The sequence below is a fragment of the Neisseria sp. HMSC067H09 genome, from assembly GCF_001814135.1.
Taxonomy (GTDB): Bacteria; Pseudomonadota; Gammaproteobacteria; order Burkholderiales; family Neisseriaceae; genus Neisseria.
Window position 1 is genome coordinate 1 of record NZ_KV814901.1, and the last position, 57671, is coordinate 57671.

48 protein-coding genes and 1 pseudogene (1 of these 49 running past the window's edge) are annotated in these 57671 nt (G+C 50.9%); 27 read left to right on the forward strand and 22 right to left on the reverse strand.

What is annotated here, in order from left to right; genetic code table 11:
• The 4 genes from HMPREF2954_RS04970 to HMPREF2954_RS04985 all read right to left on the reverse strand — a co-directional run.
• Window positions 1–187: helix-turn-helix domain-containing protein (locus HMPREF2954_RS04970; protein WP_070689032.1), on the reverse strand; the 187-nt coding region annotated here is incomplete at its 3' end.
• Between the two features lie 264 nt (window positions 188–451).
• Entirely contained in the window at window positions 452–2488 is a 2037-nt protein-coding gene (locus tag HMPREF2954_RS04975; RefSeq protein ID WP_045072331.1) for a M3 family metallopeptidase, read from the reverse strand.
• A gap of 244 nt (window positions 2489–2732) precedes the next feature.
• Window positions 2733–3599, reverse strand: a complete 867-nt coding sequence (locus tag HMPREF2954_RS04980) for a hypothetical protein (protein WP_045072332.1) — start codon at window positions 3597–3599, stop codon at window positions 2733–2735.
• Between the two features lie 32 nt (window positions 3600–3631).
• On the reverse strand, window positions 3632–4483 hold the full coding sequence (locus tag HMPREF2954_RS04985) for a mechanosensitive ion channel family protein (protein WP_003766621.1): 852 nt from the start codon (window positions 4481–4483) through the stop codon (window positions 3632–3634).
• 303 nt (window positions 4484–4786) lie between these two features.
• Between HMPREF2954_RS04985 and HMPREF2954_RS04990 the strand changes: the two genes are divergently transcribed.
• Window positions 4787–5122: a hypothetical protein gene (locus tag HMPREF2954_RS04990; RefSeq protein ID WP_039409615.1), complete on the forward strand. Its 336-nt coding sequence runs from the start codon at window positions 4787–4789 to the stop codon at window positions 5120–5122.
• A 135-nt stretch (window positions 5123–5257) separates the two neighbouring features.
• Here HMPREF2954_RS04990 and ilvC read toward each other — a convergent pair whose 3' ends face one another.
• The 5 genes from ilvC to HMPREF2954_RS05015 all read right to left on the reverse strand — a co-directional run bounded on the left by ilvC (window position 5258) and on the right by HMPREF2954_RS05015 (window position 10508).
• Window positions 5258–6271 (reverse strand): ketol-acid reductoisomerase, encoded by a 1014-nt coding sequence (gene ilvC / locus HMPREF2954_RS04995; RefSeq protein WP_045072334.1) that lies wholly within the window; start codon window positions 6269–6271, stop codon window positions 5258–5260.
• 73 nt (window positions 6272–6344) lie between these two features.
• Window positions 6345–6638, reverse strand: a complete 294-nt coding sequence (locus HMPREF2954_RS05000; RefSeq protein WP_045072335.1) for a putative quinol monooxygenase — start codon at window positions 6636–6638, stop codon at window positions 6345–6347.
• Window positions 6639–6700: 62 nt separating this feature from the next.
• Entirely contained in the window at window positions 6701–7192 is a 492-nt protein-coding gene (gene ilvN, locus HMPREF2954_RS05005) for an acetolactate synthase small subunit (RefSeq protein WP_003766119.1), read from the reverse strand.
• 11 nt (window positions 7193–7203) lie between these two features.
• Window positions 7204–8928, reverse strand: a complete 1725-nt coding sequence (gene ilvB, locus HMPREF2954_RS05010) for a biosynthetic-type acetolactate synthase large subunit (RefSeq protein WP_003779359.1) — start codon at window positions 8926–8928, stop codon at window positions 7204–7206.
• 437 nt (window positions 8929–9365) lie between these two features.
• Window positions 9366–10508 (reverse strand): extracellular solute-binding protein, encoded by a 1143-nt coding sequence (locus HMPREF2954_RS05015; protein WP_003769278.1) that lies wholly within the window; start codon window positions 10506–10508, stop codon window positions 9366–9368.
• Between the two features lie 303 nt (window positions 10509–10811).
• Between HMPREF2954_RS05015 and rpsT the strand changes: the two genes are divergently transcribed.
• From rpsT to HMPREF2954_RS05030, 3 genes are all read left to right on the forward strand, one after another.
• Entirely contained in the window at window positions 10812–11075 is a 264-nt protein-coding gene (rpsT, locus tag HMPREF2954_RS05020) for a 30S ribosomal protein S20 (RefSeq protein ID WP_002212556.1), read from the forward strand.
• A gap of 240 nt (window positions 11076–11315) precedes the next feature.
• Window positions 11316–12536: a phospholipase A gene (locus HMPREF2954_RS05025; protein WP_045072336.1), complete on the forward strand. Its 1221-nt coding sequence runs from the start codon at window positions 11316–11318 to the stop codon at window positions 12534–12536.
• 158 nt (window positions 12537–12694) lie between these two features.
• Window positions 12695–13375 carry a DUF502 domain-containing protein gene (locus tag HMPREF2954_RS05030; RefSeq protein ID WP_045072337.1) on the forward strand — a complete coding sequence of 227 codons (681 nt, stop codon included), beginning with the start codon at window positions 12695–12697 and terminating at the stop codon, window positions 13373–13375.
• A gap of 84 nt (window positions 13376–13459) precedes the next feature.
• Here the strand turns inward: HMPREF2954_RS05030 and HMPREF2954_RS12905 are convergent.
• Window positions 13460–13570: pseudogene (locus HMPREF2954_RS12905) on the reverse strand (IS5/IS1182 family transposase); the annotation flags it as partial.
• 93 nt (window positions 13571–13663) lie between these two features.
• Here HMPREF2954_RS12905 and HMPREF2954_RS05035 point away from each other — a divergent pair.
• From HMPREF2954_RS05035 to lpxH, 4 genes are all read left to right on the forward strand, one after another.
• A complete protein-coding gene (locus HMPREF2954_RS05035) occupies window positions 13664–14122 on the forward strand; it encodes an Ivy family c-type lysozyme inhibitor (protein WP_045074076.1) in 459 nt (152 codons plus the stop codon).
• Between the two features lie 63 nt (window positions 14123–14185).
• Window positions 14186–15994 carry an aspartate--tRNA ligase gene (aspS, locus tag HMPREF2954_RS05040; protein ID WP_045074079.1) on the forward strand — a complete coding sequence of 603 codons (1809 nt, stop codon included), beginning with the start codon at window positions 14186–14188 and terminating at the stop codon, window positions 15992–15994.
• A gap of 567 nt (window positions 15995–16561) precedes the next feature.
• On the forward strand, window positions 16562–17977 hold the full coding sequence (locus HMPREF2954_RS05045; RefSeq protein ID WP_045074081.1) for a PIG-L deacetylase family protein: 1416 nt from the start codon (window positions 16562–16564) through the stop codon (window positions 17975–17977).
• 91 nt (window positions 17978–18068) lie between these two features.
• Complete coding sequence (lpxH, locus tag HMPREF2954_RS05050) at window positions 18069–18776, forward strand: UDP-2,3-diacylglucosamine diphosphatase (protein WP_039409522.1); 708 nt, start codon at window positions 18069–18071, stop codon at window positions 18774–18776.
• Window positions 18777–18878: 102 nt separating this feature from the next.
• Here lpxH and dacB read toward each other — a convergent pair whose 3' ends face one another.
• A complete protein-coding gene (gene dacB / locus HMPREF2954_RS05055) occupies window positions 18879–20288 on the reverse strand; it encodes a D-alanyl-D-alanine carboxypeptidase/D-alanyl-D-alanine endopeptidase (protein ID WP_045074083.1) in 1410 nt (469 codons plus the stop codon).
• A gap of 512 nt (window positions 20289–20800) precedes the next feature.
• Between dacB and hisC the strand changes: the two genes are divergently transcribed.
• Together hisC and hisB are read left to right on the forward strand one after the other, a co-directional pair.
• On the forward strand, window positions 20801–21880 hold the full coding sequence (gene hisC / locus HMPREF2954_RS05060) for a histidinol-phosphate transaminase (protein WP_045074085.1): 1080 nt from the start codon (window positions 20801–20803) through the stop codon (window positions 21878–21880).
• Between the two features lie 29 nt (window positions 21881–21909).
• Window positions 21910–22890, forward strand: coding sequence for an imidazoleglycerol-phosphate dehydratase HisB (gene hisB / locus HMPREF2954_RS05065; protein ID WP_045074087.1), 981 nt, complete (start codon window positions 21910–21912; stop codon window positions 22888–22890).
• A 298-nt stretch (window positions 22891–23188) separates the two neighbouring features.
• Here the strand turns inward: hisB and HMPREF2954_RS05070 are convergent, their stop codons facing one another.
• From HMPREF2954_RS05070 to fetA, 4 genes are all read right to left on the reverse strand, one after another.
• The gene (locus tag HMPREF2954_RS05070) at window positions 23189–24646 is read right to left on the reverse strand and encodes a transferrin-binding protein-like solute binding protein (protein WP_045074089.1); all 1458 of its coding nucleotides are present in this window, start codon (window positions 24644–24646) and stop codon (window positions 23189–23191) included.
• A gap of 316 nt (window positions 24647–24962) precedes the next feature.
• Window positions 24963–27059 (reverse strand): TonB-dependent receptor plug domain-containing protein, encoded by a 2097-nt coding sequence (locus HMPREF2954_RS05075; RefSeq protein WP_045074090.1) that lies wholly within the window; start codon window positions 27057–27059, stop codon window positions 24963–24965.
• A 480-nt stretch (window positions 27060–27539) separates the two neighbouring features.
• A complete protein-coding gene (locus tag HMPREF2954_RS05080; RefSeq protein WP_045074092.1) occupies window positions 27540–28499 on the reverse strand; it encodes a siderophore ABC transporter substrate-binding protein in 960 nt (319 codons plus the stop codon).
• Between the two features lie 214 nt (window positions 28500–28713).
• Entirely contained in the window at window positions 28714–30882 is a 2169-nt protein-coding gene (gene fetA / locus HMPREF2954_RS05085) for a TonB-dependent siderophore receptor FetA/FrpB (protein ID WP_045074094.1), read from the reverse strand.
• 425 nt (window positions 30883–31307) lie between these two features.
• On the opposite strand from fetA, the gene groES reads away from it, so the two are divergent.
• Together groES and groL are read left to right on the forward strand one after the other, a co-directional pair.
• Complete coding sequence (gene groES / locus HMPREF2954_RS05090) at window positions 31308–31595, forward strand: co-chaperone GroES (RefSeq protein WP_003684150.1); 288 nt, start codon at window positions 31308–31310, stop codon at window positions 31593–31595.
• 105 nt (window positions 31596–31700) lie between these two features.
• Entirely contained in the window at window positions 31701–33335 is a 1635-nt protein-coding gene (groL, locus tag HMPREF2954_RS05095; RefSeq protein WP_045074096.1) for a chaperonin GroEL, read from the forward strand.
• A gap of 113 nt (window positions 33336–33448) precedes the next feature.
• On the opposite strand, the gene HMPREF2954_RS05100 is transcribed toward groL, so the two are convergent.
• Window positions 33449–34018 (reverse strand): hypothetical protein, encoded by a 570-nt coding sequence (locus HMPREF2954_RS05100; protein ID WP_045074098.1) that lies wholly within the window; start codon window positions 34016–34018, stop codon window positions 33449–33451.
• A gap of 154 nt (window positions 34019–34172) precedes the next feature.
• Here HMPREF2954_RS05100 and HMPREF2954_RS05105 point away from each other — a divergent pair, with 154 nt between their 5' ends.
• The 11 genes from HMPREF2954_RS05105 to HMPREF2954_RS05155 all read left to right on the forward strand — a co-directional run bounded on the left by HMPREF2954_RS05105 (window position 34173) and on the right by HMPREF2954_RS05155 (window position 43324).
• Complete coding sequence (locus HMPREF2954_RS05105) at window positions 34173–35030, forward strand: ParB/RepB/Spo0J family partition protein (protein ID WP_039409549.1); 858 nt, start codon at window positions 34173–34175, stop codon at window positions 35028–35030.
• Window positions 35031–35287: 257 nt separating this feature from the next.
• Window positions 35288–35641, forward strand: coding sequence for an ATP synthase subunit I (locus HMPREF2954_RS05110; RefSeq protein ID WP_045074100.1), 354 nt, complete (start codon window positions 35288–35290; stop codon window positions 35639–35641).
• Window positions 35631–36497: a F0F1 ATP synthase subunit A gene (gene atpB, locus HMPREF2954_RS05115; protein ID WP_045074102.1), complete on the forward strand. Its 867-nt coding sequence runs from the start codon at window positions 35631–35633 to the stop codon at window positions 36495–36497. The genes HMPREF2954_RS05110 and atpB overlap by 11 nt, the downstream gene beginning before the upstream one ends.
• Window positions 36498–36548: 51 nt before the next feature.
• Window positions 36549–36782: a F0F1 ATP synthase subunit C gene (gene atpE / locus HMPREF2954_RS05120; RefSeq protein WP_003760443.1), complete on the forward strand. Its 234-nt coding sequence runs from the start codon at window positions 36549–36551 to the stop codon at window positions 36780–36782.
• Between the two features lie 71 nt (window positions 36783–36853).
• Window positions 36854–37324 (forward strand): F0F1 ATP synthase subunit B, encoded by a 471-nt coding sequence (locus tag HMPREF2954_RS05125; RefSeq protein ID WP_003760441.1) that lies wholly within the window; start codon window positions 36854–36856, stop codon window positions 37322–37324.
• 4 nt (window positions 37325–37328) lie between these two features.
• A complete protein-coding gene (locus tag HMPREF2954_RS05130; protein WP_045074105.1) occupies window positions 37329–37862 on the forward strand; it encodes a F0F1 ATP synthase subunit delta in 534 nt (177 codons plus the stop codon).
• Between the two features lie 10 nt (window positions 37863–37872).
• Window positions 37873–39420, forward strand: coding sequence for a F0F1 ATP synthase subunit alpha (gene atpA / locus HMPREF2954_RS05135; RefSeq protein WP_003760437.1), 1548 nt, complete (start codon window positions 37873–37875; stop codon window positions 39418–39420).
• Window positions 39421–39444: 24 nt separating this feature from the next.
• Window positions 39445–40320: a F0F1 ATP synthase subunit gamma gene (gene atpG, locus HMPREF2954_RS05140; RefSeq protein WP_045074107.1), complete on the forward strand. Its 876-nt coding sequence runs from the start codon at window positions 39445–39447 to the stop codon at window positions 40318–40320.
• Between the two features lie 38 nt (window positions 40321–40358).
• Entirely contained in the window at window positions 40359–41756 is a 1398-nt protein-coding gene (gene atpD / locus HMPREF2954_RS05145; protein WP_003760432.1) for a F0F1 ATP synthase subunit beta, read from the forward strand.
• A 10-nt stretch (window positions 41757–41766) separates the two neighbouring features.
• Entirely contained in the window at window positions 41767–42192 is a 426-nt protein-coding gene (locus HMPREF2954_RS05150; RefSeq protein ID WP_003741652.1) for a F0F1 ATP synthase subunit epsilon, read from the forward strand.
• Between the two features lie 508 nt (window positions 42193–42700).
• Window positions 42701–43324 carry a nuclease-related domain-containing protein gene (locus tag HMPREF2954_RS05155; RefSeq protein WP_045074110.1) on the forward strand — a complete coding sequence of 208 codons (624 nt, stop codon included), beginning with the start codon at window positions 42701–42703 and terminating at the stop codon, window positions 43322–43324.
• A gap of 225 nt (window positions 43325–43549) precedes the next feature.
• On the opposite strand, the gene prmA is transcribed toward HMPREF2954_RS05155, so the two are convergent.
• The 5 genes from prmA to HMPREF2954_RS05180 all read right to left on the reverse strand — a co-directional run bounded on the left by prmA (window position 43550) and on the right by HMPREF2954_RS05180 (window position 48158).
• On the reverse strand, window positions 43550–44437 hold the full coding sequence (gene prmA, locus HMPREF2954_RS05160) for a 50S ribosomal protein L11 methyltransferase (RefSeq protein ID WP_009312777.1): 888 nt from the start codon (window positions 44435–44437) through the stop codon (window positions 43550–43552).
• A 297-nt stretch (window positions 44438–44734) separates the two neighbouring features.
• Window positions 44735–46096 carry an acetyl-CoA carboxylase biotin carboxylase subunit gene (gene accC / locus HMPREF2954_RS05165; protein ID WP_003757186.1) on the reverse strand — a complete coding sequence of 454 codons (1362 nt, stop codon included), beginning with the start codon at window positions 46094–46096 and terminating at the stop codon, window positions 44735–44737.
• A 35-nt stretch (window positions 46097–46131) separates the two neighbouring features.
• Complete coding sequence (locus tag HMPREF2954_RS05170) at window positions 46132–46323, reverse strand: YqaE/Pmp3 family membrane protein (RefSeq protein ID WP_003741645.1); 192 nt, start codon at window positions 46321–46323, stop codon at window positions 46132–46134.
• Between the two features lie 70 nt (window positions 46324–46393).
• A complete protein-coding gene (accB, locus tag HMPREF2954_RS05175; protein ID WP_045074114.1) occupies window positions 46394–46855 on the reverse strand; it encodes an acetyl-CoA carboxylase biotin carboxyl carrier protein in 462 nt (153 codons plus the stop codon).
• Window positions 46856–47402: 547 nt separating this feature from the next.
• The gene (locus tag HMPREF2954_RS05180; protein ID WP_141755638.1) at window positions 47403–48158 is read right to left on the reverse strand and encodes a class I SAM-dependent methyltransferase; all 756 of its coding nucleotides are present in this window, start codon (window positions 48156–48158) and stop codon (window positions 47403–47405) included.
• Window positions 48159–48386: 228 nt separating this feature from the next.
• Here HMPREF2954_RS05180 and HMPREF2954_RS05185 point away from each other — a divergent pair, with 228 nt between their 5' ends.
• Entirely contained in the window at window positions 48387–50063 is a 1677-nt protein-coding gene (locus HMPREF2954_RS05185; RefSeq protein ID WP_045074119.1) for a formate--tetrahydrofolate ligase, read from the forward strand.
• Window positions 50064–50438: 375 nt separating this feature from the next.
• Window positions 50439–52496, forward strand: coding sequence for a polyphosphate kinase 1 (ppk1, locus tag HMPREF2954_RS05190; protein WP_070689034.1), 2058 nt, complete (start codon window positions 50439–50441; stop codon window positions 52494–52496).
• A gap of 469 nt (window positions 52497–52965) precedes the next feature.
• On the opposite strand, the gene mgtE is transcribed toward ppk1, so the two are convergent.
• Window positions 52966–54420 carry a magnesium transporter gene (mgtE, locus tag HMPREF2954_RS05195; protein ID WP_045074126.1) on the reverse strand — a complete coding sequence of 485 codons (1455 nt, stop codon included), beginning with the start codon at window positions 54418–54420 and terminating at the stop codon, window positions 52966–52968.
• A gap of 548 nt (window positions 54421–54968) precedes the next feature.
• Here mgtE and HMPREF2954_RS05200 point away from each other — a divergent pair.
• A complete protein-coding gene (locus HMPREF2954_RS05200) occupies window positions 54969–56321 on the forward strand; it encodes an SLC45 family MFS transporter (protein WP_045074127.1) in 1353 nt (450 codons plus the stop codon).
• Between the two features lie 122 nt (window positions 56322–56443).
• Window positions 56444–57671: the 5' portion of a glycoside hydrolase family 65 protein gene (locus HMPREF2954_RS05205; protein WP_045074128.1), read on the forward strand. 1031 nt of this gene lie beyond the right edge of the window; 1228 of the gene's 2259 nt are visible here — the first part of the coding sequence; its start codon is at window positions 56444–56446; the stop codon falls past the right edge of the window.

Sequence of the window (57671 nt, forward strand, 5' to 3'; positions counted from 1 at the left end):
GGTGTTGGGGCATGGTTTTGGATTGGGGATGTTCAAGTGCGCCGATGCCGCCTTCTTGATAGGCGGTTATCCAACGTCTCAGGTGGGTTCGTGAGATGCCGTAGTGGTCTGCGGTACGCTGTTGGCTGCGTATATGCAGGTAGTGGAGTACGGCTTGGTATTTGAAGTGTAATGTATATTTGCTCATAAAAAAACTGCACCTTGTGAGTTGGAGGGGATGTCCAACTTTTGGGGTGCAGTTCAGTTTTCAGACGACCTTTTTTAGTAAATTTCCAATAAAAAACATCTTCGCCGTCATTCCCGCGCAGGCGGGAATCTAGACCTGTCCGCACAGGAACTTATCGGGTAAAACGGTTTCTTCAACTTTACGTTCTGGATTCCCGCCTGCGCGGGAATGACGGTTCAGGTATTTCTATATCGAATCCGCTATATTTTTACCTCAACCTTACTATCAAGCCGCGTTGTCGAAGCCGCTGTGGCGCAGCAGTGCGTCTATACTCGGTTCGCGTCCGCGGAAGGCTTTGAAGGATTCCGCCGCGCTGCGGGAGCCGCCGACGGCGAGGATTTCCTGCCAGAAGCGTTTGCCTGTGGCGGCGACGTCGTCGCTTTCTTCAAAGGCGGCGTAGGCGTCGGCGCTGAGGACTTCCGCCCATGCGTAGCTGTAATAGCCTGCGGAATAGCCGCCGGCGAAGATGTGGCCGAAGCTGTTGGCGAAGCGGTTGTATTCGGGCGGTTGGATGACGGCGACTTCTTTGCGCACGCTGTCTAAAACCTGCGGCCAGTTTTTCAGACGACCTTCGTCGTCTTCGCTGTAAATGGTCATGTCGAAGAGGGCGAACTCCATCTGGCGGACGAGGAACATGCCGCGTTGGAAGTTTTTGGCGGCAAGCATTTTGTCGAAGAGTTCTTTCGGCAGGGGCTCGCCGGTTTCTTCGTGGGCGGACATTTGTGCCAAGACGTCGTATTCCCAGACGAAGTTTTCCATAAACTGGCTGGGCAGCTCGACTGCGTCCCATTCGACGCCGTTGATGCCGGATACGCCCAGTTCGTCTACTTGGGTGAGCAGGTGGTGCAGGCCGTGGCCGGTTTCGTGGAAGAGGGTGAGGATTTCGTCATGGGAGAGGCGGGCTTCTTTGCCGCCTACGGGCGGGGTGAAGTTGCAGACGAGGTAGGCGGTGGGCAGTTGCAGCGTGCCGTCGGCGAAGCGGCGGCGGCCTTTGTAGTCGTTCATCCACGCGCCGCCGCGTTTGCCTTCGCGGGCGTAGAGGTCCATATAGACGCCGCCTATGGTTTTGCCGTTTTGCTCCAGCTCGAAGTAGCGCACGTCTTTGTGCCAGACGGGAACGGTTTTTTCGGCGAATCCGATGCCGTAGAGTTTTTTGATTTGGGCGAACAGGCCTGCCAGGACTTTGCTGACGGGGAAGTATTTTTTGACTTCGGTTTCGCTGAATGCGTATTTGGCTTCGCGCAGTTTTTCGCTGGCGTAGCTCAAGTCCCACGGCTGCGGGTCGGCGAGGTTCAGGCGATCGCGGGCGAAGGCTTTGACTTCGGCGAGGTCTTTTTCGGCATAGGGTTTGGCGCGGCGGGCGAGGTCGTGCAGGAAGGTGAGGACTTGTTCGGGTGTGTCCGCCATTTTGGTTGCCAGCGACAGCTCGGCGTAGTTTTTGAAGCCGAGCAGTTTGGCGGTTTGCAGGGCGTTTTCGAGCGTGCGGTCGATGTTGGCGGTGTTGTCGAATTTGCCGTCGTCTGAAAGTTCGCTGGCGCGGGTAACGTAGGCGCGGTAGATTTGTTCGCGCAGCTCACGGTTGTCGGCGTATTGGATGACGGCGAGGTAGTGCGGAATCTGCAAACCGATTTTGTAGCCTGTTTTGCCTTCGCTTTGCGCGGCGGCGGCAAACATGGCGAGCGAGTCTTCGGGAATGCCGGCAAGCGGTGCGGCGTCGTCAAAGTAGAGGGCGAAGGCGTCGGTCGCGTCTAGGACGTTTTGCGAGAATTTGGCGGAGAGTTGCGCGCCTTCGGTTTGCAGTTTCGCCAGTTCTGCCTGCTGTTCGGGCGGCAATTCCGCGCCGCTGAGGACGAAATCGCGCAGGTCGTGGTTGAGCTTGGTTTTTTGTGCAGGGGAGAGGGTGGCGAATTCGGGGGAATTTTTGATGGTTTTGAAGCGGTTGTACAGCTCGATGTCTTGTCCGATTTCGGTGAAGAAGATGGTGATTTCGGGCATCAGTTCGTTATAGACGGCACGCAGTTCGGGTGTGTCGACCACAGAGTTGAGGTGCGACACGACGCCCCAAATCCTGCCGACGCGTTCGGTAATGTCGGTCAGACGCTCGACGGTGTTTGCCCAGTCGGTGTGCGTTTGGGCTTTGACTTCGGCAATCTGCGCGCGCGCTTCGGCGATGGCGGTTTGCAGGGCAGGTTTGATGTCGGCGGTTTGGATGGCGTCGAAACGGGGTTCTTCGCCCAAATGGAGCAGTACGTTGTCGGTCATGGATGGGATTCCTTTGTGTGGGTGGCGGGTTCGGACGGAGGTCGTCTGAAAAATGGCTGCCGCCTGAGTCAATGGGAAAATGGGGATAATGTGTGTCTGGGTTTTAGGTTTGCCGTTCGGGCGAACCGATTGTGTTTTCAGACGACCTGTTTGGATTCGGGGTCGTCTGAAAACGATGGGGCAAACGATAGGGGAGATATAGTGCCATCGCGTCAGGCTTAAAGCGTCTTTCCCTGTTTTTACGCTATTCTGCGCCGCGCGGGTTGGATTTGAGCGGGGCGGCGAGGTCGAGGCTCATCGGTGTACCGGCGGGGGCGAACACGGCTTGTGCGATATTGGTTTGCAACGAATCGGCAAACGCGCCGCGGTAGATTTTCGCGCCTTGGTGGGTCAGGTTGGATTGTACGTCGACATAAACTTCGCCGCCGACTTGCTGCCACAGGCGGCAGAACGTGTAGTCTTCGGAAAGGTAGCGTTTGCTTTCGGGATCGACCATGCAGTCGAAGAAGCGGTAGTGCAGCCCTTTGTCTTCGCGTTTGTAGTCACTGTCAGAGATGTAGTTCAGCTCGGGGTAGGCTACCATCATTTTTTCGAACACGCTGCGTTTGATGACCATGAATCCGGTCGGCGCGTCATCGACTTTCATAAAGCCTTCTTCATCGACGCGCAGGACGATTTCGCCGTTTTCGTTTTTATCGCCTGTGTTGACGGTGTAGGCGGTGTACATCCGCTCGAAATCTGCTTGGGTCGTGCCGGCGGGAACGCCTTCGTCAGGCCAGTTTTCGCGTTTCAGCGGATAAATGCCGGCAACGACGTCTTTATCTGCCAAAAGCAGGCGGTAGAACGCTTCGGCGGAAAAACCGATGTCGGAGTCTATCCAGAAGAGGTGCGTCCATTCTTGGTTTTCCAAGAAGGTCGCCACGCAATTATTGCGCGCGCGGGTAATCAGGCTCTCGCCGCGCTGCATCATCACTTGCAGCGGCCAGCCGTTTTGCGCGCTGGTGTGGACGATGTTGAGCAGCGAAAGGACGTAATTGTGGAAATATTTCCCGTCGTGGCTAGGGGTCATGATGACGGGGTACATTTGCGTAAGGGCGGATTCGGGCAACATAGTATTTTCCTGATTATTAATAGATTATGGGGTTAAGCTTGAGGGTTTAGCAGGCGGTATTGTACGCGCAAAAACTCATCCAACACCGCCTGCTGGATTTCTAAACGCTTCGCCACGGGCGAGGCATAGCGCACGATGATAAGGTACACCTTGTCGTCATGCGGCACGCGGGTTACGCGCGGCTGGGCGGCAGGGGTAATGAACAGCTTCTCCGCCTGCACGTTTTCCAAATGCCGCTGGATGGCGGGCACATAAGGTTGGCACAAAGGCTCCAATACGGCTTTCAGACGACCTACAATCACATCCGAATCCAAATGAATCGGCACGGGAATTTCCACTGTATGAATCACATAATCGCCCAAAATATTGTCGCGGCGGACGGAATGGTTCAAAAGCAGGCTGTTGGGAAACGAAAGCGTTTTACCCGAAAGCTGCCCGACCAGCGGGTTCGGGCCGATCTGCATCATCAACGTGTTCAAAAGATTAATATCGACCACACGCCCGCGCAGGCCGTTGACCTCGATATAGTCGCCGACCGAATATTGTTTCGTTACCGAGCGCAAGATGCTGCCCGACAAACACATAATCAGTTCCTTCGTCGCCACCACAATCGCCGCCGCTACGGCAAACATCGACAGCGCCAGCGTCTGGATTTGAGTCGCCCAAATTACCGCCAGCCCGAAAATCGTTAAAATCAGCGTCAGATTGCGGCTGAGTACCAAGGAGCGGCGTTTTTCCTCGATGCTGTAATGCGGGTGGCGGCGCAGATACAGGTTCAGCAAAACTCCCCGCAAAACCAGCAGCGCCATGACCATCAGCACCGATTCCACCACTTCCTCGCGTACCGGCAGAGTATGCAGCCATTGCCGTACTGTGTCCCACATAGTGTAAAAATCCTATATTTATCTTGATATTGTTTTCAGACGACCTATACACATCATCGGCACGGACTGCCGGGCCGCCTAAGAAATGACATTATAAATGATAACGAATGGGGAGGTCGTCTGAAACATCCGCAAGAGTCATAACATCGAAATGGCGCGTTCAGACGACCTTTAAAGCCTATAATGATATACCGTAACACTATGTTAATAAAGAAGAAATTGTTTACTGAACTGCCAAAAAAGGATAACATAGAGACCGTAACCTAAAGGGTTTGAATTAACCATCGATAACGAGGAATCAAAATGACTTGCAAAATCCACGATCATCACGACCATACCCATGGCGCCGGTTGCGGCCATACCGCCATCAAACACGGCGACCACACCGACTATCTGCACGACGGTCATCTGCACCACGAACACAACGGCCATTACGACGAACACAGCTTAAGCGTCAATGAAACCAATCCCGACGGCTGCCATCCCGTCGATACCTGCAAAGGCCACGTTCACGGCGAAGGTTGCGGCCATGAAGCCGTACCGCACGGCGATCACACCGACTACATCGTCAACGGCCGCCTGCACCACCAACACGGCGACCACTGCGACGATCACGGTCCGGTTGAGATTGTGAAGTAAGCGGTTTTTAGAGCTTAGGTATAAAAAGGTCGTCTGAAATACATTTGGGTTTTCAGACGACCTTTTTACGCTGTGTATAACAAAAAACCTGCCCGAATCGTCGGGCAGGTTTGCTTATGGCTGAACCGAGTCGGATTAGTTTTTGTCCAGGTCGACTAGTTTGTTTTTGGCAATCCAAGGCATCATGGAACGCAGTTGCGCGCCAACTTTTTCGATTTGGTGGTCGGCAGTCAGGCGGCGGCGGGCGGTCATGCTGGCGTAGTTGACGGCGCCTTCTTGGATGAACATTTTAGCGTATTCGCCGGTTTGGATGCGTTTGAGGGCGTTGCGCATGGCTTCGCGGGATTTGTCGTTGATGACTTCCACGCCGGTAACGTATTCGCCGTACTCCGCGTTGTTGGAAATGGAGTAGTTCATGTTGGCGATGCCGCCTTCGTAAATCAGGTCAACGATGAGCTTCATTTCGTGCAGGCATTCGAAGTATGCCATTTCGGGCGCGTAGCCTGCTTCGGTCAGGGTTTCGAAGCCGGTTTTGATCAGTTCGACCACGCCGCCGCACAATACGGCTTGTTCGCCAAAGAGGTCGGTTTCGGTTTCTTCGCGGAAGTTGGTTTCAATCACGCCGCCTTTGGTGCCGCCGTTGGCTGCGGCGTAAGACAGGGCGATGTCGCGGGCTCTGCCGCTTTTATCTTGGTAAACGGCGATCAGGGAAGGCACGCCGCCGCCTTTCAGAAATTCGCTGCGTACGGTGTGGCCGGGGCCTTTGGGGGCAACCATAATCACGTCCAAATCGGCACGCGGCACGATTTGGTTGTAGTGGACGTTGAAGCCGTGTGCGAAAGCGAGTACCGCACCTTGTTTCAGGTTAGGCTCGATTTCGTTTTTGTATACGATGGGTTGGTTTTCGTCGGGCAGCAGAATCATCACTACGTCTGCTTTTTTGGTGGCATCGGCTACGGACAATACTTCGAAGCCGGCTGCTTCTGCTTTTTTCCAAGAGCCGCCTTGGCGCAGGCCGACTACTACGTTTACGCCTGAATCTTTCAGGTTGGCGGCGTGGGCGTGGCCTTGTGAGCCGTAGCCGATGATGGCGACGGTTTTGCCTTTGATCAGGGACAGGTCGGCGTCTTTATCGTAATAAACTTGCATTTGATTTCCTTTGGGTAAAATGGATTCCGGCTTTGTGTTGAGGATGCCGGACGGTTGGATTGAGGGTAAAGGGTTAAACGGAGAGTTCTTCCATCAAAACGATTTCGAGCGCATCGGTTTTGCCGTCGATGGCTTTGACGAAACCTTGGAAATGTTCGCTGGCGTTGTGCGCGTCGATGGCGGCTTGGGATTTCCAGTTTTCGACGAAGACGAAACGCTCGGGTTTGCCGATTTCCTGATGCAAATCGTAGCTGATGTTGCCTTCTTCCGCGCGGCTGGATTTGACCAGGCTTTGGAACAAGGGTTTCAGCGTTTCCGTGTATTCGGGTTTGACGGTAACCAGCGCGACGATTTTAATGTTTGACATCAATCTCTCCTGCCGTTTCTGTTTTCAGACGACCTATCGGGTCGTCTGAAAACCTGACGGTGTTAAATTTTCAAAATACGCTCGCCGCGGCCGATACCGGCTGCGCCTGTGCGTACGGTTTCCAAAATCTGGGCGCGTCCGACGGTTTCGAGGAAGGAGTCGAGTTTGTCGGTCGAGCCTGTGATTTCGATGGTGTAGCTGCGGTCGGTTACGTCGATGATGCTGCCACGGTAGATTTCGGTCAGGCGTAAAAATTCATCGCGGTCTTTGCCGACGGCACGGACTTTTACCAACATCAGTTCGCGTTCGACAAAACGGCTTTCGTTCAAATCGACCACTTTGACGACCTCAATCAATTTATTGAGTTGCTTGGTGATTTGTTCGATGACTTGCTCGTCGCCGTGGGTAACGATGGTCATGCGCGAAAGGGTTTTGTCTTCGGTCGGGGCTACTGCCAAGGAGTCGATGTTGTAGTCGCGAGCGGAGAAAAGGCCGACCACGCGGCTCATCGCGCCTGATTCGTTTTCCATCAGAACAGATAAGATATGTCGCATTGTCGTTCTCCTTACGCTTTCGGGTTTTCGCGCATGTGCGGCGGCAGGACCATTTCGTCCAAACCTTTGCCGTTGCCGACCATGGGCAGCACGTTTTGTTTCTTATCGGTCAAGAAGTCGATAAATACCAGACGGTCTTTTTGTTTGACCGCTTCCAAAAGCGCGCCTTCAACATCGGATTTTTTGTCCACGCGGATGCCGATGTGCCCGTATGCTTCTGCCAGTTTGACGAAATCGGGCAGGGAATCGAAATAGGTTTCCGATTCGCGGTTGCCGTAATACAGCTCCTGCCATTGGCGAACCATGCCGAGGTAGCCGTTGTTGAGGGTAACGACGTTAATCGGGACATGGTATTGGAAGCAGGTGGACAATTCCTGGATGTTCATCTGAATCGAACCTTCGCCCGTAATACAGAATACGTCTTGGTCGGGAGCGGCGAGTTTCGCGCCCAACGCATACGGCAGGCCTACGCCCATCGTACCCAAGCCGCCGGAATTGAGCCATTGGCGCGGGCGTTCGAACGGATAATATTGCGCCGCGAACATTTGGTGTTGCCCCACGTCCGAAGTGATGATGGCGGAATTGCCGGTAACTTCGGCAAGTTTCTGCACGACATATTGCGGTTTGATGATTTCGCTGTCGTTGTCAAACCACAGGCAGTTGCGCGAACGCCATTCTTCGATGTTTTTCCACCATTTGTCCAAAGAGTCGGCGGCAGGCGCATCCTGTTTGCCCCACAAGGCAATCATTTCGGACAAGACGTTTTTCACGTCGCCGACAATCGGAATATCGACTTTGACGCGTTTGGCGATGCTGGACGGGTCAACATCAATGTGAATGACTTTTTTGGCTTTTTCAAAGAATTTGGACGGAACGGAGACGACACGGTCGTCAAAACGCGCGCCCACTGCCAACACGACATCTGCGTTTTGCATGGCGAGGTTGGCTTCGTAAGTGCCGTGCATACCCAGCATGCCCAAGAATTGGCGGTCACTTGAAGGGTACGCGCCCAGCCCCATCAGTGTGCCGGTACATGGTGCGCCCGTCATGCGGACAAACTTCGTCAGCTCTTCCGAAGCATTGCCCAATACCACGCCGCCGCCGAAATAAACGATCGGACGTTTGGCGGAAGCCAACATTTGGATGGCTTTTTTAATCTGCCCGATATGGCCTTGCACGACAGGTTGGTAAGAGCGGATAAAGATGTCTTCCTGCGGATAGCTGAATTTCGCCATCGCCTGCGTTACATCTTTGGGAATATCGACTACGACCGGGCCGGGTCGGCCGCTGGCGGCGATTTGAAATGCCTTTTTAATGGTCTCGGCAAGCTCGTTGACGTTGGTTACCAAGAAATTGTGTTTGACGCACGGACGGGTAATGCCGACCGTATCCACCTCTTGAAACGCATCCGTACCGATGAGCGAATTGCCGACCTGTCCGCTGATGACCACCATCGGAATCGAATCGCTGTATGCAGTGGCGATGCCTGTCAGCGCATTGGTCACGCCCGGACCGGAAGTAACCAGCGCGACGCCGACTTTGCCGCTGACGCGCGCATACGCATCTGCCGCGTGTACCGCCGCCTGCTCGTGTCGGGTCAGGATGTGCTTGAATTTATTGAGTTGGAAAATAGCGTCGTAGATTTCGATGACTGCGCCGCCCGGATAGCCGAAAACGTACTCTACACCTTCGGCTTTGAGACTTTGCACTATGATTTGTGCACCTGATAATTGCATAATGACCTCTTTTATACGGCTTCAAACCAATAGGGGCAACCCGCCTCGCCACAGCACCTGTAATGCAAGCCCTCCAAGCAGCGGTTTAGGGTACGCGCATTGAAGGAACACGGCGACAGTCAGACTGTCCAATCAATTAGGATGAAACACAGAGTTTATGAATGAAAGAATGCAAACGATAACGCAAACCGCCTGTTCAATCAAGACAAAATCTTTCATCTTTTAACGTTGTTTGAATATTGTGAAGATTGTTTTTTGATTTTTATAGGATAAATATGATTTGGGTTTCTTGTATCTCGTATCTTTGTTCATAAAATTGTTGACATTTTAAATGTAGGATTGAAAGGTGCCTTCTCAGTTTGATTCATAAGAAAAGGTCGTCTGAAAACCCCAATTCAAGGTTTTCAGATGACCTTTCACTTCAAAGCATCAAACCATCAGTTCGAACCAACTTTAATCTTCTGCCACAGATTAACCGACAGTTTCTTCGCATCCGAACTCATTTGCGGCATCACAAAACCGTCTTTCATATCCTGAGCATTCGGGAAGATGGAGCGGGTGTTAACCAATTCGGCAGGCATTTTCTCGCGTGCCGGTTTGCTTGCGGGCGCGAAGGTAACGGCAATGCCGTTTTTCGCAGCCACTTCGGGATCAAGCGTATAGTTGATGTATTTGTGGGCATTGGCGATGTTTTTCGCATCGGCGGGAATCAGCCAAGATTCAATCCAGAAGCCCATACCCTTCGGCGTCAAAACTTCAATGCCGACGTTGTTTTTCACTTCTTCGGAACGGGCTTTCGCCAAGTTCAAGTCGCCGCCGTTACCCGCTGCGAGACAGATGTCGCCGCGCGCCAGTTCGTCAATGATAGACGGGCTGAAACGTTTTACATCAGGACGGATGGCTTTCAGCACTTCCGCCGCCGCTTTCAAATCATCAGGATTTGTGCCTTTGGGGTCTTTACCCAAGTAGTTCAGCAAAATCGGGAACATCTCGCTCGGCGTGTCCCACAAGGCGATACCGCATGATTTCAGCTTGTTGGTGTATTCAGGCTTGAACAGCAAATCCCAACCGTTTTCAGGCAGCTTGCCGCCCAACAGTTCTTTGCCCTTTGCTGTAATTGCCAAAGTGTTGACGCCGGAGAAATAAGGAACGGCATACTGGTTGCCCGGATCGGCAGTTTCCAGCATTTTCAACAATTCGGGATCGATGTTTTTGTAATTGGGAATCAGGTCTTTATTGATTTTTTGATAGGCACCCGCCTCGATTTGACGGGGCAGGAAGGCAATACCGGGAACGACCAAGTCATAGCCGGATTTACCGGTCAGCATTTTGGCTTCGAGGGTTTCGTTGTTTTCGTAAAGGTCGTAGGTCAGCTTCAGCTTATTGGCTTTTTTGAAGTCTTCAACGGTGCTCTCGTCAACGTAGTTCGACCAGTTGTAGATGTTCAAAGTATCGGTGGCGGCTGCTTCGGCATTGGCAGCAGGCGCGCTGCCTGCTTGAGGTTGCTCGGTTTTTTTCTCGCCACCGCCGCAAGCGGCCAGCGATAATGCCGCCAATACGGCTAATACGGATTTTTTCATACGGGCAGATTCCTGATGAAAGATTGTTAACGGAAAATGAACACTCTGCACCCCATCAATACCCCGGCGCAAAGCGGGGCTATTGTAATGGAAGTAAGTGAGAACTCAAAGCAATATCTGACTGATTTTTATTGAAATAAGGCACGATTTCTTAGGCTCGGGAAAACGGCGTTGCACAAGATGTCGTTTTTGGGCAAAATACGGGCGATTTACGCGCGCGAACAGAGAAAATACTTGCATATAGAGGAATCTGTCTTTAAAATTGCGCGTTTACAGAATTTATTTTTTCAGGAGATATTCAATATGGCAAACAGCGCACAAGCCCGCAAACGTGCCCGCCAATCGGTTAAACAACGCGCCCACAACGCCAGCCTGCGTACCGCATTCCGTACCGCAGTGAAAAAAGTGTTGAAAGCAGTTGAAGCCGGCGACAAAGCTGCTGCTCAAGCAGTTTACCAAGAGTCCGTCAAAGTCATCGACCGTATCGCTGACAAAGGCGTATTCCACAAAAACAAAGCAGCCCGCCATAAGAGCCGTCTGTCTGCCAAAGTAAAAGCATTGGCTTAATCTTTTCCGCCCATCGCCTTGGCGTGTTACCGCGTCGGGACAGGCAAGCAGATAACGATGCCCCTGAGGTCTTAACCTTTCAGGGGCATTGCCGTATGTGGTGCAAGTTGATGTAAACTTTTCAGACGACCTGCCGTAAAGCAGGCGCAAGGCGGTAAAATGCGGTTTAATCTGTTTTTCACACGATTAATCCCGATTTTCAGGCAAAAGGTCGTCTGAAAACACCCAATCGGCAATCCCATGAATGAAATGATGAACAAGATGTTGAAACACGATTTGGCGCAAAGCAATGCCCTAAAGAACAAAAAACCGTCATTCTCCAAATGTCGGCGCGCTTTGATGCTTATCCTTATCGGCGGAACAGCCGCTCCTGCCGCCTACGCCGACACGGCTTTGCAATGCACCTCTATTCAAGACAATGCTACCCGTTTGGCGTGTTACGACAGCATTTACTCGGCTCAACTGCCGCCGCAAGCACCGCTGCCCGTCATTCGCGAAGAAACCGCCAAAGCACCGGTCGATTTGCCCAAAACCATCAGCACCAGCCGTGAGAAAAAGGCGGCGACGATTGTGTTTGACGAAAATAAAGAGCAATCCACCCTTTCGGAAGACAATCTACGCACCGCAGCCGATGCCTACACGCCACTGAGCCTGATGTACGATTTGGACAAAAACGACTCGCGCGGCTTGCTAAGCGTGCGCGAGCACAATCCCATGTACCTGATGCCCGCATGGTACAACAGCTCACCCAACCTCCATCCCCATTCCCCTTCACGCGGCACGACCAATCAGGAAAAATTTAGCGAACAGAAACACATAGAAACCAAACTGCAAGTTTCGTTCAAAAGCAAAATCGCCGAAGATTTGTTTAAAACCCGCGCGGATTTGTGGTTCGGCTACACCCAAAAATCCGATTGGCAGATTTACAACCAAGGCAGAAAATCCGCACCGTTCCGCAATACCGATTACGAACCCGAAATCTTCCTGACCCAGCCCGTGAAGGCAGATTTGCCGTTCGGCGGCAAACTGCGGATGGTCGGCGCAGGCTTCGTCCACCAATCCAACGGACAAAGCCGCCCCGAATCCCGCTCATGGAACCGCGTTTACGCATTGGCGGGGATGGAATGGGGCAAACTGACCGTCATCCCGCGCGTGTGGATGCGCGCCTTTGATCAGACCGGTGAAAACAACGACAATCCCGACATTACCGACTATATGGGTTATGGCGATTTGAAGCTGCAATACCGTCTGAACGACAAACAAAATATTTCGTCCCTTCTGCGCTACAATCCCAAAACCGGACACGGCGCGGTTGAAGCCGCCTATACTTTCCCGATTAAAGGCAAACTCAAAGGCGTCGTGCGCGGCTTTCACGGCTACGGCGAAAGCTTGATTGATTACAACCACAAACAAAACGGCATCGGCATCGGCCTGATGTTCAACGACTGGGACGGAATTTGACGCCCAACCCCGTTTTCAGACGACCTTTTACATCATGTTGCACGCAGGTCGTCTGAAAGCAAAACAAACACCCTTCCCATATTAAAAACACTCGTTTCCTATCGCCCAAACGCGTATAATGCAACGTTTGGGCGATATTTGTCGGAATGACACAGAAGATGACAGAACAAACGGCCGAAGGCGGAAAAGTTGCCAAGGCATTAAAAAAATATCTGATTACAGGCATGCTGGTATGGCTGCCGATAGCCGTAACCATTTGGGCGGTCAGCTATATCATATCAGCCGCCGACCGGCTGATCAGCCTGCTGCCCGAGCAATGGCAGCCACAATATTTCTGGGGATTCAATATTCCCGGCCTGGGCATTATTGCCGCCATCGTCGTCTTATTTCTGACCGGCGTGTTCGCCGCCAACGTTTTGGGGCGTCAAATCCTCGCCGCATGGGACAGCCTGTTGGGACGGATTCCCGTCGTCAAGTCCATCTATTCCAGCGTCAAAAAAGTATCCGAGTCCCTGCTCTCCGACAGCAGCCGCTCGTTCAGAACGCCCGTGCTGGTTCCGTTCCCTCAACCCAATATTTGGACGATTGCCTTTGTTTCAGGGCATATTCCCGACAAACTCAAAGGCAGCCTGCCGCACGATGACGACTATCTTTCCGTCTATGTGCCGACCACGCCCAACCCGACCGGCGGCTATTACATCATGGTGAAAAAAAGCGACGTGCGCGAACTCGATATGAGCGTGGACGAAGCATTGAAATATGTGATTTCGTTGGGCATGGTGATGCCGGATGACTTGCCGCTCAAAGCCCAAGCCGAAATACGATGTTTAGAAAAATAAACTAGAGATGGCAAACACATGACACATGGTCCTTTTGGCCTTGATTCATGGCTATTTACATTGTCATTATTGTTTTTAGCTGTTGTATAGTGAATTAACTTTAAACCAGTACGGCGTTGCCTCGCCTTGCCGTACTATCTGTACTGTCTGCGGTTTCGTCGTCTTGTCCTGATTTAAATTTAACCCACTATACTTTGGCGTTGGGAAAATCGTGATGACTGAAATTTTCAGACGAGCTGAACGCATAAACCAACAGCCTGAAAGTTTATTCAACCTCAAAATATAAACATGAAATATTTATCTGCTTTACTGCTTGCCTTGTTTCTGCCCAATCTAGCCGTCTCCGCACCTGTAACCAACAGTAAAGGCGAAGAGGTATTCCTATTTGATTGGTACAAACAACCCGCTTTCAAAAAGCTTTGGCACGAACAAGTCGGCAAACATGCACCCAAAGCCCCTATGCACAATTGGGTGCGTAAAATGGCAGGTCCGATGCCGCCGCTGGAAAGTGTGAAAATCGGCGGCAAGACCTACTACTACACCACCATGTGCCAACCGCATAACTGCGGAGGCAACAACATGTATATTCTGACTGACAAACAACATATCGCTGCTTATCATGTTGTTTATAAAAATGATGACTCCTTTTCTGCAGACAATCCGGATCAAATCTACATTTACGGTAAACCCACGGAGGCAGAATTAAATTTTCTGAAGGCAGAATGGCGTAAAGAACAAAACAATTAAGGTGTCTTTTTTCAGACGACCTTTTCCTTCTTTTCAAATTGAACAATATAAAAAGGTGATTTTATGCGTACCAACTATTGCGGCCTAATCAGCGAGCAATACTTAGACCAAACCGTAACCGTCAAAGGCTGGGTGCACCGCCGGCGCGACCACGGCGGTGTGATTTTTATCGACTTGCGCGACCGCGAAGGCATCGTCCAAGTCGTAATTGACCCCGATACGCCCGAAGCGTTTGCCACTGCCGATTCCGCCCGCAACGAATACGTTTTGAGCATTACCGGCCGCGTGCGCAACCGTCCCGAAGGCACGACCAACGACAAAATGATTTCCGGCAAAATCGAAATCCTTGCCAAAGAAATCGAAGTCTTGAACGCTGCCGCTACGCCGCCGTTCCAAATTGACGACGAAAACATCAGCGAAAACGTGCGCCTGACCAACCGCGTTATCGACCTGCGCCGTCCGGTGATGCAGCGCAACCTGCGCCTGCGTTATCAAGTCGCTATGGGCGTTCGCCGTTATCTGGACGCACAAGGCTTCATCGACATCGAAACCCCGATGCTGACCCGCTCCACGCCTGAAGGCGCACGCGACTACCTCGTGCCGAGCCGCGTTCATCCTGGCGAGTTTTTTGCTTTACCGCAATCGCCGCAATTGTTCAAACAACTGTTGATGGTGGCGGGTTTCGACCGTTATTACCAAATCACCAAGTGCTTCCGTGACGAAGACCTGCGCGCTGACCGCCAGCCTGAATTCACCCAAATCGACTTGGAAACCTCGTTCTTGAACGAGGATGAAATCATGGACATCACCGAAGGTATGGCAAAACAAGTCTTCCAAGACGCGCTGGGCGTGGACTTGGGCGATTTCCCGCGTATGCCTTACGCCGAAGCCATGTTCTACTACGGCTCTGACAAACCCGATATGCGCATCAGCCTGAAATTTACCGAGCTGACTGACTTGATGAAGACCGAAGAATTCAAAGTCTTCCGTGGCGCAGCCGACATGAAAGGCGGCCGCGTGGTTGCCCTGCGCGTACCGAACGGCGCGAAATTCAGCCGCAAAGAAATCGACGAATACACCAAATTTGTCGGCATCTACGGCGCAAAAGGTTTAGCGTACATCAAAGTGAACGACGTCAGCAACCTCTCCAACGGCGAAGACAGCGGCCTGCAATCTCCAATCGTGAAATTCCTGTCCGAAAACGCCCTGAAAGAAATCATTGCCCGTACCGGAGCACAAAACGGCGACATCATCTTCTTCGGCGCAGACAAAGCCAAAGTCGTGAACGAAGCCATCGGCGCGTTGCGTATCAAAGTCGGTTTGGAACACGGCAAAGACAACGGCTACTTCGTGGACGAATGGAAACCTTTGTGGGTCGTCGATTTCCCGATGTTCGAATACGACGAAGACGCCGACCGCTACGTTGCCGTACACCATCCGTTTACCGCGCCTAAAGAAGGTCACGAAGACCTGATGGTTTCCGACCCGGCAAACTGCCTGGCACGCGCCTACGATATGGTGTTGAACGGCTGGGAAATCGGCGGCGGTTCTATCCGTATCCACCGTGCCAACGTACAGGAAAAAGTGTTCGCCGCGCTGAAAATCAGCCCTGAAGAGCAACAGGAAAAATTCGGCTTCCTCTTGGACAACCTGAAATTCGGCGCACCTCCGCACGGCGGTTTGGCATTCGGCCTCGACCGTCTGGTAACACTAATGACCGGCGCTGAATCTATCCGCGACGTGATTGCCTTCCCGAAAACCCAACGCGCCCAATGTCTGCTGACCAATGCGCCGAATGTGGTGGACGACAAACAGCTGCGCGAATTGAGCTTGCGCCTGCGTCAAAAAGCGACCGAAAATAAAGAAGCGTAATTTTTAAAAGCAGGTTAGCAACACCTGACAGTCAAAAGGTCGTCTGAAACCTAATTACACAGGTTTCAGACGACCTTTTTCATTGTTGGTAGCAAAGTATTGCGGAAAAGAGCTTTTTAGTTCGGATTTGCTGCATGGTTCATGCTTTGGGGAGTTTTATCTGTTTGATTTGTATGTATTCGAAAGCCGTTGCTGATTTTTGTAAGCAGGGAAAAAAGGGGAGTGCATCGTGGTAAAAGAGGTTGTCTGATATTGAATCTAGGATTGTTATTATTCTTATGATTATGCGCTATTTGCAGGAAGGACTTATATAAATAGGACGTTTTGCATCATGTAATATTTATTACAGTTAATATTTTTTAACAAATCCAATGTTAAGGTTGTTTATTTTTTTTGTTATTTTGATTTTTAATACTTGTATAACTTCGTAAAATATAAGAAAATTTCGCCATATCGCGTTTGTTTTTGAGTTTTTATGTTATTTGTTTAGCGGAGACTGTTAAGTAATAAATCCAAAGGGATGAAGTTGGAATGTAATATTATGAAAAATAATTTTAGAGGTGAATAATGTTGTTATTTACAATACTTGCGGTGTTGGTTCTTGGGATAATGTGCTTCTTGATGATTATCATGAGGATGCATATTAAACGCTTTGCCTATAACGTTACGCAGGATTATCGCTATGACTGTTTGTCCCAGCATTTTGTAGCGCGATTGGAGGGTGGAGTTATAAAACTACCTCAAGAAGTGGATATTAATGATACGGTCTTGGCTGCGGTCAGTGTTGAAACTTCTTTGTTGGGCAAATGGTTGTTGCCCTATATTAAGATTGAAACCCGCAAAGGTATTTGGAAACATTACATCGAATTTGGCGGTAGAGGCGTGAGATATTTGAACTTTAGCGATATGTTTGATGCTGAAAGTCGGGAAATTTCCTTGTGGGGCAGAAGGGTCTTGTTAAAAAATCAGGAAGTCAGACTGACTGTTTATCCGCGTATGTCTTTGGATGATAAAAAAATCCTAGTGCTTGCGCCGCACGCTGACGATGCGGAGTTGGCAGCTTACGGCCTGTATGAAAAATATGCTGCAAATGCGATGGTGGTAACGGTAACGGCAAGCGAAGCGGGGCGTTTCCATTATGAAAACCTTTTCTGCAAACAATGCCCAACGGAAACTAAGGAGCAATATTTGGAAAAGGGGCGGATGCGGGTCTGGAACAGTCTGACCGTTCCGCTTTTGGCAGGGGTATCGTCTGAAAACATTTTGCAGCTCGGTTTTTTTGATACAACGCTGAAAACTTTATACAACCACCCTGAACGTGAAATTCCTTCTGCGAAGCTGGAAACGGCAGATGTGGGTATTTTCCGGAGAGCCAATAAGTCTGTTATATCAGAGGGTTTGCACGGTGGTTCGAATTGGCATGATTTGGTGGACAATATGGCTTACGTCATCGAATCATTCCGTCCTGATGTTATCGTTACGCCTTCGCCGAATATTGATGTCCATACCGATCATCAATGTACTACCATCGCCGCTGTCGAGGCATTGAGAAAGTTGAATTACACCAACGGTTCGCTGTTTTTATATACGGTTCACTATTTGACCGACGATTATCCTTTGGGGAATGTCGGTGCTGCGTTGAGTCTGCCGCCGTTTTTTAGCGAAGAAGACAGTAGCGATATGTTGTATTTCCATTCAATTTATTCCCATCCCGTTGATAAAAAAACGCAAAACCATAAATTGTTGGCATTGGATGCGATGAACGATATTCGTCCGAATGCACGCAATTACATGGATTGGAAATATGTATTACGCAAGGGTTTGAGCCTGCTGTATCACGATATTACTTCTATCCATGTGGATCTGGTCAACCGATTTGTCCGCAGCAATGAATTTTTTTATGTTGTTCCTGTCAGCGATGTCCACAATCAGGAGACGTACCGAAAAATTATTTCTCGGGGCGGGAAGAATCACCTTCATTGATCCGATCTGAAATGTTTTCAGACGACCTTTAAATATACAAAGGTCGTCTGAAAACCTATAATGGCCTGAGATTTCATATATTGCAGCCGTTATGCCGACTTATTTTATTGCTGATTTACACCTGAGTGAAACCCGTCCTGAGTTGACCGAGCTGTTTTTGCGTTTCATGCGCGAAAAAGCACCGTCTGCGAGGGCGGTTTATATTTTGGGCGACCTATTTGATTTTTGGATAGGGGACGACGAACATTCCGAATTGACGGATACTGTTTCCCGTGCCGTCCGTAACGTTGCAGAGGGCGGGGTGGAATGTTTTTTTGTTCACGGAAACCGTGATTTCCTGATTGGTGGGAAGTTCGCAAGGCAAGCGGGCATGGTACTGCTGCCGGAATATTCTGTCGTCGATTTATACGGTACGCCGGCTTTGATTTGCCACGGTGATACTTTGTGTACCGATGATGTGCGTTATCAGAAATTCAGGAAAACAGTTCATCAAAAATGGTTGCAACGGTTGTTTCTCATGTTGCCCCTCAAGCTGCGTTTAAATATTGCGCGTAAAATCCGCCATACCAGTAAGCACGACAAGCAATATAAGGCTGCTGAAATTATGGATGTCAATCCCAAGTTTACCTCTGATACCATCCAAAATTACGGCGTCAGCTTGCTGATTCACGGACATACGCACCGCGAACATATCCACGAAGAGAACGCATATACGCGTATTGTGCTGGGAGATTGGCGTAGCGACTATGCTTCTATATTGGAAGTTGATGAGTACGGATACAGGTTTGTTGAGTTATAGATGTTTGATTTGCAAATGTTGAAAATATAAAAGGTCGTCTGAAAGTTTTCAGACGACCTTTTTAATGACGGAAAATCAAGGTCGGATTATTTCTGGCAGGGTTTAAACTGCCATCCGCTCTTTGCATGTCAGTTTTGCGTCTATCCAATCGTTTCCTCCGGGTAAGACTATTTGGGAAACCAGCGCATCCAAGTCGTGAAGGTAGGCTGAGGCTTTGGGGCTGTTGATGATTACGACGACAATCATCGGCTTGTCGCCCAGCCAGTAGCCTGCCAGTGCCCGCACGTTTTTGAGCGTGCCGGTTTTCAGACGCAGTCGGCTGCCGGGTTGCTTTAGGCGTTTTTTCAATGTTCCGTCCTGTCCGGCAATCGGCAGCGTGTCGATAAATTCTTGTTTAAACGGGCTGAAATAGGCTTTTTCCAGCATTTGCCCCATCATGTGCGCGGTAACGCGCTCGCTTCTCGATAAGCCCGAACCGTTTTCCAAAACCAAGTTTTCCGTATCTACCCCTGCAGTCGCCAATTCCAGGGAAACCGCTTCCGCTGCTTTTCTGCGTGCGGTTTCGCTGTCGCCGTTGCCGCCAAGTTTTAAGAATACGGACCGTGCAATCAGGTTGTTGGAATGTTTATTCATATCGGTCAGTATGTCTGACAACGGTTTTGAGCGCGAAACTGCCAGCGTTTTTGCGTTACTCGGTGCAGGAGCGGTTTTGAGGTCGTCTGAAATCGTACCGCCGAGTGCGCGCCATTGATTTACAAAGCTTTTGTGTGCAAATTCTACGGAGGAGAGCATATTGATATGCATTTCTTTGCCTAAACAACTCTCCGGAACCTTACCGCCGATATGTAGCTTCCCATCGGAATAGTTGGCACGCATATGATTTTGCAATGCGCCGCATTTCAAAGCGTTTGACAGTACGGTTTTGTTTTCAATAGGAATATCGGGTAAGGGTGGCGAGGTCTCGACGGTAATGCCGCCTGCACCATCTGACTCCGGTCTGAGCCAGACAACCTTGTAAGCCAGCATATTTGGATCGGGGGCGGTCATAAACGGTGAACCTGCGTCGGATTCGAAATCCGGCGGGTTGCCGACGGTACCCCAGAGATGGCGGTCGAGTACTAGGCTACCTTTAATATGCCTGATACCTTTGTTTTGCAGTTGTTGCAGGGCATCCTTCAGTCCGTCTTGGTCAAACACAGGATCGCCACTGCCTACCCAATAAATATCGCCTTCCAACGAATCGCCTTCAATATGTCCGTTGGTTTTAAATTCCGTTTTCCAGCGGTAATCCTTACCCAAAGCTTCAAAGGCGGAAAATGCTGTTAGCAGCTTCATTGTCGATGCCGGGTTGACTGAAGCATCTGCTCTGTGTGATTCGATAACTTTGCCGCTGTCCAATTCTTGAGCGTAAACGGCGATTTCGTCCGGCGGGATATTGCCGAGATTCAAGGCGTAGGCAGAGAACGGCATTAAACACAAATACCATGCCGCTACCGTTTTTTTCCAATTCATATTGTTGAGACTTCTGAAAATACATAAAGCATAATTATAAGACAAAGTATCATGATGGTAAAAAATAAATCAGATGCATCAATGTCTTGAATATACCTATTTTGGATTCATTACCTTCTAAAACAAAAGCTATCTAATGCATCAGCCGGTATTTTTTGAATTTATATAAATAAACAGAATCTTTACCTATTTTAAAAGATAAGTTAGATAAATGGAGGTGTAAGGATAGTTGTATTGAATATTGCATAAAACGGTAAATAGGTCTCTAAAATACGATATTTTTCAATTTCAAATATATATATCGGGTATTTTTTGGGATATAATATTAAAAATTAAAATCTATTAAAAATATATGGTTAAGTTGGTATCAAATAAAATAAATAAGGGATATGTCTTTTTTATCGGTGGTGTCAATTATTTATTGATTTCTTCAGTGATTATTTAAAAAAGTTGTGTTATATTGCGGAGGAATCGTTGAATTATTTTGAGATAGTAGAATCTGGAGGGGAATTATGAAAGATATAGCTAATTTCATCCGCGACGACATCAAATCCATGTCCGCCTACCGAATTGCCGACTTGCCCGAAGGCTTCATCAAGCTGGATGCAATGGAAAGCCCGTATCATCCGTTTGCCCGTTTCCCCGAGCTGTCAAACGAATGGCTGCGGCTGATTGCCCGAGCGCCGATTCATCTTTACCCCAATCCCGCCGCCAGCGGGCTGCAGGAAACTTTAAGAAAAGCCTTCAACATTCCTGAATCTGCCGCCATCGCTTTAGGAAACGGCTCGGACGAGTTAATCCAATTCATGACCCTGCTCGTTGCCCAATCTGGCGCAACCATGCTCGCGGTTGAACCGAGTTTTGTAATGTATCGGCACAATGCCGAGCTGTACGGTATGAATTATGTTGGTGTGCCGCTTAATGAAGATTTCACGCTTGATTTGCCTGCCGTTTTATCCGCCATCGACAAACATCAGCCCGCGTTGATTTTCATCGCCTATCCGAACAATCCGACAGGCGTATGCTTCCGCCGCGAAGAAGTGGAAGCCATTATCCACGCGGCGCGCGGTATCGTCGTTGTCGATGAAGCATACGGTGCATTCAGCCGCGACAGTTTTCTGCCGCAGACAGGCAGCATTGAAAATTTGGTTGTGATGCGCACCATCAGCAAAATCGGTTTTGCCGGACTGCGCATCGGCTATGCGGCAGGAAGCCCCGCCGTAATGGGCGAGCTGGCGAAAATCCTGCCGCCCTACAATATGAACCAATTAAGCTTGGCGACCGCCAAATTCGCCCTGCAACACCACGACGCGATTCAGACGACCATCGATATTTTAAAAGCCGAGCGCGAACGCGTTTTCAACGAATTTTCCGCCATAGGTCGTCTGAAAGCCTTCCCCAGCGAAGCGAATTTCATTACCGTGCGTGTTCCCGATGCGGACGCATTGTTTAACACGCTTAAAGAAAACCGCATCCTAATTAAGAAACTCCACGGCACGCATCCGCTTTTGGCGCAATGCGTCCGCATTACCATCGGCAGTCCCGAGCAAAACGATGCCGTACTGGACATTATCCGCAAGCTTTATGCCTGATTTTTTAAAACCTCACAGAGAGTAAACCTATGACCATCACTCAACTTCACCTTGCCAATTTCCTGCAGCTTGTCGAAGAAGCAGGCTCGCTGACCAAACTTGCCCGCAAATGCGGTTACGACAACGCGGCATCCCTGTCCCAACTGAAACGCCGCCTTGAAGAGCAGGCAGAAGACGAAAAAGCGCGCGGCATCCGCCCCAGCCTTGCCGCCAAACTCGAAGCCGGCATGCACAAACGCAAAGGCTGGTTAAACCGCGACCACAGCAAAGATAAAGAAAAAGCCGCAGCCGCCGAAGCCGCCCGCCAAGAGCGTGCCGCCCAAGAAGCCGCAGCCGCTGCACCGGCATTCCATATGCCCGCAGAAGGCCGCGCAGTCAGCATCACCCGCAACACCAGCGAAACCCAAATCACCCTCAGCCTCAACCTCGACGGCACCGGACAATACCGCCTCGACACCGGCGTCCCCTTCCTTGAGCATATGCTTGCCCAAGTCGCCCGCCACGGCATGATCGACCTCGACATCACCTGCAAAGGCGATTTGCACATCGACGACCACCACACCGTCGAAGACATCGGTATCGTACTCGGACAAGCCCTGAAACAAGCCTTGGGCAGCAAAGCCGGTATCCGCCGTTACGGCCATGCCTACGTTCCGCTCGACGAAGCCTTGAGCCGCGTTGTCATCGACCTCTCCGGCCGTCCCGGACTCGTGTACAACATCGACTTCACCCGCGCCCTCATCGGACGTTTTGACGTTGACCTGTTTGAAGAATTCTTCCACGGCGTCGTCAACCACAGCATGATGACCCTGCACATCGACAACCTCAGCGGCAGCAACGCCCACCACCAAGCCGAAACCGTATTCAAAGCCTTCGGCCGCGCCCTGCGCATGGCGGCAGAATACGACCCGCGCATGGCAGGACAAACCCCGTCCACCAAAGGCACCTTGAGCGACGAATCCGTTGCCGTTGAAGTTACCGTTGAAGAAGAAGCGCAAAGCGAAGCGTAATCCGCTTTAAAAAAGGTCGTCTGAAAACCGGAAAATAGGTTTTCAGACGACCTTTGAACATGATAAGGACGCTTAATTATTGGTGTCTTTTGCTGTTTTATGTTTTAAATAAGACGAGATTGCGGAAAGTATGGGGAATATACTGAATCTTTGATACCGTTTCAGTCGTCAACCATCATTCCCGCTTGCATAGAAATAACGAAGCAGGAAATTTCTGTCTAAATGACGATAAAAGAAAAGGTCGTCTGAAAACCTGTTTTCTAGTTTTCAGACGACCTTTTGGCAGATTGAGGATGGTTTATTGACGTTTCGCGCCGTAACCGCCGATTAAGTGTTCGCTGCCGTCTTTGTTTTGCAGGCCGTAGGTGCCGCCGATTTCTGCGGCGGACGGACCGAAGAATTTACCGCTCAAATTACCTTTCAAGCCGGCTGCGGCAGCTTCGACCTTGCCGAGGAAGAGGTTGCCGTTTTCCCATTTTGCCGTACCTTTCATGTCGTATTTTTCATCGGCTTCGGTTACACGGCGGCCGTTGGTATCGAGAGAATGGAATTGGGAGTTGGCAGTCTCAAAACGCACGCCTTTCAAGCCGAAATCGACGATGGCTTTGACATTGGCGGTCAGCTGACGGCTTTGATCGTCTTTCACAACGTAGGCTGTGGTCAGGCCGTTGTAAGTTGCTGTGCCGCTGGCAGGGAGGGCGGTAAATTTGGTTTCATCGCCCAAGCTTTGATAGCCGTGAATCACACCGGAGTTCGGATCGATATAGTGAGCGAAAGTTTGGTAAGTCCAACCGGCTGCGGCAGGATCGTGCATAACGATTTGCGTACCATCGACAAAGCGGATGACGTAAATCCCATCAAATCGTTTGTCAAACACCAAGCCATCGGCATCGGTACGGAAATAGGCAATTTGATTCGTTGTATCTTGAGTATATTTTGTCAAACCTGCACGGAGTTGACGGTTTAAGTCATATAATTCTGACAGCTCTTTAATCTTGGCTTCAATTTCTGCAATTTTGTTTGTATCAATGCCTTCAGTACCACCTTCTTTTGCTTTTTTAAGGTTTTCTCGTTCAGTCTTCAATTGTTTGAAAATTTCGACGATACGGTCATCCAAAGTTGATTTGCCGTATTCGTATTTGGTATTTTTTTCGCTGCCGTCTTGTTCACTGACATCGGCTTTGGTATTGCCTTTGGAATTAATTTTTACGATGAGTGAATCGGTAGTTGTCCACGCGGGTTGTGTTGCGCTGCCATTCACATTTTTATTGAATAGTACAACTCCATCCAATTTCACTTCATCGTTGGCTTTAAAATCTAAAGAGCTGATTAAACCGCCTTGATCTTTGTTTTGGTTGTCAGTTTGGAATTGCTCTCCTGTTTCTTTTTGGCGCAACTGAACATTCGGATTGCCTTGTTGTGCGCTTGCTGAAGAAATAAAGCTGGTGTGCAGCGGAGTGTCAAGGTTTAAGGCTGGAAGCGGGGCTTCGTCTTGCAGTTCTTCAAGTTTGTCGGCTTTGTTGCTGAGAGTGGGGGTCTGGGCTGTGCTGTTATCGTTATTGGCATTGCCGGTATTTGCGTTGTTATTGTTGCCGGTACCGCCGTTTTTGGCAGGACTGCCGCTGCCGCCGGTAGATGTCGAGCCGGTGGAAAGTGCGGCGGTATCGCCACCGCCGCCACCGCCGCAGGCTGAAAGGATTGCCGCGCTGACGGCGGTGAGGATGATGGTTTTGATTTTGGTGTTGATTGCAGACATATTGTCCCCCTTTTTTTGGTTGAAATGGTGCGTTTTTATCAAACGGCATAAATCCAATATCATAGATACAATCATGACAAAAACAAAATGTTATTTGTGTTTTGCAGGGAGATGGGTGAGTTGGCGGCGGTTTGTGTTTGATTTTTGCGACAAAAGATTGTTTAAAGATGTTGAACGGTTGATTGTGCCATGTGCGGAAAGGTAATGGGGTGGAAATGGCGGCAGGGGGTAAATTCTGCTCTTACCTTAATACATTAAAAAAGGTCGTCTGAAACCCAAAAATCAGGTTTCAGACGACCTTTTGTCAACGTTTTTATCAGAAGCGGTAATTCACGCCCAAGGCAAACTCGCGACCGCGCTCGTAGAAGGGAGTACGACCGTTGCCGTCGGGGAAGCGTTGGCTGTGCGAACGGTATTGCTTGTTGCCGATGTTGTTGACGGCGAAGTTGACGTTCAGGTTGTCTTTTTTCAGCGGCTGCCAGTTGGCGTAGATGTCGTGTACGCCGTAGCCTGATTTCTTGCCGTGTATCGTGCCTTGTCCGCGGGCGACATCGGTGTATTTCACGCTTTGGGCGTAGCGGCCGCGCCAGCCGATTTCGAGTTTGGGGTTTTCAAACTGATAAGACAGGCCGGTCAGCCATTGGCGGCCGGTGTTCCAGAAGGTGAACGAGCTTTCGTGGTCTTCCGCTTGAATCGGGCTTTCGCCGTAGTACATTTCGCCGTTCAGACGGGGTTTGACGTAGGACACGCCGGCGCGTGCGGTCAGGCCGCCCCAGCGGTAGGATGCGTCAAGTTCGTAGCCGTAGGTTTTGAGCGTGCCGCCGTTGTAAATCTTGCCGCGCTCGGTGATGGAGGCGGTATTGTTGTTGATTTTTGCCCAACGATAGACGATGAGGTCTTTGATGCGTTGGTGGAACACGCTGCCGCTGACGTTGAAGTTGTCGTTGCGCCATTTGAAGCCGAGTTCAGCACGGCGGGCGGTTTCGGCTTTGAGGTTGCTGTCCAAATCGGCGGCGGCGCCTGCGCGTTCGTTAGCCAACAGGGCTTCGTTCAGGCGGGGCGCACGGCTTGCCTGATTGAGGTTTGCCAAGAGGGAGAAGTTGTCGTTGATGTCCCAAATCGCGCCGATGCTGGGGTTGAGCTGACCGTGCGACGCGCTTTGTTTGCTGGCGGCGTTGTATTTGAAATGGTCGTAACGCAGGCCGGTGGTCAGGGTAACGGGGTGCAGGTTCCAGATGCCTTCCGCGTACACGCCGTATTCGGATTTCTTCTCTTTGTCGCGGTCATACAGGCCGAGAATCTTCAGCCACGCGCCTTTGTCGGACGGCTCGGAGGTTTCGTGGCGGTAGTTGACGCCGTATTTCACCATGTGTCCGTCGCCGAAGGAGCTGGCGAGGTTCAGATTCGCGCCGGTCGCTTTGATTTTGCTTAACTCAAGCTGGCCGAGGGGAACGCCGCCTTGAGCCGTGCCGGAGGCGTGGGCTTTCGGGGAAGGCGCGCCTTTAGGCGGCTTGGTGTCGTCGGTATTGATTTGGAAGACGTTGGCATCGATTTTGTCGATAAAGCCGACGTTGCGGCCGCGGTATTCCAGATTGTAGGATTGCTCTTTTTGATAAGTGCCGTCCACGCCGACGTAGCTGTCAACATTTTGGAACTCGGCTTTGTCGGTGCGGTTGCCTTTTTGGTATTCCTGACGGTAGGTCAGGCGGATGCCGTGGTCGTCGTTGAAGTCGTAGCCGATTTTGGCGAGGTAGCTGTGCTGTTTCAGACGACTGCCGCGGTTGACATTGCCGTTGCCGTCTTTGTAGTCGCGGTTGTTGAGGAAGTTGCCTGCAAACAGGGCATCGAAGCCGTTTTGATAGCCGTAAACCGCTGCGTTGCCGGTTGAGCCTTTATTGCTGCTCAAGCCCGCGCCGAGTTTGAAACCGAAAGGTTTGCCGTCCGTCAGCAGGTCTTTCGCGTCAACCGTCGTTACGCGGATGGTACCGCCGACCGCACCCAAGCCCGCGCTCGCCGCACCTGTGCCTTTTTCGACGTTGATGCTTTTCACTAAAGCAGGGTCAAGCTGGAAGCGGCTTTGGTGGTGGAAGATTTTGGTGGATTGGCTGGTGCCGTCCACTTCCAGATTAATCTTGTCTTCGCCGACGCCGCGGATGCTGTAAAACTGCGCCACACCGTTGCCGCCGCCGACATCCATGCCGATTTGGTCTTTCATGACTTGTTTCAAATCGGTCGAAGTTTCGCGGTCAAGCTGGTTGCGGGTAACGCGGGTCGGTACGGCAGTACCGGTAACGACGACTTCTTTCAGTTCGGCAGTTGCTTCGGGGCGAACGTTGTCTGCATGGGCAAAACCTGAAGACAGTGCCAGCACCATGATGCTGAAACGGAAGGCGGGGGAATGGGGGGATTTCATGTTCTTCCTCTAGTTGGGTGATTAAGGGTGTTGCGTTAAAGCAAGAGTGTATATTCTAATATTTTTTGATAATGATTTGCAAACAATATACATTACTCTGAGAATATTAATCATATTTTCAGAGGCCTACATTTATTGATGCTCTTTAACCGAATGTGGCGGAAACCGGATTTTCAGAAGGGCTGGCGATATTTTTGCTGTCGGCATCGCGTTGTTTGATGGCTGCGGCATCGCTGGTGGGGATGAGAAACCTGTGTTTTAGAAAGAGGGGGCTTGTTGTATAGTGGATTAAATTTAAATCAGGACAAGGCGACGAAGCCGCAGACAGTACAGATAGTACGGCAAGGCGAGGCAACGTCGTACTGGTTTAAAGTTAATCCACTATAATGCGGATATTTGGATGGAGGGATGGCGTATAGAGAAAGGTCGTCTGAAACCCTGATTTGTGGTTTCAGACGACCTTTTTTTAATCAAATCAAATTACTTCGCAGCCTTAAACGCGTCGGTAACCTGTTTGGAAGCGTTCAGCAATTCTTGCGCGCCGCCCGCCGCCAAGTAGGTTTCGGGAACGAGGTAAACCACTTGTCCTTTTTTCCATGCGGTTGTTTCGGCGACCAGCGGATTGTTCAACACGTCTTTCGCCGCCTGTCCTTCTTCGCCGATGGCAGCGCCCCTGTCAAGGACAAACAGCCAGTCGGGATTTTTCTCTTTCAAGTATTCGAAGCTGACGGGCTGACCGTGGCTGCCTTCTTTGATGGCTTCGTCAACGGCCGGAACGCCGATGTCTTTGTGCAGCCAGCCGCCCAGTCGTGAAGACGGGCCGAAGGCGGACATTTTCCCGCCGTTGACCAAAATCACCAAACCTTTGCCTTTACCTTGCGCGGCAGTTTTCGCAGCGTCGAAAGATGCGTCGATTTCCGCCTTCAGCTTGTCGGCTTCCGCCTGTTTGCCGAAGATTTGCGCCAGCGCGTCGATACGCTCTTTGGCACTTTCTTTGAGGTTGGCGGTATCGGCGGTCATTTCGATGGTCGGCGCAATGGCGTTCAACTTGTCAAACGCTTTGGCTGCGCGGCTGCCGATGATGATGAGCTGCGGCTTATAGGCGTTGAGCGCCTCGTAATCCGGCTCGAACAGCGTACCGGCAGGTTTTGTCGTTTTGAAATATTCGTCCAAATAAGGCAGCAGGTTTTTGTCGATGGACAAACCGGTTTTCACACCCAATTTGTTTAAAGTATCGAGCATACCCAAATCGTAAACGGCGATGCGTTCGGGATTTTGCGGTACTTTCGCGTCGCCGCGCGTCGTTTTGACGGTCAAACCCGCGCCTTCGGTTTGGGCTGCGGAAGCGGTTTGGGCGTTTTGGTTTGAAGCGGAATCTTTCGGCGAACACGCACCCAAAGCAAGGGCGCAGCATACGGCTAAAGCAGTTAAACGTAACATGGGATAATTTCTCCGTTGTCGGGTTCGGGGCAGATAATATGGACGGGTCGTCTGAAAATCCGCAAAGCGGATGCACGCATCAAATACCTGTTCCAATCCTGCCGTTGTCAAAAAAAGGTTTGGAAAATGCCAGATTGAGAAATCTGATAGACGGACAGGTCGTCTGAAAACCGAAGCTGATTCAGACGACCTGCCCGTATTTTACCCGCTCTTTTTAGAAGCGGTAGTTAACGCCCAAGCGTACATCACGTCCGGTACCTGGTAGGGTATTGGTCCAGCGTTGACTGTGCGGATAGTAGAACTTGTTGAACACGTTGTTAACTGAAAGATTGATATTGAGCGTGTCTTTGCCCAATGGTTTCCAGTTGGCGAAGACATCGTTCACACCGAAACCTTGGCGTACAACGTTTTCCAGTTTGCCGTCGCGACCTTTTTGACCTGCCACCAATATCGAACCCACGGCTTTTTGAACATAGCGTCCGCGCCAGCCGATTTCCAGATTCGGATTTTGGAAGCGGTAGGCAAGGGAAGCCGTCCAAGTGCGGCCGGTTTGTGCGCCAAACTCGGGGTTCGCGCTTAACAATTTATCTTTGTGTGTATCGTAAAAACGCGGTTTGCTGTGGCTTACGCCGACTTTGGCAGTCAAGCCGCCGGTGCGGTAGGACGCGCCCAATTCGTAACCGTGGTTTTTGATGTAGCCGGCATTGACGGCTTCACGGATGGCGACAGAGTCGTGGCGGTTTTGCGGATTGGCAAGCGCGTCTTTGATGGTCTGCCAGAAGTAGCTGCCGTTTGCGGCAAACGTGCCGTCGTTGTAGTTGAAACCGATTTCGGTATTGCGCGCGCGTTCGGCTTTGGTGCCGTCGGCAATCGAGATGATGCCGCGCTTGCCGTGGGTTTGCAGCGCGTCATACAGGCGCGGGCTGCGGCTGGCGTAGTTGTGGCTTGCGCTGAAGCTCCAGTGTTCGTGCGGCTGCCAAATCACGCCGAAACTCGGGTTAAGGCTGCTGCTTGAAACGGTTTTGCCGTCATGGGTTTTCACCTTGAAGCGGTCGTAACGCAGTCCGCCGGTCAGGGTAAAGCCGTTAATTTCGTGAATGGCTTCGATATACGCGCCGGTATCGGTTTTGGTCGGGTTGGACAGTTTGTAGGAATGGACAAGATCCATAACTTTCTTGTCTTTCGCTTTTTCTTCATCGGTCTTATCTATTTCTTTTTTAGGATCTTTGGGGTCTGGTTTCTTACCGGAGATCTTAAATTCGTTGTTCAAAAACGCTTGCGGCTCGATTTCCTGATGGCGGTAGTTGATACCGTATTTCAACAGGGTTTGTTCGGCAAGGCGGCTGTCGAAGTTGAAGTTCGCACCACGAGTGGCGATTCGGGTATGGTTAGGGCCGACCACATTGCCTGCGTAACCGCTGCCGCTGTCATCGGCGGAATAGCGTTCGTTTTCCAACACATAGGCGTTGGCGTTCAGTTTTTCGACAAAGCCCAGGTTTTTACCCGTGTACTCCAAGTTGGTGTTGGATTGGGTAGTTTCACGGTATGAGGGTTTCTGCCTGTCTTTTGCAGGGTCGGACTCGAAGATTGTAAACTCTTCACGCACAGTACGGATGCCTCGGTGCTGGTCTTTCATGTGGCTCAACACGATGCGGTGGTCGCCGTCGCCGAAGGTTGTTCCGATTTTGGCCAGGTAGCTGCGTTTGTCCAGTGCGCTGTAAGGTACGGTTTTGCCGCCGTTGGGACTTTTGTAGCCTTTACCTGCTTCGTACTCTTTTTCATCGTTGCGGTTGTAAGAGAACAAACCGTCGAAGTTGCCCTCTTTTCCGAATACGCTTGCGCCGTAGTTTACGCCGTCATTAGAGGCATAGCCGCTGCTGAGGCGCACGCCCCAGTTTTTATCCAAGCCTTTGAGCAGGTCTTGGGCATCGACGGTTTTGGCGATGATCGCGCCGTTGGTTGCGCCGATACCGGCAGAGGCGGAACCCGCGCCTTTTTGTACGGAAACGACTTTAACCAAAGCGGGATCGACAATAAATCTGCCTTGGTGGTAAAGGATTTGGCTGTCGGAATAGGCGTTGTCCACCTTGATGTCGACAGAGTTCTGACCCATGCCGCGCAAGGTCATGTGTTGGGATGTGCCGTTACCGCCGCCGAAATCGATGGCAGGTTCTTCTTTTAACAATTCGCGCAAATCGGTTGATGTGCTTTCGTCTTTTTGACGAAGGGTGACGATATTAGTTTTGACCTTGCTGCCTTGGCGGTCGCCTTTTACGGTAACGGTATCAAGGGTAACGCTTTCTTTCGCTTCGTTTTCCGCGTGGGCAAAACCGGCGGCGAGTGCCATTGAAAGCAGGCTGAAGCGGAACAGGGGTGAAGTCATGGAAATTTCCTTCTGTTGGATAAGTTTCAGTTAATCAATAAATTATTTATTAATAATAATTTTTATTTATTTTAAAGGTGGGATATTATTTTGTAAAGGTGTGCATAGTTTTGCGCCAATAATGTTTGGTTTTTTGTTGATTGAAGCATGTGAAGCCCACCGTCTGTAAAAGGTCGTCTGAAAATGCCTGCCTGCTTGATCAGCATTGAAAGTAGGGCGGGGATGGTGCGCAACTTGCCATGTCTGTTTTCAGACGACCCCGCATAGAAAATTTTTACTTCTTCCCTTGAATTTATCGGGACAAACCCTAATTTGCCGCTGTGTTAAGGTAAGTTTGTTGACAAACTTGCCGCCTTCTTTTTCAAACCGCATCTGCCGGATGAAGGCAGATGATTGTTTTCAAACTATTTATCGGAGCATAAAACATGACCATCCGTCCTTTACACGACCGCGTCGTCGTCAAACGCTTGGAAGCTGAAGAGAAAACCGCATCAGGCATCGTCTTGCCGGGCGCAGCCGCTGAAAAACCCGACATGGGCGAAGTGATCGCCGTAGGTGCGGGCAAAATCGGCAAAGACGGCGAACGCCGTCCGCTGGATGTCAAAGTCGGCGACAAAGTGATTTTCGGCAAATACAGCGGTCAAACCGTAAAAGCCGACGGCGAAGAGCTGTTGGTAATGCGCGAAGAAGACATTTTCGGGATTGTGGAATAAGCATTCCGTGCATTCAAAACGACAGGTCGTCTGAAAAGGCGTACAAGGTTTTCAGACGACCTCAGACAGAATCAAATGTATTAAATAAATTAGGAGAATCAAAATATGGCAGCAAAAGACGTACAGTTCGGTAACGAAGTCCGCCAAAAAATGGTCAGCGGCGTGAACACTCTGGCAAACGCCGTCCGCGTAACCTTGGGCCCTAAAGGCCGCAACGTAGTGGTTGACCGCGCATTCGGCGGCCCGCACATCACCAAAGACGGCGTTACCGTCGCTAAAGAAATCGAATTGAAAGACAAATTCGAAAACATGGGCGCGCAAATGGTGAAAGAAGTCGCGTCCAAAACCAACGACGTAGCGGGCGACGGTACGACTACCGCCACCGTACTGGCGCAAGCCATCGTAGCCGAAGGTATGAAATACGTTACCGCCGGCATGAACCCGACCGACCTGAAACGCGGTATCGACAAAGCCGTCGCCGCTTTGGTTGAAGAGCTGAAAAACATCGCCAAACCTTGCGACACTTCCAAAGAAATCGCCCAAGTCGGCTCGATTTCCGCCAACTCCGACGAACAAGTCGGCGCGATTATTGCCGAAGCGATGGAAAAAGTCGGCAAAGAAGGCGTGATTACCGTTGAAGACGGCAAATCTTTGGAAAACGAATTGGATGTCGTCGAAGGTATGCAGTTCGACCGCGGCTACCTGTCCCCTTACTTCATCAACGACGCGGAAAAACAAATCGCCGCGCTGGACAACCCGTTTGTATTGCTGTTCGACAAAAAAATCAGCAACATCCGCGACCTGCTGCCTGTTTTGGAACAAGTGGCAAAAGCCAGCCGTCCGCTGTTGATTATCGCTGAAGACGTAGAAGGCGAAGCCTTGGCGACTTTGGTCGTGAACAACATCCGCGGCATCCTGAAAACCGTTGCCGTTAAAGCCCCGGGCTTCGGTGACCGCCGCAAAGCCATGTTGCAAGACATCGCCATCCTGACCGGCGGTACCGTGATTGCCGAAGAAGTCGGCCTGTCTTTGGAAAAAGCCACTTTGGAAGACTTGGGTCAAGCCAAACGCATCGAGATCGGTAAAGAAAACACCACCATCATCGACGGCTTTGGCGACGCTGCCCAAATCGAAGCGCGTGTTGCCGAAATCCGCCAACAAATCGAAACCGCAACCAGCGATTACGACAAAGAAAAACTGCAAGAGCGCGTTGCCAAACTGGCAGGCGGTGTGGCAGTGATCAAAGTCGGAGCTGCTACCGAAGTCGAAATGAAAGAGAAAAAAGACCGCGTGGAAGACGCGCTGCACGCTACCCGCGCAGCCGTTGAAGAAGGCGTGGTTGCCGGCGGCGGCGTAGCCCTGTTGCGCGCCCGTGCCGCTTTGGAAAACCTGCACACCGGCAATGCCGACCAAGACGCAGGCGTACAAATCGTCTTGCGCGCCATTGAGTCTCCGCTGCGCCAAATCGTTGCTAACGCAGGCGGCGAGCCTAGCGTAGTTGTGAACAAAGTGTTGGAAGGCAAAGGCAACTACGGTTACAACGCAGGCTCCGGCGAATACGGCGACATGATTGAAATGGGCGTACTCGACCCCGCCAAAGTAACCCGTTCCGCGCTGCAACACGCCGCGTCTATCGCCGGCTTGATGCTGACGACCGACTGCATGATTGCCGAAATCCCTGAAGAAAAACCTGCTATGCCTGATATGGGCGGCATGGGTGGAATGGGCGGCATGATGTAAGGTTGCCCAAACCTGAGCGCAAACAAAAACCTGCACGGACAACCGTGCAGGTTTTTTCTTTGAAAGAAGGTCGTCTGAAAACGAGAAGGGTGAATTTTCAGACGACCCCTAGCTTATCTCGCCTGCTCCATAGCAGCCGTTAACGCATTAAAGTTTTGCATTAGCGTTGCTTTATCGAACCAGCCAGCCAGTGTAAACAGCTGTATCAAAATCCCTATAATCAGAACCATGCAGCAGAAGTACAAAAGATAACCTTTGAATACCGTCCAAACTTTAACCTGCCCCATCTTCATCAAGCCGACAGCCTGCGCCCAAAACGCCCAAGTCTTCCAAAACATCAGCAGCGGCGTAATCTGCGGGACGTAAAACACAAGCAGCGCCGGAATCATCAAAGCTTCCGATGCCAAGATGAATCCCCATAAAGGCAGGCGTGGCGCGCCGTTTCTGCTCAAAACATGACGCATCACACGGCTCAAAATCAGCCACTTTATAACGGTAACCAACACGCCAAAGACGGCGGTGGCAGTGCTGACGCCGAGCAAGGTCGACATATCTGCCGCATTAATCATGCCCAACAGCAGCAAAATCGCCAAAATGACAGGCAGCGTATAGAAATAATCAGCAGGATTTTTATAGCGCAGACGCAGAATATCCCACATATCGGTAAGAAAAGAATAAAGCATTGAATGACGAGTGGTTCGATAAAAAATAGAAGGCTGGATTTTAGCTGAAAATATACGGTCTGATAAATACAGACGATGTGATATGAATTGTCGCCACCTGCGAATATCCGCTAGAATACGCGCTTTATGGAAGGTCGTCTGAAAAGGATTCAATATGGCAAAAGCAAAAGGCGGTTTGGGCCGCGGTTTAGATTCCCTGATTTCCAACGGCGTGGACAACAGCAGCAGCGACCGCCTGACTACCGTCGCCATCAACGACATCCAACCCGGCCGTTATCAGGCGCGGGTACAGATGGACGACGAAGCCTTGCAGGAGCTGGCGGATTCGATTAAAGCGCAAGGCGTTATCCAGCCGGTCATCGTGCGCGAACACGGCCTTTCCCAATACGAATTGATTGCCGGCGAACGCCGCTGGCGCGCATCCCAACTCGCCGGACTGACCGAGATTCCGGTCGTCATCAAAACCATCAGCGACGAAACCGCGCTGGCAATGGGTTTGATTGAAAACCTGCAACGCGAAAACTTAAACCCGATTGAAGAAGCGCAAGGTTTGAAACGCCTCGCCGACGAGTTCGGACTGACTCATGAAACCATCGCTAAGGCAGTCGGCAAAAGCCGCAGTGCCATTTCCAACAGCCTGCGCCTGTTGAGCCTGCCCGAGCCGGTCCAAGAAATGCTCTACCACCGCCATCTTGAGATGGGGCACGCCCGCGCCCTGCTGACCCTGCCCGTGGTCGAGCAGCTTGAGTTGGCGCAAAAAGCAGTAAAAAACGGTTGGTCGGTGCGCGAAGTCGAACGCCGCAGCCAAATCGCCCATCAAACCAAACAGGAAATTAAAAAAACCATCAGCCCCGATATACGTCGTCTGAACGACGTGTTGACCGAAAGGCTGGGCGTTAACGCGGAAGTCAAAACCACCAATCACAAAAAAGGCAAAATCGTCCTCCACTTTGATACGCCGGAAACATTTGAATATCTGCTGAAACAGTTGGGCATCGATTATCAGATGTGAATTAGGTTGTGCGGAAAATTTAAAATTAAGGCCATCTGAAAACGTCTTCTCCAGTTTTCAGATGACTTTTTTATTGAAATAGAATTACTGGATAATGGCTGTAATTTAATGTAATTTGTGATAGAATAAAAAATTACATACGTTGTTAAATGTGGCTGGCGTTATTTCACAAAGGTTAACTATCTCTTGACGTGTGCAGGCTTCTTCATTATATTCTAGCATCGCTTGACCATTTCCGTTGTACCCCCTAATTTTGCATGAATCAGATTTTAGTTTATCAAATCATTGTTTTATTAATTATTTCTGTATTAAGTGCTGTTTTTGCGGGTGTGGATGGATTTTGGTCTTCTGTCGCAGGGGGAGTTTGTTATTTAGTCCCGTCTTCTATCGCAGTTTTACTTTTAAAATTTTCCAAGCGCAACCCTTTGTATCATGGTAAAGCGTTCATTATCGGGGAAATTTTAAAAGTAGTGCTGTCGCTGGTGATGATGCTTGCCGTATTCGCAGTTTGGCATCAGTCTTTGATATTCTTTCCGTTCTTGTTCGGATTGCTCGGTGTCAGCCATTTCGTTTTTTTAGTATTGTTGAGAGTGAAGCATTATGGCAGGTGACAAAATTACTGCTACTGATTACATCACGCACCACTTGCAAAGTTTGACCAGCCTTTCCGATGTCGCTAAGGGACAAGGCTTGGATAATATTGCTGATTTTTCTTTTATTAATATTGATGCAATATTTTTCTCTGTATTGTTGGGTGTAATCGGAAGTTTCCTACTTTTGCGTGGGGCTAAGAAGGCGACGGCGGGTGTGCCGGGGCGTTTTCAGGCTGCCGTCGAGATTTTGTTTGAGTTTGTGGATGATATGTGCAAAAGCATTATTCACAACGAGCAATCTCGAAAAGCCATTGCTCCGTTAGGCTTGACGCTGTTTGTATGGATTTTCCTGATGAATGCCATGGATATGCTGCCGGTCGATTTGTTCCCGTGGCTATGGCAAAACATTACCGGTAACCATCATGCATTGTTGCGTATTGTACCGACCGCAGATTTGAATACCACATTAGCGTTGGCTATCGGTGTCTTGGTGATTTGTATTTATTACAATATCAAAATCAAAGGTATCCGTGGTTGGATTCATGAGTTGTTCAGCGCTCCGTTCGGCGCCAAACTTGCTCCCGCCAACTTCCTTTTGAATCTGGTCGAATTTCTCTCTAAAACAGTTTCTCACGGTATGCGGTTGTTCGGTAACATGTATGCCGGTGAGCTGGTGTTCCTTCTGATTGCTTTGCTGGGTGGCGCTTGGGCGACATCTGGAAGCGTTGAAGTGTTGGATCCGATTCTGTTTGGTTTCCACATCCTTGCCGGATTGGCATGGGCGATTTTCCATATCTTGGTGATTACCCTGCAGGCATTTATCTTTATGGCCTTGGCGTTTGTCTATATCGGACAAGCTCATGATGCACATTAATTTATTAGGTAGTTTTTCATTAACTTTCTTTGTTTTCTCAAGGAGTAAAAAATGGGTTTGGTAGCAATTGCATGTGGTTTGATCGTAGCATTGGGTGCATTGGGTGCCTCTATCGGTATCGCAATGGTCGGTTCCAAATATTTGGAGTCTTCTGCTCGTCAACCTGAATTGATTGGTCCGCTGCAAACTAAATTGTTCCTGATTGCTGGTCTGATTGATGCCGCATTCCTGATTGGTGTGGCTATTGCACTGTTGTTCGCCTTCGTTAAACCATTTGGTGCATAATCAAACGGCGTGATCCGTCTAGGTACAGACTTCGGTCTGTTTGATTAACACTAGTACGAAGGTTAACTAACGTGAATATTAATGCAACCTTATTCGCTCAAATCATCGTCTTTTTCGGTTTGGTTTGGTTTACCATGAAATTCGTGTGGCCGCCGATCGCAAAAGCATTGGATGAGCGTGCCGCAAAAATTGCCGAAGGCTTGGCTGCTGCCGAGCGCGGTAAGAGCGATTTTGAACAGGCAGAGAAGAAAGTTGCAGAACTCTTGGCTGAAGGGCGTAACCAAGTTTCCGAAATGGTAGCAAACGCCGAAAAACGTGCCGCCAAAATCGTAGAAGAAGCGAAAGAGCAAGCTACTGTCGAGGCAGTGCGGATTACAGCACAAGCTAAAGCTGATGCCCAGCAAGAAATGAATCGTGCACGCGAAGTTTTGCGTGAACAGGTTGCTGCATTGGCGGTTAAAGGTGCAGAGTCTATTTTGCGCAGTGAAGTAGATACTTCAAAACATGCGCAGCTGCTCAGTGCTTTAAAACAGGAGCTGTAATCTTATGGCTGAGTTCGCAACGATTGCCAGACCTTATGCGAAAGCATTGTTTAATCTGGCGCAGGAAAAAAACCAAATTGAGTCTTGGTTGGGCGGACTGGAAGAATTAGCCGCGGTTGTTCAAAATCAGAAAGTAATTTCTTTTCTTGAGCAACCTGAAATCAATACTTCTGAAAAGGTAAATGTACTTGCCGAACTCGTTGAATTAAAAAGTGATGAATTGAAGAATTTCATTACTGTTCTGGTAGAGCAAAAACGTTTGCCTGTATTGCCTGAAATCTATGCTCAATATCAAGCTTTAACCTTGTCATTCAATCATACTAAGTCCGCTGTGATTTACAGTGCTTATCCATTGACTGAAGATCAATTGGCTGAGTTGGCTGAAATATTGAAAAAACGCTTTGACAGTAAGTTGCAGATTACAACTGAAGTCGCGCCTGAATTAATTGGCGGTGTCAAAGTTGAAGTGGGTGACCAGGTCTTGGATTTGTCGGTGCGGGGTAAATTGAATGCCCTGTATGCGACTATGACAAATTAGGAGAGTTTTCATGCAGCTTAATCCTGCTGAAATTAGCGATTTGATTAAAGCTAAAATTGAAAATCTGTCTGGAAATACAGAAGTACGTACCCGTGGTACGGTTATTTCTGTAACAGACGGTATTGTTCGTATTCATGGCTTGTCAGACGCAATGCAAGGTGAGATGCTCGAATTCCCGGGTAACACTTTCGGTTTGGCGATGAACTTGGAGCGCGACTCCGTCGGCGCCGTAGTGTTGGGTGAATACGAACATATTAAAGAAGGCGACACAGTTACTTGTACCGGCCGTATTTTGGAAGTACCTGTCGGCCGTGAGTTGGTTGGTCGCGTTGTAGATGCGCTGGGTCGCCCGATTGATGGTAAAGGCCCGATCAACACATCTTCCACAGCGCCAATCGAAAAAATTGCACCGGGTGTAATTGCCCGTAAATCAGTTGACCAGCCTATGCAAACCGGTCTGAAGGCCATTGACTCAATGGTTCCGATTGGTCGCGGTCAACGTGAGCTGATCATTGGTGACCGTCAAACAGGTAAAACAGCCGTAGCATTGGATGCTATTGTCAACCAAAAAGGTACGGGCGTTATTTGTATTTATGTTGCAATCGGTCAAAAAGCATCTTCTATTGCCAACGTAGTACGCAAATTGGAAGAGCATGGTGCAATGGAACACACTATTGTGGTTGCGGCGACCGCTTCTGAAGCTGCTGCTCTGCAATATATCGCACCTTATGCAGGTTGTACGATGGGCGAGTTTTTCCGCGATCGCGGTGAAGACGCATTGATTGTATATGATGACTTGTCCAAACAAGCTGTTGCTTACCGTCAAATTTCCCTGTTGCTGCGCCGTCCTCCCGGTCGTGAAGCATATCCTGGCGACGTTTTCTATCTGCACTCCCGCTTGTTGGAGCGTGCTGCACGTGTAAATGAGCACGAAGTTGAAAAACTGACTAATGGCGAAGTGAAGGGCAAAACAGGCTCTCTGACTGCATTGCCGATTATTGAAACGCAAGCCGGCGACGTCTCTGCATTCGTACCGACAAACGTAATTTCGATTACCGACGGTCAGATTTTCTTGGAAACCGACTTGTTTAACGCCGGTATCCGTCCTGCGATTAATGCCGGTATTTCGGTATCGCGCGTAGGTGGTGCTGCGCAAACCAAAGTAATTAAAAAACTGGGTGGCGGTATCCGTTTGGCACTTGCCCAATATCGTGAGTTGGCAGCCTTCTCGCAATTTGCTTCCGATTTGGATGAAGCTACACGCAAACAGCTGCAACACGGTGAAGTGGTTACTGAATTGATGAAGCAAAAACAATTCAGCACTTTGGATACAGCTGAAATGGCTTTGACCTTGTGGGCCATTAATAATGGTTCTTACGAAGATGTACCGGTATCCAAGGCATTGGCTTTCGAAGCAGAATTTTTGAGCTTTGTACGCACTCAGCATCCTGGTGTTTTAGAAGCAATCAATGCATCAGGTGCGATGTCCGATGAAAGTGAAAAAGCATTGACCGAAGCCATGAATTCTTTCAAATCTTCTTATGCTTACCAAGCCTAAGAGCTGAAATGAAAGGAGTCTGAAATGGCAGTCGGAAAAGAGATTCTCACCAAAATCCGTAGTGTTCAAAATACTCAAAAGATCACTAAAGCGATGCAGATGGTGTCAACCTCTAAAATGCGGAAGACTCAGGAACGGATGCGCTTGGCGCGTCCGTATGCCGAAAAAGTACGGACAGTTATGAGTCATTTGGCGCGAACCCATGAAGATCACGGTATTAAATTATTGGCACCTCATCGTGAAACACGTCGGGTAGGTTTCATTTTAATCACCTCTGATAAAGGTCTTTGCGGTGGTTTGAACGCGAATGTTTTGAAGAAATTCTTAGCGCAAGTCCAAGAATACCAAGAACAAGGCATTGAAGTTGATGTCGTCTGTTTAGGTAGTAAAGGTTTGGCAGCTTGTCAAAATATCGGTTTGAACGTTATTGCCAGTGCGATTAATTTGGGTGATACCCCAAAAATGGAATTGCTGCTTGGTCCATTGACTGAAATCTTCCAACGTTACGAGAAGCATGAGTTAGATAAAATACATTTAGTATATTCGTGTTTTGTGAATACCATGCGTCAAGAACCACGGTTGGAGGTTCTGCTGCCTATCGGCGAAAATGTGATAGAAGACGAGGAGAGTTATTCTTCATTCAGTTGGGAATACCGTTATGAGCCAAGTCCTATCGCTGTGTTGGAATATCTGGTTCGCCGCTATTTAGAGTCTGTGGTTTATCAAGCATTGAGTGACAATATGGCATCAGAGCAAGCTGCGCGTATGGTGGCGATGAAAGCGGCCACCGACAATGCAGGCAATGCCATTAAAGAGTTGCGTTTGGTATATAACAAATCGCGTCAAGCTGCGATTACCACGGAATTGTCAGAAATTGTAGCAGGTGCGGCGGCAGTTTAATGTCGTCTGAAACCTGAACAGGAAATTAGGATACGATAATGAGCCAAGGCAAAATCGTACAAATTATTGGTGCGGTAGTTGACGTGGAGTTCCCACGTGATGCCATTCCGCGTGTTTACGACGCCCTGAAATTGGATGCAAACGGCCTGACTTTGGAAGTGCAACAGCTTCTGGGTGACGGCGTAGTCCGTACTATTGCAATGGGTAGTTCGGATGGTTTGAAACGCGGCATGACTGTAAGCAATACAGGTGCGCCGATTACAGTACCGGTAGGTAAAGGCACTTTGGGACGTATTGTCGATGTATTGGGGACGCCTGTTGATGAAGCAGGTCCGATTGATACCGACAAACACCGTGCCATCCATCAGACAGCTCCGAAATTTGATGAACTGTCTGCGACTACTGAGCTGTTGGAAACCGGCATTAAAGTGATTGACTTGCTGTGTCCGTTTGCCAAAGGCGGTAAAGTAGGTCTGTTCGGTGGTGCCGGTGTGGGTAAAACCGTCAACATGATGGAATTGATTAACAACATCGCCAAAGCACATAGCGGTTTGTCCGTGTTCGCAGGCGTGGGTGAGCGTACCCGTGAAGGTAATGACTTCTACCACGAGATGAAAGATTCCAACGTATTGGACAAAGTGGCGATGGTTTACGGTCAGATGAACGAACCTCCGGGCAACCGTCTGCGTGTAGCCTTGACCGGTTTGACGATGGCCGAATACTTCCGTGATGAAAAAGACGAAAGCGGCAAAGGCCGTGACGTATTGTTCTTCGTGGACAATATCTACCGTTACACCCTGGCCGGTACCGAAGTATCCGCATTGTTGGGCCGTATGCCTTCAGCAGTAGGTTACCAACCGACATTGGCTGAAGAAATGGGTCGTTTGCAAGAGCGTATTACCTCTACCCAAACAGGCTCCATTACTTCTATTCAAGCCGTATATGTACCTGCGGATGACTTGACTGACCCGTCTCCTGCAACGACATTTGCTCACTTGGATGCTACTGTCGTATTGAGCCGTGATATCGCCTCCTTGGGTATTTACCCCGCAGTTGACCCGCTCGATTCCACTTCGCGCCAACTGGATCCGATGGTATTGGGTCAAGAGCACTATGACGTAGCTCGCGGCGTACAATCTACCTTGCAAAAATACAAAGAATTGCGCGATATTATTGCCATTCTGGGTATGGATGAATTGTCAGACGAAGATAAACTGACCGTGATGCGTGCGCGTAAGATCCAACGCTTCCTGTCGCAACCGTTCCACGTTGCCGAAGTATTTACCGGCTCTCCCGGCAAATATGTATCGCTGCGTGACACCATTGCCGGCTTTAAAGCTATCTTGAACGGTGAATACGACCATCTGCCTGAACAAGCTTTCTACATGGTAGGCGGTATCGAAGAAGCGGTCGAGAAAGCGAAAACCTTAAACTAAGGAGGTCGGCATGAGCATCATGCGAGTTGAAGTGGTAAGTAGCGAGCAGAACATCTATTCAGGCGAAGCCAGTTTTGTAGTGGTTCCGACTGTTCAAGGTGAGCTCGGTATTTATCCGCGACACGAGCCGATTATGAGTTTGGTACGTCCCGGTGCATTGCGTTTGACCGTGCCGGGCGAAGCCGAAGAAGTGCTTGTTGCCGTGTCCGGCGGAGTGCTGGAAGTGCAGCCCAACCAACTTACTGTGTTGGCGGATGTTGCCGTACGCAGTTCCGAGATGGATCGGGAGCGCGCGGAAGCTGCCAAGAAGGCGGCGGAAACCGGCATTTCTCAAGCCAAAGACGATAAATCGTTGGCTGAAGCACACAAAGCCTTGGCCGCAGCGATTGCCCAGCTCAAAACCTTGGATTATCTTCGTTCGCACAAAAACAAATAAGCAGATTTGCTTTACAAAAAGCACGGTTGATTACCGTGCTTTTTTATGATAAATGATTTTTAGCAGGGCAGAATCTTAGGTAACGAATGGTATAGAAAAGTTTTAAATGATTCCTTTATTGCGCATAATTTTACTTTTCTGATTCGGCAATAAAGGTTGTTTACTGAATACGGTTTTTATAGGATAAAGCAAATATTTTGGTAAGGATCTATCGCATTTTAAAGTTGTTTTAATATCGTCTGAATGTATTTAAGACGACTTTTTTGTTTTTAAGGACACCTATTGCCTATTCCAATAATGAATAAAGTTTGGCTATTTAGGAGGATTGCTATTTTATTTGGAATCAAAAAACAACAAAATTTATAGACAAGAGGTTTTTATTTTGCATAAACGGTATTTTTATTGTAAAAAATGCTAATTGGGTTATAATTTTAAAATACATTATCATAAATTAATGTGTAACCTATTGCGAAAAAAAATAAATATTTCATATTGCGGATAATTTGTCATGAACTTTGATTTCATATTTGGGGATGGTGTATCAGGTATGGCGGGATATAGCCTGATACTGATTTTGGCTGCGCTTGTCAGTAAGCAAGATTCAGTAAAACGGTTTATCAGCCGTTTTGCTGTTAATGTGCGTGCTCAATGCTACTTGGATGAAAATTCATATCATGTTTTCCGTCATCTTGATATACGTATTTCAGGAACACATGAACAAATTGATTATGTTTACGTTTCACGATTCGGTATTTTTATCGTATCTACACCGAATTACCAAGGCCGTATTTGGGGGGATAACGGAGATGGGATGTGGACGCAGAAATTCCATAGAACCAAGATGCTTTTCCCTAATCCATTGGCACAGAATCAACGCTATATCCAAGCTTTAGTGCGGCAGCTTGATTTAAGCCCGCGTTTGTTTTACTCGGTTGTCGTATTTTCGGGAAATTGCCAATTCCAAACTATGATGCCGGATAATGTCATTGAATCTACAGAATTCAATGAATACATTGCACAATATAGCGAAGTCGTTTTAAATGACGACAAAGTTGCTGAAATCAAAGAAATTTTAGAGAGTAATGAATTTGATAATGTGTTTGGTCAAAATGGTTCTCGATCACACGCTTAATAAAGTATAGTGGATTAACTTTAAACCAGTACGGCGTTGCCTCGCCTTGCCGTACTATCTGTACTGTCTGCGGTTTCGTCGTCTTGTCCTGATTTAAATTTAATCCACTATAAAACAGAAAATTTGTAGGTAATACAGCAGTTTTTGAAATTATAGGTTGAACATAAAAGGTCGTCTGAAACCTGAAGCGGTTTTCAGACGACCTTTTGTTTGAGCGTATCGTTATCAGCGTTTGACGCCGCTGAGCCTTGCCCAGCCTTCGTCGATTTCGGCGGGTTCGATGTCGAACCATTGGCGGTAAATGCCGCTGAGTTCTTCGACTTGCTCGTCCAGCAGACCGGACAACACGATGCGGCCGCCTTGTTTGGTGCGGGCGGCGAGCATTTCGCCGAGCATGCGAAGGGGGTTGGCGAGAATGTTGGCGACGACGATGTCGAATTGTCCTTGCGGCAAACCGTCGGGCAGGTAGAACTGTGCATCGACGTTGTTTTGTGCGGCGTTGTCCTTGCTGGCGCGGATGGCTTGTTCGTCAATATCGACGCCGACGGCAGAACCTGCGCCGAGCTTGAGGGCGGCGATGGTCAGGATGCCTGAGCCGCAGCCGTAGTCGAGGACGCTTTCGCCGCCTTTGAGTTGTGTGTCCAGCCACTTGAGGCAGAGACGGGTGGTCGGATGGCTGCCAGTACCGAAGGCAAGGCCGGGGTCGAGCTGGAGGTTGACGGCGTTGCTGTTGGGCGCTTCGTGCCAAGAGGGGGTAATCCACAGGCGTTCGGAAATTTGGATGGGGTCGAACTGCGCTTGGGTCAGGCGCACCCAGTCTTGGTCGGCGAGGATTTCGCTGGTGTATGCCAAGTCTTTCAGTCCGCATGCTTGGCTGGCAGCTTGAATCATGGCTGCGGCATCGTCGTTTTCGCCGAACAAGGCGATGACTTTGCTTTGCTGCCAGATTTGTTCGGTCGGCATACCGGGTTCGCCGAAGATGGCTTGTTCGTTTTCGGTGCCTGCGTAGGCGTCTTCGATGGCGGCGGAGAGTGCGCCGTTTTCCATCAGGGCGTCGGCGAGGCGTTCGGCGACGGCGTCGTTGACGTTGATGGTGATTTGTTGATAGGACATGGTGGGCTTTCTCGGTGGGGTCGTCTGAAATTAGGAAATGGCGGTCAAATACGCGATGTTGGTCGTTTGCGGTATGTTTCGGCTATTGGCGTAACAGTGTGATTGAATCGTTTTTCTGCCTGAACACGTTTTTTTCTTGCGTGAAATGGCGGCGGACAGGCTTACTCAGTCATAATTATAGGCTTGTCAGCAATCGCTGATGTACACCCGAAATCAGGTTTCAATTTGTCTGAAAAAAGGTCGTCTGAAAGCCATGCGGTTTTTCAGACGACCTTCGACTATCCAAGCGGGACGGTTTTATTTGTCCTGTTTGGCTTTGCGTTCTTCCAGCCAGTGTTCCAGATAATGGATGCTGACGCCGCCTTTTTCAAAACCGGGGTCGCTGAACAAATCTCGGTGCAGCGGGGTATTGGTTTTGATGCCGGTTACGGCAAGCTCGGCGAGGGCGACACGCATTTTTGCCATTGCCTGCTCGCGGGTTTTGCCGATGACGCAGACTTTGCCGATCAGGCTGTCGTAGTAAGGCGGGATGCGGTAGCCTTGGTAAATGTGGCTGTCCACGCGGATGCCGAAGCCGCCGGGTAGGTGGCAGCTTTCAATCAGGCCCGGGCTAGGGATGAAGTTGTACGGGTCTTCCGCATTGATGCGGCACTCGAAAGCATGGCCTTCGATGTGGATGTCTTTTTGCTTGTATTGCAAAGGCAGGCCGCCGGCAATGCGGATTTGTTCCTGCACGATGTCCACGCCGGTAATCAGCTCGGTAACGGGGTGTTCGACTTGGACGCGGGTGTTCATTTCGATAAAGAAGAATTCGCCGTTTTCATACAGGAATTCAAACGTACCTGCGCCACGGTAGCCGATGCGTTTGCAGGCGTCGGTACAGGCTTTGCCGATTTTTTCGCGGGCTTTTTCGTCGATGAAGGGAGCGGGGGCTTCTTCGATGACTTTTTGGTGGCGCCGCTGCATGGAGCAATCGCGCTCGGCAAGGTAGATGGCGTTGCCGTGTTCGTCGGCGAGCACTTGGATTTCGACGTGGCGCGGGCGTTGCAGGTAGCGTTCCATATAGACCATCGGGTTGCCGAACGCCGCGCCTGCTTCGGCTTTGGTCATTTCGACGGATTTGATCAGGTCTTCTTTTTTCTCGACCACACGCATACCGCGTCCGCCGCCGCCGCCCGATGCTTTGATAATCACGGGATAACCGACTTTGTCGGCGGTTTTGAGGATTTCGGCGGGATCGTCGGACAGGGCGCCGTCCGAACCGGGAACACAGGGCACGCCCGCTTCAATCATCGCGTGTTTGGCGGAAACTTTGTCGCCCATCAGGCGGATGGTTTCGGCTTTGGGGCCGATGAAGATGAAGCCGGACTGTTCGACCTGTTCGGCAAAGTTGGCGTTTTCGGCAAGGAAGCCGTAGCCCGGGTGGATGGCATCCGCGCCGGTAACTTCTGCGGCAGCAATGATGGCGGGAATATTGAGATAGCTTTGTGCGGAAGCGGCAGGGCCGATGCACACGGATTCGTCGGCAAGTTTGACGTGCAGACTGTCTTTGTCGGCTTCGGAATGCACGGCGACGGTGGCGATGCCCATTTCACGGCAGGCACGCAGGACGCGCAGCGCGATTTCGCCTCGGTTGGCGATTAATACTTTTTTCAGCATGATGACCTTTCCTGTGGTTTCAGACGACCTGCTTGTTACCTTTTGCCCAACGCATTGCGGATTTTTTCATCGGTCTTGTATTGACTTAACGCGTACACCGCCCACATGGCGGCAGGAATCCAGCCGATTAAGGTGAATTGGAGAATCAGGCAGATGATGCCCGCAATCGGACGGCCGATGGTGAAGAATACGGCAAAGGGCAGGAAGATGGCTAACAGCAGGCGCATGGTGGAAATCCTGAGTTGGAAAGCATTTCAGACGACCTTCCTGCAATCCGGAAGGTCGTCTGAAAACGAATTATTCGATGATGAAGAGCGGCTCGCCAAATTCCACAGGCGTACCGTTTTCCACCAGAATTTCTTTAACCGTGCCGGATTTCTCGGCTTCGATTTCGTTCATCAACTTCATCGCTTCGATGATACACAATGTATCGCCGGCTTTGACTTGCTGACCAACTTCGACGAAAGCGGCGGCATTCGGGCCGGGCGCGCGGTAGAACGTACCGACCATAGGCGATTTTTGCGCGTTGGACAGGTCGCGGGCGGCTGGGGCTGCGGGAGCGGGGGCTGCTGCTGCGGCAGGCGCGGCGGCGGGTGCAGGAGCAGGCGCGGCTACATGGGAGGGCGCTGCATAAACGGGAGCCGGAGCGGCAGTGGCGCGGGTGATGCGGACTTTTTCCTCGCCTTCGGTAACTTCGATTTCGGCGATACCTGATTCTTCTACTAAATCAATCAGTTTTTTTAACTTGCGCAAATCCATTTTCGTTCCTTTACGATACGGCCAAAATGTCGTGAAGCGGCCGTGTTTGTTGCGGGATATTTCAGAAAACAACCGGCCTGCGGCAACGGCGCAAGCCGGACGGTATTGGGTTGCATAAAGGGCATTCGCAGGAGCAGAAACCCCGTAAATGAATTTGACTATTTTCCCGAACTTGCCGACAAATGTCTAGCAAAATCTCGAAAAAAGGCGGTTTTTGAACAAAACGGGCAGATTCGGAAAATTCGTCCGAATGCGTATTTTTTCAACGAGTGTTTATTCTAATTTGTTGGTTTATGAAGGGAAAAGGTCGTCTGAAAATTCAGGTGGGGATGCCGATAAACCATTTTGCCCGTTTTCAGACGACCTTTTGATATGAATGGGGATTTAAGGGCGAGAATTTCTTATGGAGGGGAATAACTGACTGGCCTTCTGGCTTTTGGCTTATGCGGAAATGAATGGCTACAGTTTGTGCGGTCAGAGATTTATGGTCACGTTGGTAAAAGGTCGTCTAAAAACTGATTTTCAGACGACCTTTTCGCGTTTTGAATTATTCCCCGTCTTTAACCGGATGATCGGGCAAATACACATCGAAGCGGGTGCTTTTGCCCGTGTATTGGTAGGCAGGTTTTTCGCAGTTGAGAAATTCACCGAGGCGCGGGCGTTTGACGACGACGCGTTTTTTGGCGACGGCGCGGGCGGCGGCAAGCAGCTCGGCTTCTTCTTGGGCGGCACCGACGACGCTGTGGAAATACGCCATTTCCTTTTTGACGGCGGCGGACTTTTGGCGTTCGGGGTACATGGGGTCGAGATAGACAATGTCGGGGCGCGATTGTGCGGCGAGTTCGCGCATCAATTCGACGGCGTTGCCATAATGGAAAGTCATGCGGCGGGCGATGTCTTGAATTTCAGGCGCTTGCAGCGCGCGTTCGAGGCCGTCGGCAAGCAGGCAGGCGACGGCGGGGTGCTGCTCGAAAGTGTGGACGTTCAAACCAAGCGAGGCGAGGACGAAACTGTCACGCCCGAGTCCGCCGGTGCCGTCCCAGACGGTCGGTTTGGTTGTGTGGTTGACCGCTTTGGCAATCAGCTCGCCGCCGCCTTTGGTGCGCCGGTATTGGGCTGCGCCGCCGCCGAAGTCGACGCGGACGCGCCCCTTTTCCCCCGCGCGGCACAAGCTGACGCCCTCCGCATCGGCAAGCAGGTATTCGCCGTTGTCGGGCGGGTAGGGCAGGGCAGGGAGGTCGAATTTCTGCGCCAAACGGCGGGCGTGTTCGGTGGCGGTGTCGGAGAAATAGACGGCAGGTATGGTGTGGGTGTGCAAATCTTTTGGGACAGACATTTTTCAGACGACCTTTGATTATGAATTGTCAACAATATGAACTGTATTTTTATTGAACTATCGAATTTTTCACTGCGATTCATTCTCAGATAACGCTATAATATGCCTAAAATTCTTTTGAATCCATCAGCGTTTGTCTTTCCGATGGGCTTTCAGACGACCCTCCTCTTTTTCTCCATTCAGTAAAGGAAAATCATGAGCTTCAAAACCGATGCCGAAATCGCCCAATCCTCCACCATGCGTCCGATTGGCGAAATTGCCGCCAAGCTGGGTTTGAACGTTGACAATATCGAACCCTACGGCCATTACAAAGCCAAAATCAATCCTGCCGAAGCGTTCAAACTGCCGCAAAAACAAGGCCGTCTGATTTTGGTTACCGCCATCAACCCGACTCCGGCGGGCGAAGGCAAAACCACCGTGACCATCGGTTTGGCGGACGCGTTGCGCCACATCGGCAAAGACGCCGTTATCGCCCTGCGCGAACCTTCTTTGGGGCCTGTATTCGGCGTTAAAGGCGGCGCAGCGGGTGGCGGCTATGCCCAGGTTTTGCCGATGGAAGACATCAACCTGCACTTCACCGGCGACTTCCACGCCATCGGCGCGGCGAACAACCTTTTAGCCGCCATGCTCGACAACCATATCTACCAAGGCAACGAGTTGAATATCGACCCCAAACGCGTCCTGTGGCGGCGCGTGGTCGATATGAACGACCGTCAGTTGCGCAACATCATCGACGGCATGGGCAAACCCGTTGACGGCGTGATTCGTCCCGACGGCTTCGACATCACCGTTGCCTCCGAAGTCATGGCGGTATTCTGTCTCGCCAAAGACATCAGCGATTTGAAAGAGCGTTTGGGCAACATCCTCGTCGCCTACGCCAAAGACGGCAGCCCCGTTTACGCCAAAGATTTGAAAGCACACGGCGCGATGGCGGCATTGCTCAAAGACGCCATCAAGCCCAACTTGGTGCAAACCATCGAAGGCACGCCCGCCTTCGTACACGGCGGCCCCTTCGCCAATATCGCCCACGGCTGCAACTCCGTTACCGCCACCCGACTGGCGAAACACCTTGCCGATTACGCCGTAACCGAAGCAGGCTTCGGCGCGGATTTGGGCGCGGAAAAATTCTGCGACATCAAATGCCGCCTTGCCGGTTTGAAACCCGACGCAGCCGTCGTCGTCGCCACCGTCCGCGCCTTGAAATACAACGGCGGCGTAGAACGTGCCAACCTCGGCGAAGAAAACCTCGAAGCCTTGGCAAAAGGCCTGCCCAACCTGCTGAAACACATCTCCAACCTGAAAAACGTATTCGGCCTGCCCGTTGTCGTCGCCATCAACCGCTTCGTGTCCGACTCCGATGCCGAGTTGGCCATAATTGAAAAAGCCTGCGCCGAACACGGCGTCGAAGTTTCCCTGACCGAGGTGTGGGGCAAAGGCGGCGCGGGCGGCGCGGATTTGGCGTGCAAAGTCGTCAACGCCATCGACAACCAACCCAATAACTTCAGCTTCGCCTACGATGTCGAGTTGAGCATCAAAGACAAAATCCGCGCCATCGCCCAAAAAGTGTACGGCGCGGAAGACGTCGATTTCAGCGCGGAAGCATCCGCCGAAATCGCCTCGCTGGAAAAACTGGGCTTGGACAAAATGCCCGTCTGCATGGCGAAAACGCAATATTCCCTCAGCGACAACGCCAAACTTTTGGGCTGCCCCGAAGGCTTCCGCATCACCGTGCGCGGCATCACCGTTTCCGCCGGCGCAGGCTTCATCGTTGCCCTGTGCGGCAACATGATGAAAATGCCCGGCCTGCCCAAAGTCCCCGCCGCCGAGAAAATCGACGTAGACGCAGACGGCGTGATCCACGGCTTGTTCTAATTTGAGTCGGCAGTGAAGTAAAACGGCAAAGGTCGTCTGAAAACGGTTTTCAGACGACCTTATATTATTTGGAACAGTTTCAACTCAAACTCGACAACCCGTAGCGTGGGCTTTGCCCGCGAATCCTCCCCTAATGAAAATAGTCGTCTGAAAAGACGGAGCAAATCCGCCGCACTCGTTTTCAGACGACTATTTTTATGGTTTTTCATCTTAGCCCTGCTTTTGTAAATGCGTTTGCTTTTATAGTGAATCTGTCTTTTCAGACGACCTCCCGCCCTACCAACCGCCCGCCCATCCCGCACCACTGCCCCGCCCGTCCGAAACGCGCTATACTTCCCAATTAACTGTCCGACCCACCCGCTTCAGGAGAACACCATGCCCGAACAAAACCGCATCCTCTGCCGCGAACTGAGCCTGCTCGCTTTCAATCGCCGCGTTTTGGCGCAGGCGCAGGATGAAAACGTGCCGCTTTTGGAACGTTTGCGGTTTTTGTGCATCGTCTCTTCCAATCTCGACGAATTTTTCGAGGTACGCATGGCATGGCTCAAACGTGCGCAAAAAATGAATCCGCACGAGCGTTTGGACAACGGCACCACGCCGTCCGAAACCATCGCCGCCGTCGCCGCCGAAGCGCACGCGCTGATACAGGAGCAATACCGCCTATTCAACGAAGTCTTGCAGCCCGAACTAGGCAAACAAGGCATCCATTTCTACCGCCGCCGCAACTGGACGGCAGGGCAGCAGAAATGGATCGAGCAGTATTTCGATGCCGAACTGCTGCCCATCCTTACCCCCATCGGACTCGACCCGTCGCACCCCTTCCCGCGCCCGCTGAACAAATCGCTCAACTTCGCCGTCGAACTTGAAGGTACGGACGCATTCGGCCGCCCCTCCGGCATGGCGATTGTACAAGCCCCGCGCATCCTGCCGCGCGTCGTCCCCCTACCCGCCGAATTGTGCGACGGCGGCAGCGGCTTCGTCTTCCTTTCCTCCATCCTGCACGCCCACGTCGGCAAACTCTTCCCCGGCATGACGGTCAAAGGCTGCCACCAGTTCCGCCTCACCCGCGACAGCGATCTGACCGTCGATGAAGAAGACCTTAAAAACCTGCGCGCCGCGATTCAAAACGAATTGCACGACCGCGAATACGGCGACGGCGTGCGCCTCGAAGTCGCCGACACCTGCCCGCCCCACATCCACGACTTCCTGCTCGCCCAGTTCAAACTCACCCCCGCCGAGCTTTACCAAGTCAAAGGCCCGGTCAACCTCGTGCGCCTTAATGCCGTGCCCGATTTGGTTGACCGTCCCGACCTCAAGTTTCCCGCACGCGGGGCAGGTCGTCTGAAAGCATTGCGCAAGAACGGCTCCATTTTCAAACTGGCGAAACAGTCGCCCATCCTGCTGCACCATCCGTATCAGTCCTTCGACCCCGTCGTCCACATGATACGCGAAGCCGCCGCCGACCCCGCCGTCCTTGCCGTCAAAATGACCATCTACCGTACCGGCAGCAACTCCGAACTCGTCCGCGCCCTGATGAAAGCCGCCCTTGCCGGCAAACAAGTGACCGTCGTCGTCGAACTCATGGCGCGTTTTGACGAAGCCAACAACGTCAACTGGGCGCAACAGCTTGAAAATGCAGGCGCACACGTCGTTTACGGCGTATTCGGCTACAAAATCCACGCCAAAATGGCACTCGTCATCCGCCGCGAAAACGGCGCGCTCAAACGCTACGCCCACCTCGGCACCGGCAACTACCACCAAGGCACATCGCGCATTTACACCGACTTCGGCATCATCACCGCCGACGACCAAATCACCGCCGACGTGAACACCATCTTTATGGAAATCACAGGCTTGGGCAAACCGGGTCGTCTGAACAAGCTCTACCAAAGCCCGTTTACCCTGCACAAAATGGTCATCGACCGCATCGAGCGCGAAATCCAACACGCCAAAGCAGGCAAGCCCGCCCGCATCCGCGCCAAAATGAATTCATTGATCGAGCCGAGCGTCATCGACGCCCTCTACCGCGCCAGCAGCGCAGGCGTGCAAATCGACCTCATCGTGCGCGGCATGTGTACCCTGCGCCCCGGCGTGAAAGACCTGTCTGAAAACATCCGCGTCCGCTCCATCATCGGCAGACAGCTCGAACACTCGCGCGTGTACTGCTTCCACAACAACGGCGCGGACGACACCTTCATCTCCAGCGCCGACTGGATGGGGCGCAACTTCTTCCGCCGCATCGAAGTCGCCACCCCGATTTTCACACCCGAACTCAAAGCCCGCGTCATCCGCGAAGGCATCGAAATGGCATTGCAAGACAACACCCGCGCCTGGCTGATGCAGCCCGACGGCAGCTACATCCGCGCCCGCCCCGAAAACGGCGAACCCGCATTCAGCCTGCAAGAAAGCTTGTGGGAAATGTACGGCAGATAAAGCGAGGGCGGTATTAAAATGAAGGCCGTCTTTGAATATTTCATGAAGGCAGAAGGATTCGAACCGTGCCTGCACGGCAATAACGGAATGGGTGATTTTTAGGTTCATACACTATAAAAGGTCGTCTGAAATACTTAAAGATAGGGTTTCAGACGACCTATCCACACCCAGCCGTAGCGTGGGCTTCGCCCACGAAAAAAACAACACTATTTATCGCCCGACTCGGAAACCAAACCATCGATTTCGTGGGCAAAGCCCACGCTACGATCCGCGGCAGGTATCGCAGCGCCCTACTCGTCGCCCCGCCAAACCTACCTGTCAGGAAAAGTTTTTGTATTTAAGGGGAAAGTTGCTTAATTCTCTCGGACTCACGCTCATCCACTATAAAAGTTTAAAAAGGTCGTCTGAAACCCGTAATCACATGGTTTCAGACGACCTTTTATCTTTCCCATCCGCTTTTCAGACGACCTCACAGCAAAAACACCGTTGCCAGCCCCAAGAAAATCAGAAAACCGCCGGAATCCGTTACCGCCGTAATCAGCACCGAGCTGCCCAAGGCAGGGTCGCGTCCGAATTTATCCATGATGACGGGGATGAGTACGCCGACCGAAGCGGCAAGCAAGAGGTTCAGCGTCATTGCGGCGACCATCACCAAACCGATGCCGATGCTGCCGTACAGCAGCCATGACACCACGCCCATGACCGTTCCCCAGATGATACCGTTGACTAAGGCGACGCCGACTTCTTTTTTCAACAACCGTCCCGCCTGCATTCCTGTCAACTGCCCCATCGCCATCGCTCGGACAATCATGGTGATGGTTTGGTTGCCGGAGTTGCCGCCGATACCGGCAACGATGGGCATCAGCGCGGCGAGTGCGACGATTTTTTCGATACTGCCTTCAAACGCGCCGATAACGCGGCTGGAGAGAAAGGCGGTACAGAGGTTGACGGCAAGCCACATCCAGCGGTTTTTTACCGAATCCCAGACAGGCGCAAACAAATCTTCCTCTTCCTGCAAACCCGCCATGTTCAACATGTCTGCTTCCGATTCTTCGCGGATAACGTCCACCATCTCGTCGATGGTAATCCTGCCGATGAGCTTTTTGTTTTCATCGACCACGGGCGCGGTAACCAAGTCATAACGTTCGAACGCCTGCGCCGCTTCTTCCACGTCGTCTTCGGGACGGAAGCGCACGACTTCGGTCGCCATCACGTCCGCCACCAAGTCTTCGGGATCGGCAACCAAAAGTTTGCGGATGGGCAGCACGCCTTGCAGGATGTCGTTTTCATCAACCACGAAAATCTTATCGGTATGGTCGGGCAGGCTCTCGAAGCGGCGCAGGTAACGCAGCACCACTTCACAAGTAACGTCGGCGCGGATGCTGACCAACTCGAAGTCCATAATCGCACCGACTTGATTGTCTTCATACGACATCGCCGCCTTGACTTGGGCGCGCTCTTCCTCGTCGCGCGTCTGCAAGGCTTCATAGACCACTTGGTGCGGCAAATCGCCCGCCAGCTCCGCCAGTTCGTCCGCGTCCAAGTCATCGACCGCCGCCAACAGCTCGTCTTTGTCCATCGACTCGATCAGCGTTTCGCGCACCGCGTCGGAGACTTCCAGCAACACTTCGCCGTCGTCTTCAGGCGTAACCAGAAGCCAGACGATATTACGCTCGCGCGGCGGTAACGATTCCAACACCGCCGCCACGTCGGCAGGGTGCAGCTCGTTCAAAAGGACGGTCAGCTCGGTAAATTTGTCGCGCAACGCCTCGTCTTCAATCGGCACACCTTCCTCAATCTGCGGGAAGGCGGGCGAGAGGATTTCGCACAGCGCGTGGATACGGTCGAAATCGGCGGAAACGCGCTCTACGTCGCTTTCAATACCGTCGTTTTCAAGGTTCGGAGGGGTTTGTTCGATGCTCATAAATGCTCCGCCCGCCGGATGCGGGAGGGCATTTCGGCGGGATGGTTATCGTGTATTTCGGGATAAACCGGAAGGGAAGTTCAGTAAAAACGAACTGGGAAGGTCCATAATAAAAGCCTGCTGATTCAGGCGTCGTGTTGGAAACGGAGCGTATTTTACCCTGTTTTAGGGCGGTTTACTATTTTAAACGGTGAATTGAAAAAGGTCGTCTGAAAACTGTCTGTGGGGATTTTCCTCTTTTTCGGGCAAAAGGCAGGGAATGTGTTCTGTAAATAGGGGAAAAGAAAGTTTGCCGTTATGTTTGATGTAAGACAGGTTTGGGACGTGCAACGGTTGTCTGTTTGCCGCCGTCGTGGATAGAATGGGGAAATTTTGCGTACGGGCAACATGACGCTTTCCCGTGCTTATCAGAACTACGCTTTCAGACGACCCCTTCCTTAATTTTTCGAACGCCCGATTGTAAAGATAAATGAACGAATAGGGCTGGTTTGGGTCAATGCTTAAATGGTTTTATTGCTTTCTTTACAAAAAAACGAAAGGACTACCTCATGTCGGACAATACGCAACCCACGCGGCAGGGCTTGCCCTCGCTGCCGAAAAGCACGATTTGGATGCTCAGTTTCGGTTTTCTCGGCGTTCAGACGGCCTTTACCCTGCAAAGCTCGCAGATGAGCCGCATCTTCCAGACGCTCGGCGCCGACCCGCACAGCCTCGGCTGGTTCTTTATCCTGCCGCCGTTGGCGGGGATGCTGGTGCAGCCGATTGTCGGTTATTACTCCGACCGCACATGGAAGCCGCGCTTGGGCGGCCGCCGTCTACCGTATCTGCTTTACGGCACGCTGATTGCGGTCATTGTGATGATTCTGATGCCGAACTCGGGCAGCTTCGGTTTCGGTTATGCGTCGCTGGCGGCTTTGTCGTTCGGCGCGCTGATGATTGCGCTGTTGGACGTGTCGTCGAATATGGCGATGCAGCCGTTTAAAATGATGGTCGGCGACATGGTCAATGAGGAGCAAAAAAGCTACGCCTACGGGATTCAGAGCTTCTTGGCGAATACGGGCGCGGTTGTGGCGGCGATTCTGCCGTTTGTGTTTGCGTATATCGGTTTGGCGAATACTGCCGAGAAAGGCGTCGTACCGCAGACCGTGGTCGTGGCGTTTTATGTGGGCGCGGCGTTGTTGGTGATTACCAGCGCGTTCACGATTTTCAAAGTGAAGGAATACGATCCGGAAACCTACGCCCGCTACCACGGCATCGACGTGGCGGCAAATCAGGAAAAAGCCAACTGGTTCGAACTCTTGAAAACCGCGCCTAAAGCGTTTTGGACGGTCACTCTGGTGCAGTTTTTCTGCTGGTTCGCTTTCCAATATATGTGGACTTATTCCGCTGGCGCGATTGCGGAAAACGTCTGGCACACGACCGATGCGTCTTCCGTAGGCTATCAGGAAGCGGGCAACTGGTACGGTGTATTGGCGGCGGTGCAGTCGGTTGCGGCGGTGATTTGTTCGTTTGTATTGGCGAAAATCCCCAACCGATACCTTAAGGCGGGTTATTTCAGCTGCCTGGCTTTGGGCGCGCTCGGCTTTTTCTCCGTATTCTTCATCAGCAACCAATACGCGCTGGTGTTGTCTTACATCTTAATCGGTATTGCTTGGGCGGGCATCATCACTTATCCGCTGACGATTGTAACCAACGCCTTGTCGGGCAAGCATATGGGCACTTATTTGGGCTTGTTCAACGGCTCCATCTGTATGCCTCAGATTGTTGCTTCGCTGTTGAGCTTCATGTTGTTCCCGATGATGGGCGGTTTGCAGGCCAATATGTTCTTGGTAGGGGGCGTCGTCCTGCTGCTGGGCGCGTTTTCCGTGTTCCTGATTAAAGAAACACACGGCGGCGCATAATTTTCTTCATTTATCGGCAGGAGGGTCGTCTGAAACTTCTGCCGACGCTTTATTTGATTTAAGTAAGACGAACCGTATTTCAAAACGGTTTGCCATAAAACCATCAAAACAGGAGCTTTACGATGTATACAAGAATCATGGAAGTCAGCCCTTGGACGCTGCGTTCGGCAAAACTGGAAAAAGAACACAAACGGCTGCAAGAGAGCCTGACCAGCTTGGGCAACGGCTATATGGGTATGCGCGGCAGCTTTGAGGAAACCTATTCTGCCGACAGCCACTTGGGCACCTACATCGCCGGCGTGTGGTTCCCCGACAAAACCCGCGTCGGCTGGTGGAAAAACGGCTACCCCAAATATTTCGGCAAAGCCATCAACGCGCTCAATTTCAGCAAAGTTAAAATCTTTGTCGACGGGCAGGAAGTGGACTTGGCGAAAAACGACGTTGCCGGCTTCTCCGTCGAACTCGATATGCAGCACGGCGTGTTGCGCCGCTCGTTCACCGTATTCGGCGTGCGTTTCGATGTGTGCAAATTCCTGTCCGTTGCACAAAAAGAGCTGGCGGTCATCCGCTGGGAAGCCGTATCCGTTGACGGCAAAACCCACCAAGTCCGCATCGATTCCATCATCGACGCCGACGTGAAAAACGAAGACTCCAACTACGAAGAAAAATTCTGGCAGGTATTGGACAAGGGCGTTTCAGACGACCGCTCCTACATTGCCACCCAAACCGTCGCCAATCCCTTCGGCGTAGAGCAATTCATCGTCAACGCCGAGCAAACCTTCGCCGGCAGCTTCAAAGCCCTCGGTGGCAGCCAAACCGACTGGCAGGTCTCCAATTCTTTCGAAGCCGAAGTCGGCAGTACGCCCGAAACTTTTGAAAAACGCGTGATTGTTACCACCAGCCGCGATTATCAGGGCTTGGAAGCGGTGAAAGCCGCAGGCCGCGCCTTGTCGGAAAAAATCGCAGGCGTTGCGTTTGAAACCTTGCTGGACGCGCACAAAGCAGGCTGGCTGCACCGTTGGGAAATCGCCGACGTAGTCATCGAAGGCAGCGACGAAGCGCAGCAGGGTATCCGCTTCAACCTGTTCCAACTGTTCTCCACCTACTACGGCGAAGACGCGCGCCTGAACATCGGCCCGAAAGGCTTTACCGGCGAAAAATACGGCGGCGCGACCTATTGGGACACCGAAGCCTACGCCGTGCCGCTCTACCTCGCACTGGCGGAACCCGAAGTTACCCGCAACCTGCTGCAATACCGCCGCAACCAACTGCCGCAGGCGCAACACAACGCGCGCGAACAGGGCTTGGCGGGCGCACTCTATCCGATGGTAACGTTTACGGGCATTGAGT

What these genes read in the sequence shown, in the direction of transcription:
- HMPREF2954_RS05185 (WP_045074119.1), top strand. Translation starts at nt 48,387, where the DNA reads ATGAGCTTCAAAACCGATGCCGAAATCGCCCAATCCTCCACCATGCGT.
- fetA (WP_045074094.1), bottom strand. Translation starts at nt 30,882, where the DNA reads ATGACTTCACCCCTGTTCCGCTTCAGCCTGCTTTCAATGGCACTCGCC.
- atpD (WP_003760432.1), top strand. Translation starts at nt 40,359, where the DNA reads ATGAGCCAAGGCAAAATCGTACAAATTATTGGTGCGGTAGTTGACGTG.
- HMPREF2954_RS04980 (WP_045072332.1), bottom strand. Translation starts at nt 3,599, where the DNA reads ATGTTGCCCGAATCCGCCCTTACGCAAATGTACCCCGTCATCATGACC.
- aspS (WP_045074079.1), top strand. Translation starts at nt 14,186, where the DNA reads ATGCGTACCAACTATTGCGGCCTAATCAGCGAGCAATACTTAGACCAA.
- HMPREF2954_RS05025 (WP_045072336.1), top strand. Translation starts at nt 11,316, where the DNA reads ATGAATGAAATGATGAACAAGATGTTGAAACACGATTTGGCGCAAAGC.
- atpE (WP_003760443.1), top strand. Translation starts at nt 36,549, where the DNA reads ATGGGTTTGGTAGCAATTGCATGTGGTTTGATCGTAGCATTGGGTGCA.
- hisB (WP_045074087.1), top strand. Translation starts at nt 21,910, where the DNA reads ATGACCATCACTCAACTTCACCTTGCCAATTTCCTGCAGCTTGTCGAA.
- groES (WP_003684150.1), top strand. Translation starts at nt 31,308, where the DNA reads ATGACCATCCGTCCTTTACACGACCGCGTCGTCGTCAAACGCTTGGAA.
- HMPREF2954_RS04985 (WP_003766621.1), bottom strand. Translation starts at nt 4,483, where the DNA reads ATGTGGGACACAGTACGGCAATGGCTGCATACTCTGCCGGTACGCGAG.
- groL (WP_045074096.1), top strand. Translation starts at nt 31,701, where the DNA reads ATGGCAGCAAAAGACGTACAGTTCGGTAACGAAGTCCGCCAAAAAATG.
- prmA (WP_009312777.1), bottom strand. Translation starts at nt 44,437, where the DNA reads ATGTCCTATCAACAAATCACCATCAACGTCAACGACGCCGTCGCCGAA.
- atpB (WP_045074102.1), top strand. Translation starts at nt 35,631, where the DNA reads ATGGCAGGTGACAAAATTACTGCTACTGATTACATCACGCACCACTTG.
- HMPREF2954_RS05070 (WP_045074089.1), bottom strand. Translation starts at nt 24,646, where the DNA reads ATGTCTGCAATCAACACCAAAATCAAAACCATCATCCTCACCGCCGTC.
- HMPREF2954_RS05105 (WP_039409549.1), top strand. Translation starts at nt 34,173, where the DNA reads ATGGCAAAAGCAAAAGGCGGTTTGGGCCGCGGTTTAGATTCCCTGATT.
- HMPREF2954_RS05035 (WP_045074076.1), top strand. Translation starts at nt 13,664, where the DNA reads ATGAAATATTTATCTGCTTTACTGCTTGCCTTGTTTCTGCCCAATCTA.
- HMPREF2954_RS05100 (WP_045074098.1), bottom strand. Translation starts at nt 34,018, where the DNA reads ATGCTTTATTCTTTTCTTACCGATATGTGGGATATTCTGCGTCTGCGC.
- lpxH (WP_039409522.1), top strand. Translation starts at nt 18,069, where the DNA reads ATGCCGACTTATTTTATTGCTGATTTACACCTGAGTGAAACCCGTCCT.
- HMPREF2954_RS05030 (WP_045072337.1), top strand. Translation starts at nt 12,695, where the DNA reads ATGACAGAACAAACGGCCGAAGGCGGAAAAGTTGCCAAGGCATTAAAA.
- HMPREF2954_RS05155 (WP_045074110.1), top strand. Translation starts at nt 42,701, where the DNA reads ATGAACTTTGATTTCATATTTGGGGATGGTGTATCAGGTATGGCGGGA.
- HMPREF2954_RS05000 (WP_045072335.1), bottom strand. Translation starts at nt 6,638, where the DNA reads ATGTCAAACATTAAAATCGTCGCGCTGGTTACCGTCAAACCCGAATAC.
- HMPREF2954_RS05080 (WP_045074092.1), bottom strand. Translation starts at nt 28,499, where the DNA reads ATGTTACGTTTAACTGCTTTAGCCGTATGCTGCGCCCTTGCTTTGGGT.
- HMPREF2954_RS05170 (WP_003741645.1), bottom strand. Translation starts at nt 46,323, where the DNA reads ATGCGCCTGCTGTTAGCCATCTTCCTGCCCTTTGCCGTATTCTTCACC.
- HMPREF2954_RS05045 (WP_045074081.1), top strand. Translation starts at nt 16,562, where the DNA reads ATGTTGTTATTTACAATACTTGCGGTGTTGGTTCTTGGGATAATGTGC.
- HMPREF2954_RS05130 (WP_045074105.1), top strand. Translation starts at nt 37,329, where the DNA reads ATGGCTGAGTTCGCAACGATTGCCAGACCTTATGCGAAAGCATTGTTT.
- rpsT (WP_002212556.1), top strand. Translation starts at nt 10,812, where the DNA reads ATGGCAAACAGCGCACAAGCCCGCAAACGTGCCCGCCAATCGGTTAAA.
- hisC (WP_045074085.1), top strand. Translation starts at nt 20,801, where the DNA reads ATGAAAGATATAGCTAATTTCATCCGCGACGACATCAAATCCATGTCC.
- mgtE (WP_045074126.1), bottom strand. Translation starts at nt 54,420, where the DNA reads ATGAGCATCGAACAAACCCCTCCGAACCTTGAAAACGACGGTATTGAA.
- HMPREF2954_RS04990 (WP_039409615.1), top strand. Translation starts at nt 4,787, where the DNA reads ATGACTTGCAAAATCCACGATCATCACGACCATACCCATGGCGCCGGT.
- HMPREF2954_RS05200 (WP_045074127.1), top strand. Translation starts at nt 54,969, where the DNA reads ATGTCGGACAATACGCAACCCACGCGGCAGGGCTTGCCCTCGCTGCCG.
- atpA (WP_003760437.1), top strand. Translation starts at nt 37,873, where the DNA reads ATGCAGCTTAATCCTGCTGAAATTAGCGATTTGATTAAAGCTAAAATT.
- HMPREF2954_RS05110 (WP_045074100.1), top strand. Translation starts at nt 35,288, where the DNA reads ATGAATCAGATTTTAGTTTATCAAATCATTGTTTTATTAATTATTTCT.
- ilvC (WP_045072334.1), bottom strand. Translation starts at nt 6,271, where the DNA reads ATGCAAGTTTATTACGATAAAGACGCCGACCTGTCCCTGATCAAAGGC.
- dacB (WP_045074083.1), bottom strand. Translation starts at nt 20,288, where the DNA reads ATGAATTGGAAAAAAACGGTAGCGGCATGGTATTTGTGTTTAATGCCG.
- accC (WP_003757186.1), bottom strand. Translation starts at nt 46,096, where the DNA reads ATGCTGAAAAAAGTATTAATCGCCAACCGAGGCGAAATCGCGCTGCGC.
- ilvN (WP_003766119.1), bottom strand. Translation starts at nt 7,192, where the DNA reads ATGCGACATATCTTATCTGTTCTGATGGAAAACGAATCAGGCGCGATG.
- HMPREF2954_RS05150 (WP_003741652.1), top strand. Translation starts at nt 41,767, where the DNA reads ATGAGCATCATGCGAGTTGAAGTGGTAAGTAGCGAGCAGAACATCTAT.
- HMPREF2954_RS04975 (WP_045072331.1), bottom strand. Translation starts at nt 2,488, where the DNA reads ATGACCGACAACGTACTGCTCCATTTGGGCGAAGAACCCCGTTTCGAC.
- HMPREF2954_RS05075 (WP_045074090.1), bottom strand. Translation starts at nt 27,059, where the DNA reads ATGAAATCCCCCCATTCCCCCGCCTTCCGTTTCAGCATCATGGTGCTG.
- atpG (WP_045074107.1), top strand. Translation starts at nt 39,445, where the DNA reads ATGGCAGTCGGAAAAGAGATTCTCACCAAAATCCGTAGTGTTCAAAAT.
- ppk1 (WP_070689034.1), top strand. Translation starts at nt 50,439, where the DNA reads ATGCCCGAACAAAACCGCATCCTCTGCCGCGAACTGAGCCTGCTCGCT.
- accB (WP_045074114.1), bottom strand. Translation starts at nt 46,855, where the DNA reads ATGGATTTGCGCAAGTTAAAAAAACTGATTGATTTAGTAGAAGAATCA.
- HMPREF2954_RS05015 (WP_003769278.1), bottom strand. Translation starts at nt 10,508, where the DNA reads ATGAAAAAATCCGTATTAGCCGTATTGGCGGCATTATCGCTGGCCGCT.
- ilvB (WP_003779359.1), bottom strand. Translation starts at nt 8,928, where the DNA reads ATGCAATTATCAGGTGCACAAATCATAGTGCAAAGTCTCAAAGCCGAA.